Origin of the sequence: Streptomyces cyanogenus (assembly GCF_017526105.1) — a bacterium.
GTDB classification, from domain to species: Bacteria; Actinomycetota; Actinomycetes; order Streptomycetales; family Streptomycetaceae; genus Streptomyces; species Streptomyces cyanogenus.
The window spans coordinates 1,594,616-1,652,286 of the sequence record NZ_CP071839.1 but is presented as its reverse complement, the minus strand read 5'-3'; the positions used below and the strand labels follow the sequence as shown (position 1 = coordinate 1,652,286).

Genomic DNA, 57,671 nt, shown 5'->3' with positions numbered 1-57,671 from the left:
CCCTTGGCGCCGTAGAGCGTCCAGGAGACGAAGTTGCCCTTGGAGTTCTTGAAGGCGAACGTGACGGCCTTGCCGTCGGTGTCGCACTTGTTCTTCTTCGGCACGCCGACGACGTACGACGTCGCGACGCTGCCCTTGACGCCCGACGCCGTCGTGAAGGGCCTGGCCTTGCCGATCCGCAGGTACTTCCTGGCTGCCTTGGACTGGTCGGTGTACCCGCCGAACGCGAAGGCGGCCGAGTCGCCGCGGGCGGTGCTCGCGGTGTCCTTGGCCCCGTTCTCGCCCTTCGTGCCGCTGCCCGCGAGCGCGTGCGACTCCTTGTAGCCGCTCTTGTCGGAGGTGCAGTACTCCGGCTTCAGGAACGCGGGGCCGGAGAAGCCGATGTACGCCGAGCCGTCGCCCTTCACCTCGTCCTCGAAGAAGGAGAAGACGCCGGGCTTCTCCACCTCCCAGTCGGCGGGTACGTCGAAGGCCGTGCCGTGCTTGGGGTTCACCACGACCTTCCAGCCGGGGACCGTCGGCTTCTCCGACTCGCCGGAACGCGGGTTGTCGGTCGTGGTCGAGGTGGGCGAGGCGGGCGAGGAGCCGGTCGGCGACGGACTCGTGCTCTGTCCGCCCTTGCCGTTGTCCGCCTCGTCGTCCTTCGTTCCGCCCAGCACCAGATAGCCGGTCACGGCGGCGGTGACCACGACGGCCGTGGCCGCGATGATCGCGATCAGCTTGGTACGGCCGCCGCCGCCCTGCGGGGGCTCGGGCACCGGCACTGTCGGGGGCTGCCCCCACTGCTGCTGTCCGTAAGGGCCGGCCTGCGCCTGCTGTCCGTACGAGCCGGCCTGCGGGTACTGCTGGTATCCGGGCTGCTGGTACGGGTTCGGCTGCTGATAGCCCGGCTGCTGGTACGGGTTCTGCTGGTCGTGCTGCGGGTTCTGCGCGCCCCCTGGCGGCTGCTGATCTGGCCACATGGCCCGTAACCCTAGTGTGCTTCTCTGGCCAGGCCTCGCTACTCGTGAGTAACATGGCGGCCATGAGCGCAGACCAGATGTCGATCGGCGAGATGCTCGCCGCCACCGTGCCCATGGCCCGGACGCTGAACCTCCAGTTCCTGGAGACCACGCCCGACAAGGCCGTGGTGTCCCTGCCGGACCAGGGCGCGTACCACAACCACGTGGGCGGCCCGCACGCCGGTGCGATGTTCACCCTCGGGGAGTCGGCCAGCGGCGCCATCGTGCTGGCCGCCTTCGGGGACCAGCTCTCGCGTGCCGTACCGCTCGCGGTGCGGGCCGAGATCGCCTACAGGAAGCTGGCGATGGGGGCCGTCACCGCGACCGCCACGCTGGGCCGCCCGGCCGCCGAGGTCGTCGCCGAACTGGACGCGGGACAGCGGCCCGAGTTCCCCGTGTCCATCGAGATCCGGCGTGCGGACGGCGCCGTCACCGGCGAGATGAGCGTCCTGTGGACGCTCCGGCCGACCGACCAGGGGAAGTGACCCGCCGGACCACGGTCACCGTCCCGGCCGGAGCAGCCCGATGCGGCGGGCTGCTCCGGCCGACACGTCTCGGCGCCACGACCGTCGGCTCGGCGCGGACCGGTCTGAGCCTGCCGGTTCCGGTCAGGGGCGCGACCGGAAACACCTGAGCGAGAAGCGCAACGAGACGAGGGGCTTGCGCGGCGTCCCAGTGCCGTCTGCCTGGCGGCCGCGCTGCCCACCGTGGTGGTCCGGGTGTCCCATGCCGGTCGCCGGCCGGCGTGAGCCATCCGGCTTTTGCGGTACGGAAGTTGAGCACTGTTCCGCTCAACCCGGAGGGATACCGCCGGTAACCATTGGGTAATTCACCGACTTTGCCACTGGGGGCATTCCCGCTCCTTGTTTCCTGTCAGCCGCGTGTGCAAAGGTGAGCCTCCCCGCGGGAGGGCGAAGGCAGACGCCGACGTCGAGGCCGGCCCTTGTATGCACCTATCAGGCACTGCTTTCCGACAGGACCGCTTTGCGCATGCGGCCCTGCGGCTGGAAAGGAAACGGTTCCGTGCAGTCCCCCCACCCCCCACACCCGCCCCTGCCCGCCCCGGCCGGGGAGCCCGACCGCGTTCTCGTCGCCCGGCTGACCGGCCCGGAGGAGGGCCGCCACCACGCGGTCGCGCTGCTGCTCGCCCGGCACTGGCGGGCCACCCGCGACTACGCCGTGGTCTGCCTGGCCGCCGCCGGGCCGACCGCCCAGCTGGTGGCCACCGCGGCCTTCCAGCACGTGCTGGGCCGCATGCCGAGCGCCGTGACCGGCGGCGCCCTGCGCCCCCATCTGCTCGTCGCCGTCCGGGAGGTCGTCCGCGCCTGGGCCACGGACGACGTCGCCTGCATCGCTCTGACGGAATTGCGCAAAACCACCGGCGGTCGCGGACTGCGCGCCGCAAAGCCCGGCCCGCCGGAAAGCAGGCAACTCGCAGCCCGCGCATTCCAGGCCCTTCCCGGCGCCGCGCAATGCCTTCTCTGGCACACCGAGGTCGAAGCCGAACCCATAAACATACCCGCCGGTCTGCTGGGTATGGACCCGGCCGACGCCACGACCGCCCTGGAGCGGGCGCGCGAACAATTCCGCGCCGGTTGCGTCCGCGCCCACCGCGAACTCGCACCCACCCGGGAATGCCGCTTCTACAACCGGCTCCTGGACGTTCCCATCCGCCGCGGCGGCACCCTGCTGCCAGAGGTGCGCCGGCATCTGACGGTCTGCCGCCACTGCCGGTACGCCGCCGAACAGCTCGGCCACTTCGACGGCGCCCTGTCGCTCCTGCTCGCCGAGACCGTGCTCGGCTGGGGCGCCCGCCGCTACCTCGACTCCCGGCCCGGCCGCGGCGCCGCCGGGGAATGGCCGCCCCCGCCCCCGCACGCGCCGCCGGACACGGCGCCGACGTCCGGCGGCCGGCACCGCACCGGAGGGGAGTACCGCCACCGCAAGGCCGTCGCCATCGGCGTCGGACTCACCTGCGTCGCCCTGCTCGCCACCGTCCTCGCGGTCCACGGCCGGTCCGATGACAACGGTGTCCCCGGCCCCGGCGTCACCTGGGGCGCCCCCGCCGCCGGCACCCCGCGGCCGAGCGGCGCGGGTGCCCGCCCCGCCCCCTCGCCCGCCACCGCCTCCTTCGGCGAATCCACCGACCTGGCCCACGGCACCCTGCGCGGCCTGTCCTCCGGGCGCTGCCTGGAGGTGCGCGGCGACCGGGTCGAGGCGGGCGCCGGTGTCCGCCTCGCCTCGTGCACGGCGGCCCCTTCGCAGCAGTGGTCGTACCAGGACGACGGCCTGCTGCGCAGCGCCGCCGACCCCAGCCTGTGCCTGGCCGCCGACCCCGGCACGAGGAGGGTCGCGCTGGCCGGCTGCCTCGTACCCGCCGGGGAGGTGTCGTACGACGTCACGGTGCGCGGCGAGATCCTGCTGCGCTGGCACCACGGCCTGGCCCTCGCGGCCGCGTCAGGCCGTTCCGCCACCCGGGTCGGCGTGGCGGACCGCGACGGGTCGGCCCGGCAGCGGTGGGTGCTGGAGCCGGCGGCGGCCGGCCGACGGCCGCGTTCCGACGCGGTGCCGGACGCGCGCGTCGGACAGGGCCGGTCCGGTTCCGGGCGGCCGGGGACGTCGAGGGGCGGGGCCGGGCGGTCTCCCGGGCACGAGCGGAAGGACGGCGGCACCACGCGCGGGAAACCGGGGGCCGACAGGGAGCGTGGGGCACCGCGGATCGCCGGGCAGCGGGACGCGCCGAGGGTCGCCCGGATCCGCGCCGCCGGGGCGGAGCGACCGGCCGCCGGGGCCCGGGCCGTACAGAAGGCGGAGGAGCTCGTGGTTCCGGTCGTCGGCACGCTGACCGAGCCGGTCGCCCACGGCGGCGGTGCCGCGGCGGGTGTCGTGCGGACGGGGCTCGGCTGACCTGCGCGGGAGGGGGGTGCTCGGCACGGGCCGCCCCCGCTCCTGTGGCACCCCCGTGCCCGCTGTCCGTTTCGCGTCGGCCCGGTTCGAGCCACCGGGCCGGCCTCTTCCGGAATTCGCAGAAGGCGGCCGGACGTACGGTCGCGTGGCGCGGCACGGGCGCGCCGTGACGCAGGCGAACGGTTTGCCGGGCTTGTGCCGGTGTCGCCTGGCCGACCGGACGGGCCCGCGCCCGCGCCCGTGAAAAGGAATCGCGGAATTTACTGCTGCTTGCGGGGAATTCGGCGCGCTGGCCGAATCGGCGCCCCCGTACACGGAAAGGCTGCGCCGTTATTGACCCGCGAGTAGGGCCTCGCTAGTTTCCGTTGCCCCCGCACCAGAGTGTCTCGCCGCGCATACCCCCCACCGTGCTGTCCCCGCCGATCGTGCCGGAGCATCATGACCTCCCCTGTGCGTGCCCACGACCTGATCCTGTGCCTCACCCCTTTCGGAGAACCCGACGCCGCTCTCGCCACTGCCGCCACCGCGGCCGGTGCGCTCGGCGTCCTGGACCTGGCCGCCGGCGACCGAAGGTCCCGCGAGCAGCTGTCCCGGCTGAGACGGGCCGCGCCGGGCCCCTTCGGCATACGGGTGACCGGGCGCTGCGCCCTCACCCCCGCCGACCTCGGCGAACCGGTCGACACGGTGGTCCTCACCGCGGACGCACCCTGGACGGCAGCTGAACTGCCCGGTGAGACCCGCGTGTTGGCGGAGGTCACCGGTCTCGGACAGGCCCGTGCGGCCGCCCGCGCGGGCGCCCGGGGACTGATCGCCCGGGGCTGCGAGAGCGGCGGCCGGGTCGGCGAGCTGAGCACCTTCGTCCTGCTGCAACAGCTGCTGGCGGACGAGGAGTCGACCGGCCTGCCCGTCTGGGCCTGTGGAGGCGTCGGCCCCCGCACGGCCGCGGCCGCCGTGGCCGGCGGCGCGGCCGGTGTCGTCCTGGACAGCCAACTGGCCCTGCTCCCCGAATCGGGACTGCCCGAGGCGGTCCGGGCGGTGCTGCGCTCCCTGGACGGCTCGGAGACCGTGCTGCTCGGCGGACACCGGGTACTGCGGCGCCGCGGCCCCGACGCGCCACAGCCGCCCGCCGGCGATCCCGAAGCGGTCGCCTCCCTGCTGGGCGCCCGCGAGTTGCGCGGCCGGCTGCTCCCGGTGGGCCAGGACGGCTTCCTCGCCGCCCGGTTCGCCGAAAGGTGGCGCGACGTGCGCGCGGTCGTGCGCGGACTGTCCGCGGCGATGCACGAGGTCATCGGTGCCGGGGCGGCACCGGCAGGTACGGCCCTGCGGCCGGGGTCGGCCATGAGCCGAGCGCTGGGCACCCGGCTGCCGGTCGCGCAGGGGCCCATGACACGGGTCAGCGACCAGGCCGGATTCGCCGCCGCCGTGGCCGAGGGAGGGGCGCTGCCCTTCCTCGCCCTCGCCCTGGCCGACGGCGCCCGGACCCGGGACCTGCTCACCGAGGCACGGGCCGTGCTCGACGGCCGGCCCTGGGGCGTCGGCGTGCTCGGCTTCGCACCCGAGGACATCCGCACCGCCCAGCTGGACGCCGTACGGGAGCTGCGGCCCACGCACGCGATCATCGCGGGCGGCCGGCCCGCCCAGGCCGAGGCGCTGGAACGGGCCGGGATCCGCACCTTCCTGCACGTGCCTTCGCCGGGATTGCTGCGCCAGTTCCTCGACGCGGGCGCCCGCAGGTTCGTGTTCGAGGGCTCCGAGTGCGGCGGGCACGTCGGACCCCGGGCCTCCTTCCCGCTCTGGGAGGCCCAGCTCGCCGTCCTGGAGGACTTCGTGGCGCAGTCCGGGGAGGAGGCGGCGCGGCGGCTGGAGCTGTTCTTCGCGGGCGGTGTCCACGACGCGCGGTCCGCGGCCATGGTCGCCGCGCTGGCCGCCCCGCTCACCGCCCGGGGCGCCGCCGTCGGCGTCCTCATGGGCACCGCCTACCTGTTCACCGCGGAGGCCGTCACCCACGGCGCCGTCCGGCCGCTCTTCCAGCGCCAGGTCCTCGCCGCCACCGGGACCGCTCTGCTGGAGACGGCGCCCGGGCACGCCACCCGTTGCGTGCCCAGCCCGTTCACCCGTGACTACCGCGACCGGGAGGCCGCGTTACGGGCACAGGGCCTGCCCGACCGCGAGGTGTGGGAACGGCTGGAGCGGCTGAACGTCGGCCGGCTGCGCCTCGCCAGCAAGGGCCTGACCCGCGCCGACGACGGCGCGTTGCAGGACGTCGACGACGAACGGCAGCTGAACGAGGGGCTGTTCATGGCGGGCCAGGTCGCCGTCCTGCGCTCGGCGCCCACCACCGTGGCGGCCCTCCACCACGCGGTGACCGACGGCGCGGCCGAGTTCCTCGCCGCACGGGCGGCCCAGGACACCGACGACACCCGGGTCACCAGGGTCACCCATGACGCCCAAGTCACCCATGACGTCCCCGCCGCGCAGGCCCGAGCCGCGCACCCCGGCCCCCGCGCCACCCCTGAACCCCCGCCGCCCCCACCGCTCGACATCGCGATCGTCGGCATGGCGTGCATGTTCCCGCAGGCCCCCGACCTCGCCACCTTCTGGGCGAACATCGTCACCGGACGCGACGCCGTCACCGAGGTCCCCCCCGACCGCTGGGACCCCGCCGTGCACCGCACCGCCGGCCACACGGCATCCACATGGGGCGGCTTCCTGCCACCCGTCCCCTTCGACCCGCTGCGCTACGGCATCCCGCCCGCCTCCCTCGGCAGCATCGAACCCGTGCAGCTGCTGTCCCTGGAGGCGGCCCGCAGGGCACTGGACGACGCCGGATACGGCGACGACGGACGGGACTTCGACCGTTCCCGCACCTCCGTCGTCTTCGGCGCCGAGGCCGGCAGCGACCTGTCCAACGCCGTCACCCTGCGCGCCGTCCTCCCGTCCTACTACGGCAAGGTCCCCGACGGACTCGACGAACAGCTGCCCCGCCTCACCGAGGACTCCTTCCCCGGCATGCTCGCCAACGTCATCTCCGGTCGGATCGCCAACCGCCTCGACCTCGGCGGCGCCAACTACACCGTCGACGCCGCCTGCGCCTCCTCCCTCGCCGCGCTGGACGTCGCCTGCAAGGAACTCGTCTGCGGCACCAGCGGCCTCGTCCTGTGCGGCGGGGCCGACCTGCACAACGGCATCAACGACTACGTCCTGTTCTCCTCCGTCCACGCACTCTCCCCGGCCGGCCGCTCGCGCGCCTTCGACGCCTCCGCAGACGGCATCGCCCTCGGCGAGGGCGTGGCCTGCGTGGTCCTCAAGCGGCTCGCCGACGCCGAACGCGACGGCGACCGTATCTACGGCGTCGTCAAGGGCCTCGGCTCCGCCAGCGACGGCCGCTCCCTCGGCCTGACCGCACCCCGCCCCGAAGGCCAGCGGGCCGCGCTGCAGCGGGCGTATCGCAACGCCGGTGTCCCGCCCGCCGCGGTCGGTCTGGTGGAGGCGCACGGCACCGGGACCGTCGTCGGTGACCGCACCGAACTCACCGTGCTCGGCGAGGTGTTCGCCGAGGCCGGTGCCGCGACCGGCGGCTGCGCGCTCGGCTCGGTCAAGTCGCAGATCGGGCACACCAAGTGCGCCGCCGGACTCGCCGGACTGATCAAGGCCACCCTGGCGCTGTACACCGGCGTCAAGCCGCCCACCCTGCACCTGGAGCGGCCCAACCCGGCCTGGGACGAGGCCGGCAGCCCGTTCGTCTTCCACGCCCGCGCCCGGCCCTGGGCGGCACCGCCCGCCGAACGCCTCGCCGGGGTCAGCGCGTTCGGCTTCGGCGGCACCAACTTCCACGCCGTAGTGGCGGCGTACGCGGACGCACCGCCGCCCCGGCAGGCCCTGGACGCCTGGCCCGCCGAACTGTTCCTCCTCCGCGGCCGGGACCCGGCGGCGGTCCGCCGGGACGCCGAGGAGCTCCTCCGGGCCGCCGAGGCCGACGGCAGCCCCTGGCGGCTGCGCGACCTGGCCCTCGCCGCGGCCCACCGCGCCGACACCTCCCACGAACCCGTCCAGGCGGCGTTCGTGGCCCGCGACACCGGGGAACTGGTCGCCCACCTGCGGCGCGTGCTGTCCGGGGAGCCGCACCCGGGCGCGGGGACACACCTCGCGGATCCGGCCGCCGGCCAGGTGGCCTTCCTCTTCCCCGGCCAGGGCAGCCAGCGCACCGGCATGCTCGCCGAACTGCTGATCGCCCTGCCCGAACTGCGGCACTACCTGCACCTCGGCCGCGCCCACGCCGACCGGATCTTCCCGCCGGCCGCCTTCGACGACACCGCCCGTGACCGGCAGCGGGCCGCGCTCACCGACACCCGGACGGCACAGCCCGCCCTCGGCATCACCGGCCTCGCCGCCCACGCCTTCCTCACCTCGGCCGGCGTCCACCCCGACCTCGCCGCCGGGCACAGCTACGGCGAACTGGCCGCCCTCGCCGCGGCCGGCGCCCTCGACCCGGAGACCCTGCTGGAGCTGAGCGCCGAGCGGGCCGGGGCGATCCTGGCGGCGGCCGGCGACGAGCCCGGCACCATGGCCGCCGTCGGCGCCCCCGCCGACACCGTCGTGCGCGTCCTGCGCACGGCCGGGGCACCCGAGTCGGTCGTCGTCGCCAACCTCAACTCGCCCGAGCAGACGGTGATCTCCGGACCGACACCGGATGTCGACACCGCCGTACAGGCGCTGCGTGCCGGCGGGCTCGGCGCCCGCCGCATCCCGGTGGCCTGCGCCTTCCACAGCCCGCTGGTGGCCGCCGCGGGGGAGAGGTTCGCCAAGGTCCTCGCGGACAAGCCGGTCCGCGCCCCCGAGTTCCCCGTCTGGGCCAACCGCACCGCCACCCCGTACCCGCCGGACCCCGACGCCGTGCGCGCCGGACTCGCCGCACAGATCGGCGCCCCGGTGGCCTTCGCCGCGCAGATCGAGGCGATGTACGAGGCAGGCGCGCGGATCTTCGTCGAAGCGGGCCCGGGCACGGTCCTCACCCGGCTCGTCGGCCAGATCCTCGGCGACCGCCCGCACCGCACGGTCGCCTGCGAGCCCCGGCCCGACAGCGGCCTGGCCGGCTGGCTCGACGCCCTCGCCCGGCTCGCCGTCGCCGGCCGGCCGGTACGCGCCGCCTGGCTCCTCCGGGGCCGTGACGCCGTCGACGCGCTGCGCACCCCGGCGCCGAAGCGGCCCGGCTGGACGGTCGACGGACACCTCGTGCGTACGGCCGACGGAGCCCTCCTGCCCGGTGCCCTCGCGCCGGCCCGACGCGTCCTGGAGACGACCGTGACGACCGACCAGCCGAACGGCGCCCCCGTCGACCGGGACGCCCTGATCTCCGAATTCCTGCGCACCAGCCGGGAGATGATCGCCGCCCAGCGGGACGTGCTGCTCACCTACTTCGGCGCCACGGCACCGGCGCCCGTCGTGCCGGTGGCGCCCGCGCCGGCCCCGGGGCCGGTGGAGACCGTGCGGCAGCCGCCCGTCCCTGCGCAGCCGGCCGATGACCGCGAGCCCGGTCCGCCGGACGACGTCGAACGGGTCGTCCGGGAGATCATCAGCGAACGCACCGGCTACCCCGTCGACATGATCGAACCCGATCTGGACCTGGAAGCCGACCTCAGCATCGACTCCATCAAGCGCGCCGAGATCGCGGGCGAACTCGCCCGGCGCCTGGGCATCGCGGGCGGCGCGGAACTCCTCGACGACACCGAACTGGAGGAACTGGCCAAGGCGCGCACAGCGGCGGCCGTGACGGCGTGGCTGACCGCACGGACGGGCGCGGCCACCGGGGGCGGCCAGGAGCCGGACGCCGCGACGGAGCCGGACACGGCCGTCGGTGTCGCCCCCCGGCGCTACGAGCTGCGGCCGGTCCCGCTGCCCGGCCCGGACCCCGCCGCCGACCTGTCCGGCAGGCGGTTCGTCCTCCTCGGCGGTGCCGAAGCCACGGCGGCCGAGGTCGCCGCGCGGCTCGCCGAGTCCGGCGCCGACACCGTGCTCCGCGAGCGCGACCACCTCCTCGGCGCCGCCGACGGCCCGGTCCACGGCGTCCTGTACCTGGGCGCGCTGCCCGGCCCGGACCACCCGGTGCTGCCGGACGCCTTCCCGGTACTCCGGGCGGCGCTGGCGTGCGCGCCCCGCGTGCTGCTGGCGGTACGCGCCGCCGACGGCGCCGGTGCGCTGCGGTCGGCGGGACTGGACGGCCTCGTCCGCAGCGTCGGCCGCGAGTATCCGGACCTGCTGGCACGGGTATGCGCGGTGGGCGACACCGGCCCGGCGGCCGTGGCCGACGCGGTGCTCGCCGAGCTGCGCGCCCCCGACCCGGCGCCCGTCGTACTGCGCACGGCCCCCGGACACCGCCGGGGGCTGGACCTGGTGCCCGCACCGCTCGGACCGCTCGGCAGCACCGGCGCCGGACCCGCCGGGGACGGCGCCGCCGAGGCCGCCGCGCTCGGGCTCGACCGGGACTCCGTGGTCCTGCTGGCCGGCGGGGCCCGGGGCATCACGGCGAGGTTCGCGGCCACCCTGGCCGCCGCCTGCCGGTGCCGGATCGAGCTGCTCGGCCGCACGCCCGCGCCGACCGCACCCGAGGCCCCGCACACCGCCGGGGCCCGCACCACCGTCGAGCTGCGGGCGGCGCTCGCCGCGGGCCCCGGCGCCCCGAGGCCCGACGAGATCAACCGGGCCGCCGAACTGATCCTCGCCCAGCGGGAGATCAGCAGCACACTCGCCGAACTCACCGCCCTCGGCAGCCCGGCCCGCTACCGTTCGGTGGACTTCCGCGAACGGGACGCCGTCCTGCAGGCCGTCAAGGAGATCCACGCCGAACACGGCCGGCTCGACGGTGCCGTCTTCGCCGCCGGCGTGATCGAGGACCGGCTGATCGCGGAGAAGACCCCCGAGTCCTTCCAGCGGGTCTACGGCACGAAGACGGCCGGGGCCGGCGCGCTGTTCGCCGCGCTGGACGAACTGCCCGCCGCACCGGCGTTCACCGTGCTGTTCGGCAGCATCGCCGCCGTCCTCGGCAACCGGGGGCAGGCCGACTACGCGGCCGCGAACGACGCCCTGGAGACGCTCGGCGCCGACTGGGCCGCCCGTACCGGCCGACGGGTCCTGACCGTCCACTGGGGACCCTGGGCGCCGGCCGCCGGCCACCCCGGCATGGTCGGCGCGGAACTCGGCCGCGCCTATGCCCGGCGCGGGGTCGCGCTGATCGACCCGGACGAGGGCACCGCGGCCCTGCTCCGCGAACTCGCCTGGGGCGACCCGGCGGCCCGCGCCGTCGTCTACACCGCGTCGGGCTGGTGACATGACGCCACCCCAGACACCCGTCGCCGTCGTCGGGATGGCGGTGCTGCTGCCCGGCGCCCGCGACCTGGACGCCTACTGGCGCAACCTGCGGGACGGCACCGACGCCATCACCGGCGTCCCCGCCGACCGCTGGGACGCCGACTACTACCATCCCGGCTCGGCCGCCGGACCCGCCGTCGCGGGCCGGGTGTACTGCCGGCGCGGCGGATTCGTGGCCGGCCCGCCCGAGGTCGAGGTCACCCGCTACGGCATCATGCCCGCCTCGGTCGCCGGCACCGAACCCGACCAGCTGATCGCCCTCGACGTGGCCGCCGCCGCGCTCGCCGACGCCGGCGGCACCGAACGGCTGCCCGACCGGCACCGGATCGGGGTCGTCCTGGGCCGTGGCGGCTATCTCACCCCCGGCCTCGCCCGGCTCGACCAGCGGGTGCGCACCGCCCACCAACTCACGCGTACGCTCGGTGAGTTGCTGCCCGACCTGGCACCCGGCCAACTCGACCGGATCCGGGACGCGTTCACCGAACGGCTCGGCCCCGACAGCCCCGACGCCGCGATCGGGCTGGTGCCCAACCTCGCCGCCTCGCGCATCGCCAACCGCCTCGACCTGCGCGGCCCCGCCTACACCGTCGACGCGGCCTGCGCCTCCTCCCTGGTCGCCGTCGACCAGGCGGTCACCGCGCTCAGCAGCGGCCGCTGCGACCTGATGCTGGCCGGGGGAGTGCACCACTGCCACGACATCACCCTGTGGAGCGTCTTCTCCCAGCTGCGGGCCCTGTCCCCGACGGAACGCATCCGTCCCTTCCACCGCGATGCCGACGGCATCCTCATCGGCGAGGGCACCGGTGTCGTCGTACTGAAACGGCTCGTCGACGCCGAACGCGACGGCGACCGGGTGTACGCCGTGATCCGGGGTACGGGCGTGGCCGGCGACGGCCGTACGGCGGGGCTCGTCACCCCCGACCCGGGCGGGCAGACCCGCGCCGTGCGCGAGGCCTGGCGGGCCGCCGGACTCGACCCCGCCGCACCGGACTCGATCGGCCTGCTGGAGGCGCACGGCACCGCCACGCCGGCCGGGGACACCGCCGAACTCACCACCCTCGCCGAGGTGTTCGGGCCGGGCACGAGCGGAGCCGGGGACGGGGGCCGGCCGGTGCTCGGCTCGGTGAAGTCGATGATCGGCCACACCATGCCCGCGGCGGGAGTGGCCGGCCTGGTCAAGGCCGCGCTCGCCCTCCACCACCGCACCCTCCTGCCCACCCTCCACTGCGACGACCCCCACCCCGCCCTCGCCACCACCCGCTTCCACACCCTGGAGCGGGCCCGGCCCTGGGAGACCGGCGCCTCCCAGCGGGTCCGCCGGGCCGCGGTGAACGCGTTCGGCTTCGGGGGGATCAACGCGCATGTCGTGCTGGAGGAGGCGACGGGCGGCCGCCACGGGCCCGTGCCGGGCGGGAGCGGCGGCCGGTTGCGGAGGAACGCGGCCCGCGCGGCCGGTGGCGGCGCGGGGCCTGCGGCCGGGGGTGGTGTGAGACCTGCGGCCGGGGGTGGTGTGAGACCTGCGGCCGGGCTTGGTGCAGGGCCGGTGGCCGGGGGCGGCGCGGGGCCGGTGGCCGGGGAGGGTGCGCAGACCGTTGCCGGAGGCGGTGCAAGGCTGTCGGCGGGGGCCGGTGAATCGCCTGCGCTCGAGGCCGGTGCAGCGCCCGTCACCGCGATCGGCGCGACACCACCCACGCCCTGGGCCGACCCGGCTCCTCTCACCCCGGCCCGGCGGCAGCCGGCCCGTGTCGGCGAGCCCGAGCGTGTTCTCCTGCTCTCCGCCGCTGACCTCGACGCTCTCGCCGCGCTGCTCGGTGCCGAAGACGCGGCCGTGCTCGACGCCGGGCTCGATCCCGCACGGACGCACGGCGACGCCGGTCCGGTCCGGCTCGGCGTCGTGGACCCGACCGCCAAACGGCTCGCCCTGGCACGGCGCGCGGTCGCCAAGGGCCGCGCCTGGCACGGCCGCGGCGACGTGTGGTTCCGGCCGGGACCGCTGCTCGGCCGTGCCGGCGGCAAGGTCGTGTTCGTCTTCCCGGGCCTGGAGGCCGACTTCACGCCCCGCACCGACGACATCGCCGCCCACTTCGGTCTCCCCCCGGTCGCCGGCGCGGGCCCGGACGTCCGGGTCGGCGACATCGGCCGGCACGGCTTCGGTGTCGTGGGCGTGGGCCGCCTGCTGGACCAGGCCCTGCGCCGCATGGGCGTCGTACCGGACGCGGTCGCCGGGCACAGCGTCGGCGAGTGGACGGCCATGGCAGCGGCCGGGATCTACTCGGCGGCTCAAGTGGACCAGTTCATGGCCGGGTTCGACCCCGACGCGGTCACCGTCCCCGGCCTCGCCTTCGCCGCCGTCGGCACCTCCGCGGACCACGTCCGCGCCGCGCTCGCAGGCACCTGGGCGGACTCCGGGATCGTGCTCTCCCACGACAACGCGCCCCGCCAGTCCATGGTCTGCGGCCCCGGCCAGGCGGTAGCGGACCTCGCGCGGGCGCTGCGCGCCGAGGGCGTGCTCTGCCAGGTGCTGCCGTTCCGGTCCGGCTTCCACACGCCGATGCTCGAACCGTACCTCGCGCCCATCAAGGAGGCCGCCGACCGCTTCCGGCTCCACCCGCCGACCGTGCCGGTGTGGTCGGGGACGACCGCGGCACCCTTCCCCCGGGACGAGCCGGCGGTCCGCGAACTGTTCGTACGGCACCTGCTGGAACCCGTCCGCTTCCGCGAGCTGACCGAGGCCCTGTACGCCGCCGGCCACCGCGTCTTCGTGCAGACCGGCCCCGGCCGGCTGCCCTCCCTGATCGGCGACACCCTCGGCGACCGCGATCACCTGGCCGTCGCCGCCAACTCGCCCCACCACAGCGGTCTGGCCCAACTCCGGTGCGTGGCCACCGCGTTGTGGACGGCCGGGGCGTCCGTGGCGCCGTACGCACCGCCCCGGACCCCGGCGGCCGGGCCGGCCGTCACCCGCCCGCCCGTCCGCCTCGACCTAGGCAGCGCCCTGGTCTCCCTGGACGGACCGACCCGCGAGGCCCTGCGCGCCCAGCTGCGCCCGACGCCGCGAACGGACGAGTCCGCGCGCCCCGCCCCCTCCGGCACGCCCGCCCTCGACGCCCTCGCCGTCCACCACCCGGCCGCCGCGGAACTCACCGCCCTCCTGCGCGACACCGCCACGACCGCGGCGGAACTGATCACCGCGAGCCACCGACCCGCGAGCCGCCCACCCACACCCGCCGGGCCCCGGGCTGCGACCAGCGCGCCCGTGCCCACCGGAGCCCCGGCGGCGACGAGCGCCTCTGTGCCCGCGGGAACCCGGGCTGCGACGAGCGCCTCCGCGCCCGCCGGAACCAGGGTGGCGACCAGCGCGCCCGTGCCCGCCGTAACCCGGGTGGCGACCAGCGCGCCCGTGCCCGCCGGAACCCGGGCTGCGACGAGCGCCTCCGCACCCGCCGGAGGCCCGGCCGGCGCCCCCACAGCCACCAAGCCCTCGACGACCACCACCGCCCCCACGGCCACCACGCCCCCGGCAACCCCCGGCACGCTCGCCCCCGCAACCCCGGCCCCCACCAGCGCCCCCACATCCCCCGCCACCACCACATCCCTCCACATCTCCCCGCACTCCATGCCCCACCTCCTCGACCACTGTTTCTTCCGGCAGCGCCCCGGCTGGCCGGACCTGGAGGACCGGTGGCCGGTCGTTCCGGCGACCACGATCGTGCGGCACATGATGGAGGCGGCGGAGGCGGCGGCTCCCGGCCTGCGCGCCGTCGCCGTGCACGGTGCCCGGTTCGACCGCTGGCTCACCGCCGTACCCCCCGTCGACGTCCCGGTCACCGTCGCACCGGACCCCGACCGCCCGGACGACCGGGTCACCGTCACCCTCGGCCCCACCGCCCGCGCCGTGGTCGAACTCGCCCCGCAGCACCCGGCACCGCCCCCGCCCGGCGCCCTCCCGGCCGGTCCCGAGCGCGTCCCCGACCACACCGCCGCCCAGCTCTACCGCGACCGCTGGATGTTCCACGGACCGCGGTTCCAGGGCCTGACCGAGCTGACCGCGCTCGGCGAGCGGCACATCCGCGGAGTGATCACCACGCCCGCGGCCCCCGGCGCCCTGCTCGACAACGTGGGCCAGCTGCTCGGCTACTGGATCATGGCGACCCGCACCGAGCGGACCGTCGTCTTCCCGGTGCAGCTGGGCCGGGCACGGTTCCACGGACCGCACCCGGAACCCGGCACCGAGGTGCACTGCCTGCTGCGGATCACCTCCCTCACGGACACCGTGCTGGAGGCGGACGCGGAGCTGACCGTCGGCGGCCGGGTCTGGGCCCGGCTGACCGGCTGGCAGGACCGCCGCTTCGACAACGACCCCACGACCCGGCCCGTCGAACGCTTCCCCGAGCGCCACACCCTCTCCACGGCCATGCCCGGCGGCTGGGCGCTGGTGCACGAGCGGTGGCCGGACCTCGCCTCCCGCGAGCTGATCATGCGGAACTCGCTGGGCGGCGCGGAGCGTGCCGAGTACGCCGAGCGCCCACCGCGCGGGCGCCGGCAGTGGCTGCTCGGCCGCATCGCGGTCAAGGACGCCGTACGGCACCTGCTGTGGCAGCAGGGCGAGGGGCCGGTCTTCCCGGCGGAGCTGCGGGTCGGCAACGACGAACTCGGCCGCCCGTACGTGACCGGCGTGCACGGCCGCGAGCTGCCCCCGCTGGACGTCTCGCTCGCCCACCGGGCCGAGGCCGCCGTGGCGATCGTACGGCCGTACCGCCCGCAGCCCGGCCCCGGTATCGACATCGAGGAGGTCGCCGACCGCGACCCGGCGACCCTCACCACCGCGCTCGGCCCGGCCGAACTGCGGCTCCTGCGCGCCCGGTGCGCGGACGGCGGTGACGCGCAGGCCGTGTGGTTCACCCGGTTCTGGGCCGCCAAGGAGGCGGTCGCCAAGGCCGAGGGCGTCGGATTCGGCGGCCGCCCCCGGGACTTCGCCGTGCTGGAGACCGCCCCGGACGGCAGTCGGCTCCTCGTCTCCGGCCGCCTGGAACGCGCCTACACCGTGCACTGCGCCCCGGCGGCCAACCCGCCGGCCCTGCCCCGGCGCACCTACGTGGTGGCCTGGACGGCCGGACCCGGAGCCGACGACGGCCCACCCGGCCGGCCGGACGCCGGACCCCCCGACGCACAAGCGGACGCACAAGCCGACGCACCCGCCGCCCCAGCAGCCGAGGAGTACCCCCGATGAACCCCACCCAGCCGGCCCCGGCGCAGCCCACCGCCGACACCGTGCTCGCCGACGTCACCGGCATGCTCCGTACGGTCCTGGCGGAGTACGGCGACGACGACGTGGCGATCGGCATGTCCACCACCTTCAACCGCGACCTGGAACTGGAGAGCATCGACCTCGTCACCCTGGCCGGCCTGCTGGAGGAGCGGTACGGGCAGCGGGTCAACCTCGCCGAGTTCCTGGCCGGCATGGAGTTCGACGAGATCATCGAGCTGAGCGTCGGCCGGCTCGTGGAGTACGTGGTGGGGAGCCTGAACGCCACCCGGGCGGGCTGAGCCGTGGCGATGGTCGACGCCGGCGGCATCCGGCTGCACGTCCAGCGGACCGGTCCCACGGACGGCCGCACCCCGCACCCCACCGTCGTCCTGCTGCACGGACTGCTCACCGACAGCCTGGCCAGCTACTACTTCACCGTGGCACCCGCGTTCGCGGCGGCCGGACTGGACGTCGTCATGTACGACCTGCGCGGGCACGGCCGCAGCGAGCGGCCTCCGCACGGCTACACCCTCGACCACAACATCGACGACCTGGAGGCGCTCCTCGGCCGGCTGGCCGTCACCGGGCCCGTGCACCTCGTCGGCAACTCCTACGGCGGCACCATCGCCTTCGGGTACGCGGCCCGCCACCCCGGCCGCGTGGCCAGTCTGACCCTGATCGAGTCCGAGCCGGCGACGGCCGCCTGGGCCGCGAAACTCGGCGGCATCCTGCACCGGGTGGTGACCGAACTCGCGCACAACGAGCCCGACGCGATCGCCTGGATCACCGCCCACCGCGGCCACAACACCGCCCGCCTCGCCAAGGGCGCGGCCCGGCTCGCCCGCGAGACCACCCTCGGCCGGGACATCCCCGCCAGCCGGGTGCTCACCGAGACCGAGATCAGGGCCGTACGCTGCCCGGTCCTCGGGGTGTACGGCGGCGCCTCGGACCTGGCGGAGCTGGTGCCGGTGCAGCGGCGGCTGCTGACGGACTTCCGGGCGGTCGTGCTGCCCGGGCACGAGCACTCGGTCCTGGTCGAGGCGCCCGGCACCGTCGGCGCGCACATCCTCGACCTGGTCTCGGCGGGGGCGGGCGTCCGGTGAGCGGGTTCCTCTTCGTCGTACCGCCGCTGACCGGGCACATCAACCCCGCCGTCGGTGTCGCCGCCCGGCTCGGCGCGCACGGCCACCGGGTGGCCTGGGCGTGTGCCGACCCGGCGCTGGTGCGGCGGCTCGCGGGTGCGGACGCCGTGGTGTTCGGGTGCGCGGGACCGGTGCCGGGCGAGGCGGGCGCCGCACGGCCGCCGGACCTGCGGGGCGCGGAGGCGCTGCGGTTCCTGTGGGAGTGGTACCTGCTGCCGCTCGCCGACGCGATGGCACCGGGGGTCCGCGCGGCCGCCGCCGGGTTCCGTCCCGACGTGGTCGTCGCCGACCAGCAGGCCTTCGCCGGCGCCCTGGTGGCCGAGCGGCTCGGACTGCCCTGGGCCACCTCGGCGACGACGTCCGCGGAGTTCAGCGGTGCCTACGACGGCCTGCCCAAGGTCGCCGACTGGCTCCGCCGGCGCCTGGCCGAGCTGCGCGCCCGCATCGGGGACCCCGCCGGCACCGCCGACCCGCGCTCCTCGCCCCACCTGCTGCTGGTGTTCAGCACCCCCGAACTCATCGGTCCGCAGGCGCCGTCGGCCCCGCACATCCACTACGTCGGCCCCTCGCTCGCCGGCCGCCCGACCGGACCGGACTTCCCCTGGGAGCGGCTGGACCACGGCCGGGCCAAGGTCCTGGTGAGCCTCGGCACGGCCAACGCCGACGCCGGCGGCCGCTTCCTCGCCGCGTGCGTGGACGCGCTGCGGGACCGCGCCGACCGGATCCAGGCGGTGGTCGCCGACCCGGGCGGCGTGCTGCCCGTCGCGCCGGACGACAAGGACGTCCTGACCCTGCCGTCCGTGCCCCAGCTGCCGTTGCTGGAACGGATGGACGCCGTCGTCTGTCACGCGGGCCACAACACCGTCTGTGAGGCCCTGTGGCACGGGGTCCCGCTGGTCGTCGCGCCCATCCGGGACGACCAGCCGGTGGTGGCGGGGCAGGTCGTGGACTCCGGCGCGGGCGTCCGAGTCCGGTTCGGCCGGGTCACCGCGGTCCGGCTGGGCGAGGCCCTCGACACCGTCCTGCACACCCCCGCCCACCGGGCCGCCGCCGCCCGGATCAGCGCCGCGTTCCGCGCGGCCGGCGGCGCACCGACCGCGGTGGCCCACCTCGAACGACTGGCAGCGGAGAGCCGATGACCGACCCCCGAGACACCGACGACCGACAGCCCGCCGCCGGGGACACCGACGACCGACAGCCCGCCGCCGGGGACTTCGGCGGCCGGGAGACGGGTGCCGGGGACTTCGGCGGCCGGGAGACGGGTGCCGGAGACGTCGGCGGCCGGGAGACGGGTGCCGGAGACGTCGGCGGCCGGGAGACCGGTGCCGGGGACTTCGGCGACCGACAGCCCGCCGCCGGAGACTTAGGCGGCCGGGAGACCGACGCCGTAAACGCCGACTTCCGTGACATCGATGCCGGAAGGGCTCGCGTCCGGCACGTGGGCGGTCGAGAGACGGGCGCCCGGCACGTCGGCGCCTGGGAGACCGGCGCCGAAGACGCCGGCGGCCGAGAGACCGGCGGCCGAGAGACCGGCGGCCGGGACAGTGATGCCCGGGAGGCCGGCGCCGGCCGGCAGCGGTCCGGTGACAGGACAGCGCGTATCGCCGCGCTGCGGCCCGCCTACCTGGCCGACCTCGACGCCGGCACCGACCGCTTCCTCGGTCCCCGGCGCACCACCTGCCCCTGGTGCGCCTCGGGCCGGCTCACGCCCCGCCTGCGCACCACCGACCTGCTCCAGCACAAACCCGGCCGGTTCGCCCTGGACCGCTGCGCCGACTGCGGCCACGTCTTCCAGAACCCCCCGCTGACCGCGGAAGGCCTGGAGTTCTACTACCGCGACTTCTACGACGGCCTCGGCGAGCAGCGGATGAACGGCACCTTCGGCGGGCGTACGGCGATGTACCGGGGCCGCGCCGAGGCGATGCTGCCGCACGATCCCGCGCCGAAGACCTGGCTGGACGTCGGCACCGGCCACGGCCACTTCTGCGCGACCGCCCGCACCGTCCTGCCCGGCACGGTCTTCGACGGCCTCGACTTCACCGACGGCGTCGAACTGGCCGCCCGCGAGGGCCGGGTGGACCACGCCTACCGCGGTGCCTTCCCCGACCTGGCCCCCGACCTCGCCGCCCGCTACGACGTGGTGAGCATGTTCCACTACCTGGAGCACAGCACCGACCCCGACCGCGAACTACGCGCCGCCCACGTGGCCGTACGCCCCGGCGGTCACCTCCTGATCGAGGTACCGGATCCGGAGAGCCGCTACGCCCGGCTCCTCGGCCGCTGGTGGCTGCCCTGGCTCCAGCCGCAGCACCTGCACCTCATGCCGGTCGCCAACCTGCGCCGCCGGCTCGCCGGCCTCGGGTTCACGGTGGTGGCGGAACAGCACGCGGAGGCGCACGACCCGGTCGACCTGCTCGCCGCCGTCTGGCTCGCGCTCGACCACACCGCTCCGCGCGAGGACGCGCCCTGGCTTCCGGCACGCCCCGGCCTCCTTCGCCGGGCCGCACGCACCGCCCTCCTCCTGGCAGGCGTCCCGGCGCTGCTCACCGCCACCCTCGTCGACCGATTCGCGGTACGACCGCTGTCCCACCGCCTCGGCCTGTCCAACGCGTACCGCTTGGTCGCACGCAAGGAGTGATACCTCCGCCACGGCTGGTGAGGCGATGGCCGCAGGCGTGCGCGGCGGGTGTTCGGCGCCGACCAGGTAGCCTTTCTTGGGGCGCGCTTTACACGCGGCGGCCCGGCAGGCCGCAGGGCACGACAGCGACAGGGGAGGAACCGGCGGTGCACGTCCAGGAATGGCTCGACTCGGTACCGGCGGCTTCCGTCTACGCCGTGGTGGCCCTGGTGATCGGTCTGGAGAGCCTGGGCATCCCGCTGCCGGGCGAGATCGTCCTGGTCTCCGCGGCGCTGATGTCCTCCCAGCACACGGGTGTCAACCCGGTCGTCCTCGGCCTCTGCGCGACCGCCGGTGCGGTGATCGGCGACTCCATCGGCTACGCCATCGGCCGCAAGGGCGGACGCCCGCTGCTGGCCTGGCTCGGCGGAAAGTTCCCGCGCCACTTCAGCGAGGGCCATGTGGCCACCGCCGAGCGCTCCTTCGAGAAGTGGGGCATGTGGGCGGTCTTCTTCGGCCGCTTCGTCGCCCTCCTGCGCATCTTCGCCGGGCCCCTGGCGGGCGTCCTGCACATGCCGTACTGGAAGTTCCTGATCGCCAACGTCCTCGGCGGCATCTGCTGGGCCGGCGGCACCACGGCCGTCATCTACTACGTCGGCGTCGTCGCCGAGGACTGGCTGAAGCGCTTCTCGTACGTGGGCCTGGCGGTCGCGGTCCTGATCGGCGTGGCCTCGATGCTGATCCTCAAGCGCAAGGCGAAGAAGGCCCAGCCGGACCAGCGGGAAGCGGAACCGGTGAACGCCGGGGAGTGACGGCGCCCCACCAGCGGCGCCGTACCGGCAGCCGACTCCGCCGGGTGGCCCCGACGAGCGCGCACCCGCCGGTGAGCCCTACTCGTGCACCCCGCGATGTGCCTTCGCCAGCTCGGCGTACAGCGTGCCGTTGAGGGTCACCCCTTCCCGCTCCTCCTCGGACAGGGGCCTCTTCACCTTCGCCGGCACCCCCGCCACCAACGACCCCGGCGGTACGACCATCCCCTGCGGCACCAGCGCCTGGGCCGCGACCAGCGACCCGGCGCCGATCACCGCCCCGTTCAGCACGGTCGCCCCCATCCCGATGAGGCAGTCGTCCTCGACGGTCGCCCCGTGCACCACCGCGTTGTGCCCGACGGACACCCGCTCCCCGACGGTGACCGGAAACCCGGGGTCGGCGTGCAGGGTGACGTTGTCCTGCAGATTGGCCTGTGCGCCCACGGTGATCCTCTCGACGTCCCCGCGCACGACCGCCCCGTACCAGACACTGGCCCCCGCGTGCAGCGTGACGTCCCCGATCACGGACGCCGTAGGCGCCACGAACGCCTCCGGGTCGAGCCGCGGCTCCTTGCCCCCGATACCCACGATCAGCGCCTTCTGCGTCATCACCGTCTCCTCGTGTCGGCCGTACCCGGCACGGTACGACACCGGGTGGGGCAAAGATCACAGCAGCCCGCCCTCTGCGCCGGAGGCGACCGGTGAGTAACGTGAGCCCGTGCCGAAGCGCAAGAACACGTTCTCATCGTGGCGACAGGGCCTGGCCCAACGAGCCGTACACGCTGCCTGGTCCTGGGTCCAGCGCAACGGGTCCGTCACGGCCGAGCACCCGGCGGGCCTCCGTTTCGGCGCGATCGGCGCGGCCACCCGGCTGGCCTTCCCGCTCGGCACCGTCTTCGGCGAACCCTGGATCCGGCTCGGCTCCCACTGCATCATCGCCGAGCAGGTCACCCTCACCGCCGGCCTGATGCCCGGCCTGGACCTCGGTCCGGACCCGATCCTGCGCATCGGCGACGGCGTGGTTCTCGGCCGCGGCAGCCACGTCATCGCGGACACGACGGTCACCATCGGCAGAGACTGCTACTTCGGCCCGTACGTCTACGTCACCTCCACCAACCACTCCTACGACGACCCGCACGAGCCCATCGGCAGGCAGTGGCCGCGGATGGAGCCGGTCGAGATCGGCCCGGGCTGCTGGATCGGCACCGGCGCGGTGATCCTGCCGGGCGCGCGGATCGGCCGGAACGTGGTCGTGGCGGCCGGCGCGGTGGTCCGGGGCACCGTGCCCGACCACGCGGTGGTGGCGGGCGCGCCCGCACGGGTCGTACGGCGCTGGACCACCGAGGACGGCTGGCAGCCGCCGCTGCGCACGCCCGCCCCGGTGCCGATCCCGGACGGTACGACACCCGAGCAGCTGCGGGCGCTGGCCGACCTGGACGAGGCGGCGGTGGCGCGGCTGGCCGCGCTGGAGCCCGAGGGCTGACGCGGGCCGCTCAGCCGGTGGCCAGCAGCAGTGTGCCCAGCAGGGCCAGCCCGGCCCCCGCTGCCTGGACGGCGCGCAGCCGCTCGCTCAGTACGCCGCGCGCGGCCAGTGCGGTCACCACCGGATACAGCGAGGCGAGCACGGCCGCGACGGTGACCGGGCCGCTGCGGGCGGCGATCGCGTAGGTGCCGTTGGCCGCCACGTCGGCCAGTCCGACGAAGGCCAGCGCGGGCAGCGAGGCCCACGGGAAGCCGCCTTCGGGCAGGGCGGCACCGCCACGCCGCACGGAGACGGCGAGCGCGGCCCCGCCCAAGACCGAGGGCTGACGCGGGCCGCTCAGCCGGTGGCCAGCAGCAGTGTGCCCAGCAGGGCCAGCCCGGCCCCCGCTGCCTGGACGGCGCGCAGCCGCTCGCTCAGTACGCCGCGCGCGGCCAGCGCGGTCACCACCGGATACAGCGAGGCGAGCACGGCCGCGACGGTGACCGGGCCGCTGCGGGCGGCGATCGCGTAGGTGCCGTTGGCCGCCACGTCGGCCAGTCCGACGAAGGCCAGCGCGGGCAGCGAGGCCCACGGGAAGCCGCCTTCGGGCAGGGCGGCACCGCCACGCCGCACGGAGACGGCGAGCGCGGCCCCGCCCACCGCGATGTTCGTCAGCCGCTGCACGAACAGCGCGAGGAACAGGCCGGTCAGATCGGTCGAGGCCTCCGTGATCAGTGCGAACACCGTGCCGAAGCCGAGCGCCGCGACCAGCGTGAGCAGCACCGCGCGCCGCTGCACGGCCGCGCCCCGCAGCTGCGGGCCGCCGGCGAGGACGACCCCGGTGACGGCGACCACGATGCCCGCGGCCTGGAGCAGCCCCGGCCGCTCGCCGAGGACGAGACCGACGCCGACGGGCACGGCGACGCTCAGGGTGGCGAGCGGCGAGACCACGCCCATGGGGCCGAGCGCGAGCGCCTTGTAGAAGGAGAGCAGGGCCACCGGCCCGACCAGACCCGCGGCGAACGCGAACCACAGCCGGGGCCCGGCCTCGCTCCAGCCGCCGGTGGCGAGCACGATCGCGCCCAGGACGGCCGCCGCGACGGCCTGCGAGACGACCACGACCGTCAGCGCCGGGGTCCGTCGTGTCAGCAGCCCGCCGCCGAAGTCGGCCAGCCCCCACAGCAGACTGGTGGTCAGGGCGAAGAATGCTGTCACGGCCGGCCTCGCAGTACAGTTCGGTGAACGCTCAGGTGCACCTCACCGTAGTTCAGCTCGCTGAACTGTGCCATCCAGAATATTGAACTTCCCGGATATTGGACGCAACGTGTCGGACCTCGAACTCCTGACCCAGTCCCTGGCGCGCAACGTCAGGCACTGGCGCTCGGTGCGCGGCTTCACGCTGGACGTGCTCGCCGCCCGGGCCGGTGTCAGCCGCGGCATGCTCATCCAGATCGAGCAGGCCCGCACCAACCCCAGCCTCGGCACGGTCGTCAAGATCGGCGACGCCCTCGGGGTCAGCGTCACCACGCTCCTCGACTACGAGCAGGGCCCCAGGGTCCGCGTGGTCCCCGCCGAACGCGCCGTACGGCTCTGGCACACCGAGGCCGGCAGCTACAACCGGCTGCTCGCCGGCACGGAGGCGCCCGGACCGCTGGAGATGTGGGACTGGCGGCTGATGCCGGGGGAGAGCAGCCCCTCCGAGCCGCACCCCGGCGGCACCGTCGAACTGGTCCACGTCACCGCGGGCGAGCTGACGCTCACCGTGGACGGCGAGGAGTACCGCGTCCCGGCCGGTGCGAGCGTCTCCTTCGAGGCCGGCGTCCCGCACCGGTACGGCAATCGGGGCGAGGAGCCGATGGAGATGGTGATGGCCGTGTCCGTGCCGCCCGTGCCCTGAGACACCGGTACGGCGGGGCGGCGGCCCTTGTTAGCGTGCGGCCATGCGCGCACCCATCGGAGACTTCGACGCCGCCACCCCCGCCCCGGACTGCCTGGACGAGCTGACCGCCCCGGTCGCCGACGCCGTACGCCACTGGCAGGGCGCGGTCCCGGCCGACCGGATCCTGTACGTCGACACCGAGCCGCAGTGGGCCGACACGGCCGTCTTCGTGGAGCACTACGGCCGGGACCTGCTGGAGCAGTCGGCGAACTGCGTGGTGGTCGCGGGCAAGCGGGCCGGCGGGACCACACTGGCCGGCTGCGTGGTGCCGTCCACCGCCCGGGTCGACGTCAACGGGGCCGTACGCCGCAGGCTGGGCGCCCGCAAGGCCTCCTTCGCCTCGATGGAGACGGCGACCGGCGAGACCGGCATGGAGTACGGCGGCATCACCCCGCTCGGACTGCCCACCGGCTGGCCGGTCCTGGTGGACTCCGCCGTCGTCGACCTGCCCTACGTCCTGATCGGCAGCGGACGCCGGCGCGGCAAACTCCTGGTGCCCGGCAAGGCCCTCGCCGAACTGCCCGGCGCGGTCGTCCTGGAGGGGCTGGGCGTCACCGCCTGAGCCAGGGGCTTCCGTTCGGATCGGGGCGGATCGGGCCGGCTCAGAGGGCGGGTCCGGTGCCGTGCGCCGCGAGGCGCTGCAGGGCGCCGGGGCGGAACCATGGCAGCCGGCGACAACGCGGCGAGGCGTGGCACCAGGGCCCGCGAGCCCGGCATGATCCGGGCGGACGACCCCGGCTAGGCCGCCGTGTGGTGGGCGAGCGCACGATGCGGGTCCGCCTCTCCCGGCACGGGTGCAGGATCGGCGTGCACCAGGGCGGCCGTCAGCCGCGGTACGGCGTGCAGCAGGGCATGCTCGGCAGCGACGGCGATCGCGTGCGCCTGCCGGAGCGTCGCCTCGCCGTCCACCACCACCGCGAGTTCGGCCCGCAGCCGGTGCCCGATCCAGCGCAGCCGCAGCTCGCCCACCCCGCGCACGCCCGGCACCGCGCGCACCGCCCGCTCGGCCCGGTCCACCAGCGCCGGGTCGACGGCGTCCAGCACCCGCCGGAACACCTCCCGCGCCGCGTCCCGCAGCACCAGCACGATGGCGGCCGTGATCGCCAGCCCCACGACCGGGTCGGCCAGGTGCCACCCCAGCGCCGACCCGCCGGCGCCCAGCAGCACCGCCAGCGAGGTGAAGCCGTCGGTGCGGGCGTGCAGCCCGTCGGCGACGAGCGCGGCCGAACCGATCTCCCGGCCCACCCGGATCCGGTACCGGGCCACCCACTCGTTGCCGGCGAAGCCGAGCACCGCCGCCAGCGCGACCGCCGGCACGTGCGTGACCGGACGCGGCTCGACCAGCCGCCCGAACGCCGCCCACGCCGCGAAGGCGGCCGACGCGGCGACGGTCAGTACGATCACCAGGCCCGCGAGATCCTCGGCGCGGCCGTACCCGTAGGTGAACCGGCGGGTCGCCGCCCGCCGGCCCAGCACGAAGGCGATGCCGAGGGGGACGGCGGTCAGCGCGTCGGCCGCGTTGTGCACCGAGTCGCCGAGCAGCGCCACGGAGCCGGAGACGGCCACGACGAGCGCCTGCGCCAGCGCGGTGGCCCCCAGCACGGCCAGCGACACCCACAGCGCCCGCATGCCCCGCGCCGAGGACTCCAGCGCCGGGTCCAGCTTCTCGGCGGTCTCGTGGGAGTGGGGGGTGAGGAGGTGGGCGAGGCGGTGGGTGAGGCGGTGGCGCACGCCCGCGTGGTGGTGATGAGGATGCCGGTCGCTCACGTCGATCCCCTTCCGGTACGGAGTGGACGCACCGCGCCCACCGGACCATTATGTGCGTATGAGCGCACGCATGCACCTGTCACCTGCGCACCGTGCGCACGAGCGCAGCCCGGGCGAGGAGCAGTTCGCGCTCGCCGCCGAGCTGCTCGCCCTGCTGGGCGACCGCACCCGGCTGGCGCTGCTGCACACCCTGGCCGGCGGCGAGGCCGACGTCGGCACGCTCACCGAGGCGTGCGGCGCCGCCCGCCCGGCCGTCAGCCAGCACCTGGCCAGGCTGCGGCTGGCCGGACTGGTGGACACCCGCAAGGAGGGCCGCCGGGTGGTCTACTCGCTCCGCTCCGGGCATGTGCGGCGGCTGGTCGAGGAGGCCCTGAGGACGGCCGACCACCGCCTCGCCGAACGGGGCGGCCCGGCGGCGGGCTGACCGGTTCGGGACGGGTTCAGAACGCCTCGGCCGTCCCGAGGTACTGCTCGGCGAAGGCGGCAGCCGCCGCGGGCGAGGTGAACAGCCGGCGCAGACGGGCCAGCGTGGTGCCCGCACGGTAGGGGTCTCCGTGGGAGGTGCCGTGGTAGATCTCGGAGAGCCACTCCGAGAACTCCTGGTAGTCCCACACCCGGCGCAGACAGGCGTCCGAGTAGCCGTCCAGGCCCGCCGGGTCGTCCTTGGTCAGATACGCGGCCAGGGCGTCGCCGAGCAGGAACGCGTCGTTCAGCGCCAGGTTCATGCCCTTCGCGGCGATCGGCGCGACGAGGTGCGCGGCGTCGCCGGCCAGGAAGAGCCGGCCGAACACCATGGGCTCGACGACGTAGTTGTGCATGTCCAGTACCCGCTTCTCCAGCAGCCGCCCCTCCGTCAGCGGCGGCCGGCCCGCCGCCCCCAGGCGCCGTTGGAGCTGGTCCCAGACGCGCTCGTGCGACCAGGCGTCCGGGTCGTCGCCGGGCGGGCACTGCAGGTAGTAGCGGGTCATCTCGGCACTGCGGGGCATGTGCCCGGCGAACCCGTCGGCGTGCATGCCGAACAGCACGTGGCCGGAGGACGGCGGTGCCTCGGCCAGCAGGGCCAGCCAGCCGATGCCGTAGTCGTGCCGGGAGATCCGCGCCCGCGGCGGCAGCGCGGCCCGGCCGGCCCCCCGCGCCCCGTCGCAGCCGGCGACGAAGTCGCAGTGCACCAGCACCCGTTCACCGCTGTCCGGGTCGGTGTAGGAGACGGCGGGCCGGTCCGAGTCCAGGTCGTGCAGGCGTACGTCGCGCACCCCGAAGCGGATCTCGCCACCGCGCACGTCGGCGTACTCGCGCACCAGGTCGGTCACCAGCAGCGGCTGCGGGTAGACCCAGTGGTGACGCCCCGTCAGTTCCGTGTAGGCGAAGCGGTAGCCGTCCCCGCCGAAGCGGAACTCGCAGGCGGAGTGCCGCTCGGCGCGCTCCAACAGGCTGCCGGCCAGACCGCGTCGTTCCAGACCGCGTACGGCCCACTCCTCGATGACGCCGGCGCGGGGCCGCTGCTCGATGAACGCCCTGCTCTCGGTCTCCAGGACCAGGCAGTCGACACCGGCCGCCCGCAGGATGTTCCCGACGGTCAGGCCGGCCGGTCCGGCGCCCACGACGACGACCGGACAGCGGGCGGCGGCGGGGGAGTCGAGGTGGGGGGAGGGAGACGTCACGCGAGCATTATGACGGTGTCCCGTCAGCCAGGCCGACGGGACACCGGGTGAGGCGGGGACGGGTCAGTGCGCGGGCGCCTCCGTCACCACGACCTCGTCGATGCTGCGCTCGATCGCCTCGGGCTTCGAGGCGACGGCCCGGGCCCAGTAGTAGATGCCGACCGAGAAGGCCGCCACGACCAGGATGTCCCACCACAGCGGGATGGTGCCCCGGCCGCCGAAGGTGCCCAGCCAGGAGATCAGGCCCAGGCCCAGCAGGTAACCGGGCAGCCACTGCGCGGCCTTGAAGTCCATGCGGGGCGCGTCCGGCTTCCCCGTGGCCGTGGCGTACCAGGCGTAGGAGCCCAGCAGCAGGTAGCCGAGCAGGATCGCGAAGCCCAGCCGCCACAGGGTGTCCCAGCCGGCCCAGTAGATGATCAGGTTGGCCACCACGAAGGACAGCGGCGAGATGACCTTGCCGCCGGGCAGCCGGTAGGGGCGCTCGTGGTGCGGCAGGCGGTCGGCGAAGACGCCGTAGGCCAGCGGGGCGCCCGCGTACATCAGCACGCTCGCCGAGGTGATGAAGCCGACCAGCTCCTGCCAGCTCGGGAAGGGCAGGAAGCAGATCACGCCGGTGACGAACGCCATGATGAGGCCGAACCACGGCACACCGCGCTTGTCGGTCTTGGCGAAGGCCTTCGGCGCGTAGCCGTTCTTGGCCAGGCCGAAGGAGACGCGCGAGGTGGCGGTGGTGTAGATCAGGCCGGTGCCGCCGGGCGAGATGATCGCGTCGACGTAGAGCACCCAGCCCAGCCAGCCCAGGCCCACCAGGGTCGCCAGGCCCGCCCACGGACCGCTGATGCCGGGGAAGTCCAGCTTGGCCCAGCCGTGCGCGAAGGAGGTGTGCGGCAGCGCGGCGATGAACACGACCTGGAGCAGGATGTAGATCGCGGCGCCGATCGCGACCGAGCCGAGGGTCGCCCGCGGCAGGTCACGCTTCGGGTTCCGGCTCTCGCCCGCCAGCTGGATCGCCTGCTCGAAGCCGAGCAGCGCGAAGATGATGCCGCTGGAGCTGATGGCGCCGAGGATGCCCTGGGCGCCGAAGGGGGCGAAGCCCTCCGAGGTGAAGTTGCTCGCGTGGAAGTTGGTCGCGGCGATGATGAAGATCGCTCCGAGCGGGACGGCGATCTTCCACCAGGTGGCGGCGCTGTTGGTGTGGGCCAGAGCGCGGACGCCGAAGAAGTTGACGCCGACGAAGACCGCCATCAGGGCGACGGCCGTGATGAAACCGCTGGTCGTCAGCGTTCCGTCGGCGTGCTGAAGGCCCTGGGCCCACTTCCAGTGACCGGCGTAGCCGATCATGGCCTCGACCTCGATCGGGGCCACGGTGGCCGCCTGGAGCCAGGCGAACCAGCCGAAGGACATGCCGGCCAGGCCGCCGAACGCGTAGTGCGGGTAGCGGGCGGTGCCGCCCGCCACCGGGAACATGCCGCCGAGCTCGGCGTGGACGAGCGCCAGCAGCACGATCGCCACCGTGCCGATCACCCACGAGATGATCGCCGCGGGGCCGGCCACGACGACGGCCTTCTCGGCGCCGTACAGCCAGCCGGAGCCGATGATGGAGCCGACGGAGGCCCACATCAGACCTATCAGTCCGACATCTCGGCGCAGACCGCCGGACTCCAGCTTGGCCTGTGGCAGGGCGTCGACTTTCGCCATGTCAAGTGGCCTCTCAGTTCATGAACGCAGGATTAACGAGCAATGAGGCCACAGGCTAGGAAGTCGGTGCGCGCCGAAGAAAGACTGTTTCCCAAAACTTGACCCAGGATCTTGTCCGTCTTGGTCACAGTCTTTGTACAGCTCAGACCGGCCCCAGGAATGTCAATATTCAGCGGAGAATTGTGATGAAGGAGAGTAGTCACGCGGTCAGGCGGGGAATTTCGATCGCCGGGCACCGGTCCATGACCATGTGCAGGCCCGCCGCACGGGTGCGTTCGTAGGCCGCCACGTCGACGACCCCGAGCTGGAACCACACCGCCTGCGCGCCCCGGGCCGCGGCCTCGTCGGCCACCGCACCGGCCAGCGCGCTGTTGACGAAGACGTCCACCACGTCCACGTCGAAGGGGATGTCCGCGAGGGAGGCGTAGCCCCGCTCCCCGTGCACGGTCTCGGCCTTCGGGTGCACCGGCACGATCCGCTTGCCGAACCGCTGGAGCACCTGGGCCACCCCGTAGGCGGCCCGGCTCCGGTTCGAGGACAGGCCGACCACCGCCCAGGTGTCGCCCAGCTCGGTCAGGATCCTGCGGATGGTCGCCTCGTCGCCGTACATCGGCCGCCTCCTCGGGCTGCGGGGAACTGTGTGTCCGGGCAACAGCGTCCCGGCGGGTGCGGATTCCCGCCGTACCCCGGCACGCTGTCCGGAATCGGTGCAAGCCGCTGCATACGGCCGCTCGTCCGCCTACGCTCAGCCCGTGTTGCGCATCATCGACGCCCGAACCGGTGAGCCCGTCGCCGCCGCGCCCGCCCGCCGCGGCCTGACCCGCATCGAGGCCCATGCCCGGCGTCTCGACCCGACGGCCCTGCGGGTGCTGCTCACCGCCGACCTGCTCGTCCGCGCCCTGGAACTGGCCGGCACCCCCGTCTGGACGATCCTCACGTCCCCCCGCGAGCACCCCGAACTCCGTACCGCCGCCACCCGCCTGGCCATCCGCCCCTTCGAGGACGCCCACGACCTCGCCTCGGGCCTGGGCGAGTCCCAGGCCATCCATGTGGCGCAACGGGGCACCGAGAACGCGATGGGGGAGGGGCCGGTGGTCTCCGTGGAGGCGGTGGAGTGGGTCGGGACGGGCCAGCCGGCGGCGATGCCGGGGGAGGGAGCGGCGGGGCCGGGTGCACCGGGGGAGGGTGGCGGCGGGGAGGCCGGGCGCGCGGGTGGCGCGGCCGAGGCGGGGTGGCCTGGTGCCGGTGCCGGTGCCGGTGCCGGTGATGGTGCCGGTGATGGTGCTGGTGTCGGCGTCGGTGGGCGGTTCCCCTTCGATGGGGTGGCGGACGTGGCGGCGGATCCCGCTCGCCGTTTCCCGCTCGCGCCGCTGCTCTCCGATCCCTCCGCCCTCAGGCTCGCCCTGCTCTCCGTCCCGCGGAGCGAACCCCTGCGGCTGGACCCGGCCGGGCTGGAGGACGCCGCCCGGCGTCTGGCCCGATGGCGGCGGGCCGTCGCCGGCTGGGCGCGGAGGCCCTCGCGGCCGGTCCCCGGCGAGGTACGGGAACGGTTGCGCGCCGCCTGGGAGGACGACCTGGACCTGCCCGCGGTGCTCGGCGTCCTGCGTGACGTGGAGAACACGCCCGGTGTCGCGGACGGCGCCCGCTTCGAGACGTTCGCGTACGCCGACCGGTTGCTCGCCCTCGATCTCGCACGTGACCTCGGGAGCCCGGCGTGAGCGGGCCGGCCGGGCACGCGCGGCGGCTGGTGGTGTTGCGGCACGCCAAGTCCGCGTGGCCCGAGGGCGTCGGCGATCACCGCAGGCCGCTCGCGCCGCGCGGCCTGCGGGACGCGCCCGCCGCCGGTCGTGCCCTCGCCGCCGCTTCGCTGCCCGACGTCGCCCTGTGCTCCACCGCCGTACGCGCCCGCCGTACCTGGGAGCTGGCCTCCGCCGAGTGGGCCACCCCGCCGCCGGTGCGCTACGACCCGCGACTGTACGGGGCCGGCGTGCCGGAGCTGCTGGAGGTGGTGCACGAGGTACCGGCGCAGGTGCGGACGCTCCTGTTGATCGGGCACAACCCCGGTCTGGAGGACCTGGTGCTGACGCTGGCCGAGGACGGCCTCGACGACACCCTGGAGCGGGTCCGCACGAAGTTCCCGACCTCCGCGTTCGCCGTGCTCACCTGGCACGGCACCGGCTGGCCGGACCTCGGCCCCGGCGGCGCCCTGCTCACCTCGTTCACGGTCCCGCGCGGCAAGAAGCGGAGCTAGCCGGGGGGTGGGTCCGTGCGCTCGCATAGGCTGGCGGGATGCAGGACGAGTACCGCACAGTCGCCCGCGCGGGCGTGCACGAGACCGAGATCAACCGCTCCCGCTTCCTGTGCGCCCTCGCCCCGGCCTCCACCGAGCAGGAGGCCCAGGACTTCATCGCCGCCGTGCGCAAGGAGCACGCCGACGCCACCCACAACTGCTGGGCCTACGTCATCGGCGCCGACGCCTCCGTACAGAAGGCCAGCGACGACGGCGAACCGGGCGGCACCGCCGGCGTGCCCATGCTGCAGATGCTGCTGCGCCGCGACATGCGGTACGTCGTGGCCGTCGTCACCCGCTACTACGGCGGCGTCAAGCTCGGCGCCGGTGGACTGATCCGCGCCTACGGCGGCTCGGTCGGCGAGGCCCTGGACGCGCTCGGCACCCTCACCCGGCGCCGCTTCCGGCTGGCCACGGTGACCGTCGACCACCAGCGCGCGGGCAAGGTCCAGAACGACCTGCGCGCCACCGGCCGCGAGGTGCGCGACGTCCGCTACGGTGAGGCCGTCACCCTGGAGATCGGCCTGCCGGACGCCGACGTGGACGCGTTCCGCGGCTGGCTCGCCGATGTGACGGCGGGCACGGCACGCTTCGAACTCGGCGGCGAAGCCTACGGAGACGCCTGACGATTGCCGTGAATCGGGCATAACGCGCCTATGGTGAGCGGGTCGTGACGGCGATACGGGAGCAACCGCCCGTGATGTCAGACCCGGCCGTTAGTCTCGGGGCTCATGAGACTGCTGCACACGTCCGACTGGCACCTCGGCCGGGCCTTCCACCGGGTGAACCTGCTCGGGGCCCAGGCCGAGTTCATCGGTCACCTCGTCTCCACCGTGCGTGAGCGCGAGGTCGACGCGGTGGTCGTGTCGGGCGACGTGTACGACCGCGCGGTGCCGCCGCTCGCCGCGGTCGAGCTGTTCGACGACGCCCTGCACCGTCTCGCGGACCTCGGCGTGCCCACCGTGATGATCTCCGGCAACCACGACTCGGCCCGCCGCCTCGGCGTCGGCGCCGGACTCATCGGCCGCGCCGGCATCCACCTGCGCACCGAACCGGCCGCCGCCGGTACCCCGGTCGTACTCCGGGACGCCCACGGGGACGTCGCCTTCTACGGCCTGCCGTACCTCGAACCGGCCCTGGTGAAGGACGAGTTCGGCGTCGACAGGGCCGGCCACGAGGCCGTGCTCGGCGCCGCCATGGACCGCGTCCGCGCGGACCTCGCCACGCGCGCGCGGGGCACGCGTTCCGTCGTCCTCGCCCACGCCTTCGTCACCGGCGGCCAGGCCAGCGACAGCGAGCGGGACATCACCGTCGGCGGAGTGGCCGCCGTACCGGCCGGAGTCTTCGACGGCGTCGACTATGTCGCGCTGGGGCATCTGCACGGCTGCCAGACCATCACCGAGCGCGTGCGCTACTCCGGCTCGCCGCTCGCCTACTCCTTCTCCGAGGCCGGCCACCGCAAGAGCATGTGGCTGATCGACCTGGGCGCGGACGGCACGGTCACCGCCGAACGCGTCGACTGCCCGGTGCCCCGCCCGCTCGCCCGCCTCCGCGGCACCCTGGACGACCTCCTCGCCGACCCGGCGCTGACCCGCCACGAGGACGCCTGGGTCGAGGCCACCCTCACCGACCCGGTCCGCCCGGCCGACCCCATGGCCAGGCTCACCGAGCGTTTCCCGCACACCCTCAGCCTGGTCTTCGCCCCCGAACGGGCCGAGGACGACCCCCGGCTGTCGTACGCCCGGCGCCTCGCGGGCCGCAGCGACCAGCAGATCGCCCAGGACTTCGTCGCCCATGTCCGCGGCACCGGGCCCGACGAGCACGAGGCGGCCGTCCTGCGCGAGGCGTTCGACGCCGTACGCGCCGACCACGCCGTGCGGGAGGTGGCCCGGTGAGGCTGCACCGGCTCGACATCACCGCCTTCGGGCCCTTCGGCGGCGCCCAGAGCGTCGACTTCGACGCGCTGTCCACCGCCGGGCTGTTCCTGCTGCACGGCCCCACCGGCGCCGGCAAGACCTCCGTCCTGGACGCCGTCTGCTACGCCCTCTACGGCTCCGTCCCCGGCGCCCGGCAGAGCAGCCAGGGCATGCACCTGCGCAGCGACCACGCCCAGCCGGGCACCCGCACCGAGGTCCGCCTCGAACTCACCGTCGCCGGACGCCGGCTGGAGATCACCCGCCGGCCCCCGTGGGAGCGGCCCAAGCTGCGCGGCAAGGGCATGACGGTCGACAAGGCCCAGACCTGGCTGCGCGAGTACGACGCCCGGGCCGGCGCCTGGAAGGACCTCAGCCGCTCCCACCAGGAGACCGGCACCGAGATGGAGCAGCTGCTCGGCATGAGCCGCGAGCAGTTCTGCCAGGTCGTCCTGCTGCCCCAGGGCGACTTCGCCCGCTTCCTGCGCGCCGACGCCGAGGCCCGCGGCAGGCTCCTCGGCCGCCTCTTCGACACCCAGCGCTTCACCGACGTCGAGAAACGCCTCGCCGAACGCCGGCGCGCCACCGAGGCACGCGTGCGTGAGGGCGACACGGCGCTGCTCGCCGACGCCCACCGCATGCAGCAGGAGGCCGGCGACGCCATGGAGCTGCCCGAGCTGGCCCCCGGCGACCCGGGCCTGGCCGAGGCCGTCCTCGGCGCCGCCGCCGTCGCCCGCAGCACCGCCCGGGAACGCCTCACCGTCGCCCGCTGCCGGCTCTCCGCCGCCGAAGCCGCCCACGACACGGCCCGGCACGCCCTGGAGGAGGCACGCGAACTCGCCCGGCTCCAGGGCAGGTTCACCGAGGCCCGGCAGCGCGCCGAGCGCCTCAGGGAACGGGCCGGCGCCCACCGCGAGGCACAGCAGCGCATGGAGCGGGCCCGCAAGGCGGAGGCCGTCGCCCCCGCGCTGGAGCTGCGGGAGGCCGCCGAGACGGAACACCGCCGGGCCGCCGCGGCCGAGGCACGGGCGCGCGCCCTGCTCCCCGACTCCCACGCCGGCGCCGGCGCGAGCGGACTCGCCGCCGCCGCCCGCCGGGCCGCCGAGGAACTGGGCGGCCTGGACGCGGCCCGGCGCGCCGAACGGCGACTCGCCGAACTCGCCGAGGAGCGCGCCGGACTCGACCGGCAGGAACGCGCCGACGACGACGTCCTGCGCGAGGCCGACGCCTGGCTCGCCGACTGGGACACCACCCGCGCCGCCCTCCAGACCCGCGTCGACTCCGCCCGGGAGGCCGCCACCCGCGCCGAACAGCTCGCCGTCCAGCGCGCCCCCATGCAGCGGCGGCTCGACGCGGCCCGCACGCGGGACCGGCTCGCCGCCGACCTGGAACAGGCCCGGCAGCGCGCGCGTGACTCCGAGCAGCGCGCCCTCGACGCCCGCACCCACTGGCTGGACCGCAAGGAACAGCGCCTGAACGGCATCGCCGCCGAACTGGCCGCCCACCTCGCCGACGGCCGGCCCTGCGCGGTGTGCGGAGCCACCGAACACCCCGCCCCGGCCCGCAAGGTCGCCGGACACGTCGACCGTGAGACCGAGGACCGCGCCCTCGCCGCGTACCAGCGGGCCGAGGACGCGCACACCGAGGACGAACGGCGCCTCGGCGAGGTCCGCGAGGCCCTGGCCGCGGCCACCGCCGAGGCCGGCGACACGCCCACCGACCGGCTCGCCGCCGAGGCCGGTGAACTGGAGCAGGAGTACGCCCGCGCCCGCCGCGAGGCCTCCGCCCTGCACGCCGCCCAGGAGGAGCTGCGGCGCGCCGAGCAGGAACGCGAGCAGCGGCTCGCCGACCGCCAGCAGGCCGCCGTACGAGCCGCCTCCCGGCTCACCCGGCGGGACACCCTGGAGCGCGAACAGGCCGTGCTGGAGGCCGAGTTGGCGCAGGCGCGAGGGGCGGCCGGCAGCGTGGCCGCGCGTGCCGCGCAGCTGGAGCGGCAGGCGGCACGGTTCACCGACGCCGCCGACGCCGTACGCGCCGCCGAGGACGCCGCCCAGCGGCTGAAGGACGCCGACGCCCGGCTCGCCGACGCCGCCTACCGGGCCGGCTTCGACACCCCGCAGGCCGCGGCCGAAGCCCTGCTGGACCCAGCCGCCCACCGCGAACTCCAGCACCGCCTGGACGCCTGGCAGCAGGAGGAGTCCGCGGTCCGCGCGGTCCTTGCCGAGCCCGGCACCGCGGCCGCCGCCCAGCAGCCGCCCGCCGAGCCGGCCGCGGCCGAGCGCGCGGCGGCCGGCGCGGAACGGCGGCTGCGCGAGGCCGCCTCCGCGCGTGACGCCGCCGCCCGCTGCTGCACCGAGCTGGACCGCCTCTCCGCCCGCGCCGCCGAGGCCGTACGCCGACTGGGCCCGCTGCGCGAGGAGCACGACCGGGTGGCCCGGCTCGCCGCCCTCACCGCGGGCACCTCCGCCGACAACGAGCGCCGGATGCGCCTGGAGTCGTACGTCCTGGCGGCCCGGCTGGAACAGGTCGCCGCCGCCGCGACCGTGCGCCTCCAGCGCATGTCGTCCGGCCGCTACACCCTCGTCCACTCCGACGACCGCACCGGGCGCGGCAGGAGCGGGCTCGGCCTGCACGTGGTCGACGCCTGGACCGGACGGGAACGGGACACCGCCACCCTGTCCGGCGGCGAGACCTTCTTCGCCTCCCTCGCGCTCGCCCTCGGCCTCGCCGACGTCGTCACCGACGAGGCGGGCGGCGTCCGCCTGGACACCCTCTTCATCGACGAGGGCTTCGGCAGTCTCGACGACCAGACCCTGGACGAGGTCCTCGACGTCCTCGACTCCCTCCGCGAACGCGACCGCAGCGTCGGCATCGTCAGCCACGTCCCCGACCTGCGCCGCCGGATCCACGCCCAACTGGAGGTCGTCAAAGGCAGATCGGGGTCGGTGCTGCGGCAGCGGGGTGCCTGACCGATACCGGTACCGGCGAGGGCGTGACCGTGGCCGGTGAGCCGCCGGTTGTCATCAAGCACGAGTGGACGGGGCTGCCACGGCGCTTCCCCGTTCTCGTCGGGCAATCCCATACGGAACCCCTCATTCCCGCTTCACGCCGGCTGCTGCCGATCGCCGAAGTCCGGGAGGCCGTACGACGCACGCTCATGACCCGTCGTCGGGCGGCAGGCTGGGCACGTCGGCCCGGAAGAGGCTGACCAGCAACCCGTACGGCTCGCCCCGCCCGGGAGTGGTCGGGTGCGGCTCCTCGGCCATCGCGTGCAACCGGGCCTCGAGCGCGTGCGCCTCGGAGTCGGTGAGCCAGAGGTGGCGCAGCGTGGTGTGCGAGGGCTGGTCGGGCCGGCTGGGCAGCATCTCGCCCAGCGCGGCGTTGATCAGGAACTCCGGCCCGACCGCGGCGTCCTGGTCCAGCCGGAAGCCCCGGCTGACCAGCGCGAAGTACTGCTCGGTGCCGCCGCGCACCTGGCGGGTCTCGGCCAGTCGGACCAGTCCGGCCTCGCGCAGCACGCGCACGTGGTAGCCGACGGTGCCCTTGCTCATCTCCAGCACCTCGGCGAGCTGGCGCAGCGTCGCGGCGCGCTGGCGCAACACGTTGACCATCCGGTGGCGCACCGGGTGCCCGAGGGCCTTGAACTGCTCCGCCGAGCGGAGCACGAGGTGGTCCGTCTCGTCACGGAGCCCCTCGTCCTGGCCGGCCTGACCCGCCTGCACCGGAACCTGCTCTTCCGCCATGGCGAAAGTGTCCACGATTCCAAACGCTTTGACAACCGCGTCGGGTCGGCCGCAGAATCTCCACCGGAAAGCGACGAGAAATCTCGTCGCTTAATTCTGGGATCACCCAAGGAGCCCGATGCCCCTCGCCACGGCACGTGTCACAACCGACCGCCCCGCCCGCTACGTCAAGCAGCTCGTCTCGCACATGGGCCACAAGGTCACCGCCACCCTCGCCTCCGACGGCCGCGGCACGATCACGGTCGCCGCCGGGAGCTGCACCCTCACGCCCACGCCGGACCGGCTGGAGCTGACCGCCACCGCGGTCGACGCCGAGTCGCTGACCCGGGTCCAGGACGTCATCACCCGTCATCTGGTGCGCTTCGCCACCCGGGAAGAGCTCTCCGTCGAGTGGTCCACCCCCATCGACGGCGGCGACCTGGAGCCCACCGCTCCCGTCGTCGAGGACTACCTGCTCAGCCACCACACGCCGACCGACCCTGTCCTCGGCGAGCTGGCCGTCGCCACCCGTGAGGCCGCCGCCGACGCCGCGCACATGCAGATCTCCTCCGACGAGGGCGCCCTGCTCACGATGCTGACCCGGTTGACAGGCGCCGGCTTCGCGGTTGAGGTCGGCGTCTTCACCGGCTACTCGACCCTCTGCATCGCCCGCGGCCTGACCGACGGCGGGCGTCTGCTCGCCTGCGACGTCAGCGAGGAATGGACCGCGATCGGCCGACCGTACTGGGAGCGCGCGGGCGTCGCCGACCGGATCGACCTGCGCATCGCCCCCGCGCTGGAGACACTGCGCGCACTCGGTCCCGAGCCGGTCATCGACATCGCGTTCATCGACGCCGACAAGGACAACTACCCGGCGTACTACGAGGAGATCGTGACCCGGCTGCGCCCCGGCGGACTGGTGGTGCTGGACAACGTCTTCCTCGGCGGGCGCGTCCTCGACCCCGCATACCAGGAGGACCGCTACCTGGCGATGCGGCACCTGAACGACCTGATCGCGGCCGACGAGCGAGTGGACGCGGTGATGCTGCCGGTGCGCGACGGGCTGACGATCGCGCGCCGCCGCTGACGCACACGGTGCGGGGAGATGCCGGAAGCCCTGTGTAACCGTCGCTGCGAGCGCCGACGGGGAAGACCGCAAGGAACGGGGACCGGCTGCAGAAGAACCGCATGCGGTGACAGCGCGCCGTCTGCCTGACGCACCGGGCGAGCCGCATGTGAGGTGGCGCTTCGCCAGGTCGGTCGGATCCGGCCGGCGGCCTAGCGGCCCAGCGGGCGGCGGGACAGTGGGGAGGAGTACACCACGCTGGTCGTCACCGAACCGAGCGCGCCGATCTTCCCGGAGACCTCCTCCAGGTGGGACATGGACCGCGCGGTGACCTTGATGACGAAGCAGTCGTCGCCGGTGACGTGGTGCGCCTCCAGGATCTCGGGCGTCGCCGCGACCAGGTCGTGGAAGGGCTTGTAGTTGCCGTTGGGGTAGCGCAGCCGTACGAACGCCAGGATCGGCAGGCCCAGCCGCTCGGGGTCGACCACCGCCGCGTATCCCTGGATCACGCCCGCCTCCTCCAGTCGCCGGACCCGCTCGGTGACGGCGCTCGGCGACATCGACACGGCGCGCGCCAGCTCGGCGTAACTGGCCCGTCCGTCGCGCTGGAGGACCTCGAGGATGCGCCAGTCGGTGGCGTCCGGGGAATACACGGTCATCCCGGATGGATAGCAGGGGAATCCCCGGCCGGGCAAGGGAAAGCCCGGGGATCGTCTCTTCAGGGGCGGGCCCACGAATCGTAGATTTCCCGTCATGATCGACACGACTTCAGCGAACCCCGTCCTGCGCGTCGCCCCCGCCGCTCCCGCCGACGCCGCCGCCTACTTCCGCGCGAGCCTCGCCTTCCACGCCGACGTCTCCGATGTCGCCGCCGCGCTCGCGGCCGGCGGCGACCCCGGATTCGTCGTCGTGGACTCCCGCTCCACCGAGTCCTGGGACCAGGGCCACCTTCCCGGCGCGATCCACCTGCCGACCGCGCTCATCCCCGAGCAGGCCGAACAGCTCCTCGACAAGGACGTGCCGGTGGTGACGTACTGCTGGGGCCCCGGCTGCAACGGCGCCACCCGCGCCGCGCTCGCCCTCACCACACTCGGCTACCGGGTCAAGGAGATGCTCGGCGGCTTCGAGTACTGGGCACGGGAGGGCTTCGCCTACGAGACCTGGCAGGGCCCGGCGCGCCGGGACGCCGATCCGCTGACGGCGCCCGTCGACGGCGACTGCGGCTGCTGAGGCGACGCCCCGGGCGGCGCGGCACCCGGTCGCAGGAACGCACGTGGTATCGGCACCCCGTCCGGGTAGAGTCGGGCAGTGCCCGAGCTGAAGCGGCTGCACGCCAGCCACGCCCCCGCGGTCCTGGCCTTCGAGCTGGCGAACCGCGCGTACTTCGCCGCCTCGGTCCCCGACCGCGGCGACGAGTACTTCGACCGGTTCACCGACCGGTACAACGCCCTGCTGGCCGAGCAGGAGGCCGGTACCTGCGCCTTCTACGTCCTCGTCGGCGAGGACGGCGCGGTACTCGGCCGGTTCAACCTGCTCAACATCGGCAACCGCACCGCGGAACTCGGCTACCGGGTCGCCGAGCACGTCGCCGGCCGCGGCGTGGCCACCGAGACGGTCCGGGAGCTGTGCCGGCTGGCGGCGCAGCGGTACGGACTGCGCACCCTGCGGGCGGCCACCACCCACCGGAACGCCGCGTCCCACAGGGTGCTGACCAAGTCGGGTTTCATCCCGATCGGCCCGGCCGACCCGGCCGACCTCGGCGGCCAGCCGGGCACCTGGTACCAGTGCGACCTGGTGCTCCTGTCGTAACGCGCCGCGACCCGTCCCGCACGACGCAAGTCCCGCCGACCGGCGGGGGTGGTCCGGCCACCTGCTGGAGGTAGAAGGGGCGGCTTTCCTGGAATGTGGTGTCCGAGGGGAAACCTCTCCGCCCGGCGGAGCGGCGTCCCCGATCGGAGAAGGAGGTCGGACGGTGACGGTGCGACTGACGATGCTCTGCGCAACCGCCGCGGACGGCGGCCACGACCGGGTCTTCGGGGACGGCGCCCCCGGCCCGAGTGTGACAGCGGCCCTCGCGCCGTACGCCCTGGCCCTCCGGGGCCCCTCCGCCCGCTGCGCGCGGACCGCCGAGGCCCTCGGGATCGACGCCACGCCCGAGCCCGCCCTGCGCGACCTGGACCACGGTGCCTGGGAAGGCCGCTCACGCGCCGGCATCGCGGCCGAGGACCCGCACGGCCTCTCCGTCTGGCTGACGGATCCCGACGCCGCACCGCACGGGGGCGAGTCGGTCCGCCGGCTGTGCCGGCGGACAGCCGACTGGCTGAGCGCCCTGCCCGCCGGCACGGGGCCCTTGCTCGTGATCGCCGACGAGTCCGTGGTCAGGGCCGCCCTGGTCCACGCCCTGTCCCTGCCCGCCCGCTCGTTCCGGCACCTTGAGGTGCCGTCCGCGGTCACGCTGACGCTGCGCGACGGCCGGTGGAACGTCCGGCTCGGCGCGCCGACGATCCCCCGGCGCGGGCAGCCGGCCGACGGCTCCGGGACCGTCGCGGTGCTGACCATGCCGGCCATCCGCCGGCACCTGTGCCTCTCGGGACGGCCATGACGGGACCGGGCCGGCTCGCGAGCGCGTGACCACGGCGCCCGGCGGCGAAGCGGCCCCGGGCGTGGTACGAATCGGACAGTGGTTCCGTCGAGGCTGGAGCGCACGTGATCCGGGTACTGGTGGTCGACGACGAAGCCCTGATCCGCATGGGTTTCCAGCGCATCCTCGCCGCCGCCGACGGCATCGAGGTGGTCGGGGCGGTGTCCGGCGCCCAGGCCCTGCGGACGGTGCGCGAGCAGCGCCCCGACGTGGTGCTGCTGGACATCCGCATGCCGGACGTGGACGGGCTCACCGTGCTGGGCGACATCCGCCGGCTGCCGGATCCGCCGGTGGTGGCCATGCTGACCACGTTCGACATGGACGAGTACGTGGAGACGGCACTGCGCTCGGGCGCCGCCGGCTTCCTCCTCAAGGACACCGACCCCGAGGCGCTGCCGCTGGCGGTGCAGAGCCTGGCCCGCGGCGGCACCGTGCTCTCGCCCAAGGTCACCCGAACGGTGGTGGACGGCTATCTGAGCGCCGGGCCGCAGGAGCGCCCGCCCAAGGCGCTCGAACGGCTGACCGGCCGGGAGCGCGAGGTCCTCGTCCTCATCGCCGAGGGCCTGTCGAACGCCGACATCGCGACCCGGATGCACCTGAGCACCGGCACGGTCAAGGACCACGTGAGTGCGATCCTCACCAAGCTGGAGGTCAGCGGCAGGGTCCAGGCCGCCCTCTTCGCCCAGCGGGCCGGACTGCTCACGGAGGAGACCGGATGACCCGCCGCCCGCCCCCGCTGCTGACGGACGGCGCGGTCGTGGCCATGGCCCTCCTCGACGTATGGGCCCACTGGGACATCGACGAACCGTTGCGGATGGCCTGCGGCCTGGGCGCCGCCGTCGTGCTGCTGCTGCGCCGGCGGCAGCCGGTGCTCACCTACCTCCTCACCCTCCCGGCCGTCCTGCTGTCCGACGCCGTCGTCGCCTGCCTGGCCGCGCTGTACACGCTCGCCTCGCTCAGCCGCCCCCGGGCGCTGCTGCTCCTGTACGTCCTCGCCTTCGCGGTCAGCGACACGATGTCCCTGCCGGCACCGGAACTCGACACGACCGACACCCGGAAGCTGATCGCCTTCGGCTACAGCGCCGCCACCGCGGCCGCCGCCGTCTTCCTCGGCCAGCTCGTGCGGACCCGGCGCGACCTGTCGCTGAAACTGACCGAGATCTCGGAGGCGCGGGACCACCAGCAGCTGCTCACCGCCCAGGCCGTCCTGGCCAAGGAGCGCGCACAGCTGGCGCGGGAGATGCACGACGTCGTCTCCCACCAGGTCAGCCTGATCGCCGTGCGGGCCGGAGCGCTCCAGGTCGGCGCGCGTGACGCCGACACCAAGGACGCAGCGGCGACGATCCGGCGGCTGAGCGTGCAGACGCTGGACGAGCTGCGGCACATGGTCGGCGTGCTGCGTGCCTCGGGCGGCCATCCGACGGAGCTGACCCCGCAGCCGGCGCTCGCCGACATCCGGCGGCTGGCCGACAACTGCGGCATCGAGACCCGGCTGCGGATGGAGCTGCCCGAGGGGCTTCCGGCGACCGTCCAGCGCGCGATCTACCGCACCGTCCAGGAGGCGCTGACCAACACCCGCAAACACGCCCCCGGCGCCACCGCGAACATCGACCTGCTGCACGCCAACGGTTCGGTCCGCGTCAGGATCACCAACACCGCACCGACCCAGCCGCCCCTCCCGCTGCCCGGTGCGCACCACGGCTTGATCGGTCTGCGCCAGCGCGCCGAACTCCTCGGCGGCACCATGACCTCGGGCCCGACGGAGGACGGCGGCTACGAGGTCTGCGTGGTACTGCCGGCGAACCTCACGGGGTGAGCGGCCCGCGGCCCACGGCCACTGGCCGGCCCGGGGCACCGGCCGACCGCCGCCACCGCCCGACCGTGCGCCACTGCCGGCTGGCCGCGCGCCAGCAGCCGGCCCTTGCCCCGGCCGGCCGGGACCTCGGCCGACCGCGTGCCACCCCGGCCCCCATGCCCCACGTGCTCAGCGCAGCCCGTCGAAGGCGACCTCCAGATGCCGGGGACCGCGCAGCACGGCGTTCTGCCGGTACGGCGGCGGGTCCTCGACCAGGCGCGGATTCTCCAGCCGCCGGGCCAGCTCCGACAGGGCAAGCTGGGTCTCCAGCCGGGCCAGCGGCGCCCCGAAGCAGCTGTGGATGCCGCTGCCGAACCCCAGGTGCTGGATGTCTTCGCGGTCCGGGTCGAACCGCTCGGGGTCCTTGAACCGCTCCGGGTCCCGGTTGCCCGCGGCGAGCACCAGCCAGATCCGCGAGCCCTTGGGGATCGTGACCCCGCGCACCTCGATGTCGGCGATGCACGTGCGCTGCGGCACCAGCTGCACCGGCGGTTCGTACCGCAGCAGCTCCTCCACGATGTTGACCGACAGGGCCGGGTCCGCCCGCAGCCGCTGGAGGACGTCCGGGTGGCGCAGCAGCGTGAGCATGCCGTTGGTGATCAGGTTGACCGTCGTCTCGTGCCCGGCGATCAGCAGCAGCACCGCGGTGCTGAGCACCTCCATCATGGTCATGGAGCCGGCCGGGCCCCGGCTGTCGACCAGGTCGGACAACAGGTCGTCCTGCGGTTCCTTGGCACGCTGCTCGGCCAGTCCGGCCAGGTACATGCCGAGCTGCATCCGGGCTTCCTGCGCTTTCTTCCGGAAGCCGTCGTCCGCGTTCTCCCGCACCTCCGGGTCCAGGCTCGCGACCAGCGGATCGACCCAGGCCCGGAACCGCGGCTCGTCCTCCCGGGGCACCCCGAGCAGCCGGCAGATCACCGTGACCGGGAACGGGTAGGCGAACTGGTCGACCAGGTCGATCCGCTGCGCGTCCCCGAAGCCGTCGATCAGCTGGGTGACGATCTCCCGCATCTCACCCCGCAGGCCGTCGATCCGCCGCGGCCGGTGCGGCGGCCCGAACGCGCTGTTCGCGATGCGCCGCAGCCGGTCGTGCTCGGGCGGGTCGAGGCGCAGGAACGACGGCGGCAGCCCTCCCGTCTCCTCCGCCTGGCCCAGCTCGTCCGCCCCGGCGGCGGTCAGGTTGGCGGCGTCGGAGCTGATCCGCGGATCGTGGAGGAGCGCCTTGATGTCGTAGTAGGAACTGACGAGGAACGGGCCGCCCTCCTCCTCGTGGAGCACCGGTGTCCGGCGGAGTTCCGCGTACAGCGGATAGGGGTTGGCGCGGTTGGCGAAGTCGGTGATCTGGCGCAACATCGAGGCGTGCGGCATGGCGGGTCCTTGGAGCGTGCGGGCCGTGGGCGGCGGTCAGTGGCGGGCGGGGTGGAAGACCAGCTGCTGGTCGGCCGGTGAGTAACCGCTGAGGGTCACCGTGGGGCCGTGGGTCGGCAGGGAGGGGTCCGGGAAGCCGGCCGGGAGCGGCTGCCGGTTCTCGGGACGCCGGTCCATCGTCGTGAACTCCACCGGGAACGGCGCGCCCCGCTCGATCTGCGCCTGGTAGAACTCCAGCCACCGGGTGTTGTCGAAGGACACGGCGGCCACGATCCGGCCCTGGTACCCGTAGACGCCGACGAACCGGCGCTCGGCCAGCGAACCCTGCGTGATCATGATCTCCTCGCCCATGGGCGGCACCCCGACCGACTTGATGTTCACACCGAACATCGAGGACCAGAAGGCGGGCATCCACAGGTGCGGGCGCCGGTCGACGCCGTGGCAGATCATGTTGTGCGCGGCCGTCTCCGCCTGGGCGACGGCGTTGCCCCAGTGCTCCAGCGAGAGGAACTGGTAGCCGAAGAGCGCGTGCGGGGAGCGCGCCACATCGCCGGCCACGAAGACGTCGTCCGTGACGATGCCCCGGAAGTCGAAGGCCCGGCAGCCCGCGTCACACGCGATGCCCCGCGGCCCGGCGCCCAGCCCCGACCCGTCCAGCCACTCGGTGTTCCGCAGCGACCCGAGCGAGACCACGACCACGTCCGCCTCGACGACGCTCTCGTCCGACAGGTGGACGGCCCGCACCCGGCCGGCCGGGTCGCCCTCCAGCGCGGTCACCGTCACATGGGTGCGCAGGTCCACGCCGTTCTCGGTCTGCAGGTCGGCCGCGACCGCGCCGACGACCCCGCCGAGCGCCCCCACCAGCGGCGCCCCCGCCCGTTCCGCCACGGTGACCGGCAGGCCCATCTCCCGGCACGCCGAGGCCACCTCCGAACCGGCGAACCCGGCGCCGATGACGAACACCCGGCGCGGCCCCGCCTTCAGCCGCCGGTACAGGTCGGCCGCGTCGTCCCGCGTGCGCAGCAGGCAGACGCCGTCGAGCCGGGCCTCCTCCTCCTTCGGCCACGGCCGGGCGCGCACACCGGTGGCGATGAGCAGCCGGTCGTACTCCACCTCGTCCCCGTCGGCCAGCCGGACCCGTTTGGCCGTCAGGTCCAGGCCGGTGGCGGCGACGCCGAGGCGCCACTTGGCGTCGATCTCCCGGCGGTGGGGCAGCTCGGTGTGGTGCGGGGAGGCCATGCCCAGCAGCACGGACTTGGACAGCGGCGGCCGGTCGTACGGTTCGTACGGCTCGTCCCCGATCAGGGTCAGCTCACCGGCGAAGCCCTCGGCACGCAGCGTCTCGGCGGCCCGCCGGCCGGCCAGTGAGGCGCCTACGATCACGATCCGGCCCTCGCGCCTGAGCCACTCCACGTAGTCAGCGGTCATCGGACGCCTCCCGGACCCCGGCCGCGCGGTCCACGGCGTCGGCGGTGATCGCCTGCACCGGGCAGGCGGCCACGGCCCGCGCCACCCGCTCGCGCTGGTCGTCGTCCGCGCGCGGGTTGTAGATCAGCGACTCATCGCCGTGCAGGGCGAAGACGTCCGGCGCGAGGAACGCGCACTGCGCGTACCCCTGACACTTGTTGAGATCGACGACGAGCCTCATCGACGCTCCGCCCTTTCCGCTGGCAGGTCCGGTCGCCGCACGCGGTGTGCGCGGACGGTCCCGGTCATCGGTCGTCCCCCCGCCCGCCAGCATGCGAGCCGGGGCGGGGTGCCCGCGCGCCGGGCACGCCGATCGAGTGAGGGGCCGGCGGCCTACGCCTCGTCCGGCCGGGGCCGGGGACGCCGGCTCGCCACGAGGATGTGCACGCTCAGCAGCAGCGACCAGGCGGGGAAGGCCAGCTCGACCCAGGGCACGTTCGACGAGAAGAGCAGCAGTGCCAGGGCGACGAGGAAGCCCAGTGCCGTGAGCCAGCGCGGCAGGACCCCGAGGCGGTGGCCGATGACCGACATGGACGACACGAAGACGGCCGCCATCCGCATGGCGTACCCCGTCATCAGCGTGTACGCGAAGTGGCGGCCGAAGTCCCAGGCGGCCGGCAGCGGCGGCAGGCCGGCCGGGTGGGCCACCACGAGCACGGCGTCCGCAGCCGCGGCGGCGGCCAGCATCGTCGCGGTGAAGACCAGCCCGCTGCCGAGGAGGACGGTGGCGACGAACTTGTCCTCGACCGCGCCGACGTGCGTGCGGACCGCGCCGATGAACCACAGGAAGAAGATCCCGGCGAACGGCACCAGCGCGAGGGCGGCGCGCAGCGCGCCGCGCCGCCCGGCGTCCGTGAACGCCGGCGCGGTGCCCGTGCCGGCCCCTTCCGGGAGCCCCAGCCTGACCAGCACCATCGCCGCCGCCAGGAGCAGCGCGAAGACCACCCCGGCCAGCCCGGCGGCGCGTGGTGTCCGAAGTGCCTGCCGACTCGGCCTCTGCTCCTGCATGCCCGGCCCGCCTTCCGCATCGGTCCCCGGCACCAGCTAGCCGCCCGAGCCCCGTCCGCGCCACCGGGTGTCGGCCGTACGGCCGAGGGGCCCGGGGCCGTACGGCCGAGGGCGCCCGCCCGCGCTCTTCGCGCCGCCCTCCGCAAGGGCGCCCTCGCTTCCGTCACCCGGGCGGGGCGCCGTGGCGTCCCCGGCGCCGGGCCGTCAGAGCCGGGCCAGCTCGTCCACCAGGTCGTCCAGGCCCAGGGAGCCCTGCGACAGCGCCGCCATGTGCCAGGCCTTCAGGTCGAACGCGTCGCCGTGCCGCTCGCGCGCCTTCTCACGGCCGAGCAGCCACGCCCGCTCGCCGAGCTTGTAGCCGATCGCCTGGCCCGGGATCGTCAGGTACCGGGTCAGCTCGCTCTCCACGTAGTCCGCCGGCCGGCTGCTGTGCGCGCCGAAGAACTCCTCGGCCAGCTCCGGCGTCCACCGCTCACCGGGGTGGAACGGCGCATCCGCCGGGATCTCCAGCTCCAGGTGCATGCCGATGTCCACGATCACCCGGGCCGCCCGCATCATCTGCGCGTCCAGGTAGCCGAGCCGCTCCTCGGGATCCGTGAGGTAGCCCAGCTCGTCCATCAGCCGTTCCGCGTACAGCGCCCAGCCCTCCGCGTTGGCGCTGACCCCGCCGATCGTCGCCTGGTAGCGGGAGAGGTTCTCCGCCACGTGCGCCCACTGCGCGAGCTGGAGGTGATGCCCGGGCACGCCCTCGTGGTACCAGGTCGAGACGAGGTCGTAGACCGGGAACCGGGTCAGGCCCATGGTCGGCAGCCAGGTGCGGCCGGGCCGGGAGAAGTCCTCCGACGGCGGCGTGTAGTAGGGCGCCGCCGCGCCGCCGGGCGGGGCGATGCAGGACTCCACCCTGCGAACCCGCTCGGCGAGTTCGAAGTGCGTGCCGTCCAGCTCCTCGATCGCCTTGTCCATCAGGCCCTGGAGCCACTCCCGGACCTCGTCCACGCCCTCGATGTGCCGGCCGTGCTCGTCCAGGTGCGCGAGCGCCACCCACGGCGTCTCCGCGCCGGGCAGGATCTTCTCCGCCTCCTTGCGCATCTCGCCGAGTATGCGGTGGAACTCCGCCCAACCGTACGCGTACGCCTCGTCCAGGTCCAGGTCCGTGCCGTTGAAGTAGCGGGCCCAGCGCGCGTACCGGTCCCGGCCGACCACGTTCGGGGCGCCCTCGGTCGCCGGCGCGTACACGTCCCGCAGCCAGTCCCGCAGCTCCACCAGGGCGCCGGTCGCCGCACGCGCCGCCTCGTCCAGCTCCGCGCGCAGCGCCTCGGGGCCCGCGGCGGCGAAGTCCTCGTACCAGCCGCGGCCCTTGCCGTCCGTGTCCGTCCACTCGGTGAGCTGGTCGATGTGGGTCGCGGTAGGCCGGGGCGCCGCGAACAGCTTGCGTTCCAGGCCGAGTTCGAGGGAAGCCCGGTAGCCGGCGAGGGCGGCGGGCACCGCGCGCAGCCGCTGCGCGATCGCCGCCCAGTCCTCCTCGGTGTCGGCCGGGGTGACCGTGAAGATCTCCCGGACCGCGTGGGCGGGCGTGTCCAGGTTGCCGATCCGGCGCAGATGCTCCTCGGCGTCGTGAACGGCGAGTTCGGCGGTCAGCCGCTCCCGCAGCAGCCGGGCGCAGCGCCGCTCCACGTCACTGTCCGCACCGGGCCGCCGCTCGGCCTCGTCCAGCTTCGCGAGCGTGGTCCGCGCCAGCTCCGCCAGGGCCTCCTGACCGGCCGGCGAGTAGTCGGGCAGCCTGCTCGAACTCTCCTTCACACCGAGGTACGTACCGGTGACCGGGTCGAGGGCGATGAGGTCGTCGACGTAGGCGTCGGCGACCTGACGGGGAAGCGGGCTCTGGGTCTCAGACATGCGGCCCATCCTCGTACGACGACGATCTCCGCGTCACCCGGGAATGCGGGGATTCAGCTCTGGGCGTGGCCGGGCGGCAGCAGCGGTCCGCACTCCCACTGCTGGAAGATCAGCCGGGTCTCCACCCGGGCCACCTCGCGCCGCGCCGTGAACTCGTCCAGCACCAGCCGCTGGAGATCGGCCATGTCCGCGACCGCCACATGCACGAGGTAGTCGTCCGGCCCGGTCAGATGGAACACCGACCGCGCCTCCGGCAGCGCCCGGATCCGTTCGACGAACGGTCCCACCAGCTCCCGCCGGTGCGGCCGTACCTGCACCGACAGCAGCGCCTGGAGCCCGCGCCCGAGCTTGGCCGGATCGAGCCGCAGCCGGTGGCCGAGGATCACGCCCGAGCGGCGCAGCCGGGTCACCCGGTCCAGACAGGTCGACGGCGCCACGCCCACCTGCGCGGCGAGGTCGCGGTAGGTGGTCCGGGCGTCGTTCTGCAACAGCCGCAGCAGGTGCAGATCGACCGGATCCAGTACGACGGATTCGGCCATGGGCCGAACGTAGCACGGTGTTCCGCTCCGGTGAACCGTTCGATGTTCACCCTTCCGCCCATGGACACAGCGAGCACCGGTGCCTACGACGACGTACGCACCGCAACGAGAGCCCTGGCCACCGAGGCCGTGCACGCCGGCCGCGACGACCTCGCCCGCCAGGGCCTGCACGCCCCCCCGATCGACCTGTCCACCACCTACCCCTCCTACGACAGCCGCGCCGAGGCCGCCCGCATCGACGCCTTCGCCACCGACGGCGCCGACCCGGTCGGGCCGCCCGTCTACGGCCGCCTCGGCAACCCGACCGTCGCCCGCTTCGAGACCGCCCTCGCCCGCCTGGAGGGCACCGAGTCCGCGGTCGCCTTCGCCAGCGGCATGGCGGCTCTCAGCGCGGTCCTCCTCGCCCGGTCCGCCATGGGCCTGCGCCATGTCGTCGCGGTACGGCCCCTGTACGGATGCAGTGACCATCTGTTGACCGCCGGACTGCTGGGCACGGAGGTCACCTGGACCGACCCGGCCGGCATCGCGGAAGCGCTGCGCCCGGACACCGGCCTGGTGATGGTCGAGTCCCCGGCCAACCCGACCCTCGCCGAGCTGGACCTGCGGGCCCTCGCGCACGCCTGCGGCTCCGTGCCGCTGCTCGCCGACAACACCTTCGCCACGCCCGTGCTCCAGCGCCCGGCCGAGCAGGGCGCCCGGCTGGTGCTGCACAGCGCCACCAAGTACCTCGGCGGGCACGGCGATGTGCTGGCCGGTGTGGTCGCCTGCGACGAGGAGTTCGCGGGCCGGCTGCGGCAGATACGTTTCGCCACCGGGGGAGTCCTCCATCCGCTCGCCGGCTACCTGCTGCTGCGGGGGCTGTCCACGCTTCCCGTGCGGGTGCGGGCCGCGTCCGCGAACGCCGCCGAGCTGGTCCGCCGGCTCGCCGCCGACCCGCGCGTGGCCCGGGTCCGCTATCCGCGGCTCGGCGGCGCGATGATCGCCTTCGAGGTGCACGGCGATCCGCACGAGGTGATCTCCCGGGTCCGGCTCGTCACCCCCGCGGTGAGCCTGGGCAGCGTCGACACGCTCATCCAGCACCCCGCGTCCATCAGCCACCGCATCGTGGACGCCGACGACCGGCGCGGGGCCGGGGTGAGCGACCGGCTGCTGCGGCTGTCCGTCGGCCTGGAGGACGTCGACGACCTCTGGGCCGACCTCGACCAGGCACTGGGCGCTCCGCGTGAACGGCGGGTCACGGCACTGCAGGAGGCGGTGCGCTGAGACGGACGGTCCGGGCCTGCGGGGCGGTGCCGCTGTGCGTGGGCGGTGCCGCTCTGTGGGAACGGGGGTTAGGGCCTGCGGGAGGCGGTGTGCTGACGCGGACGGTTCGGGCCTGCGGGGCGGTGTCGCTGTGCGTGGGCGGTGCCGCTCTGTGGGAACGGCGCTCCGGGAGGCGGTGTGCTGAGGCGGGCGGTCAGGCTCTGCCAGCGGTGCCGCTCTGCGGGAGCGGCGGGTTAGGGCCTGCGGGAGGCGGTGTGCTGACGCGGGCGGTCCGGGCCTGCGGGGCGGTGCCGCTGTGCATGGGCGGTGCCGCTCTACGGGAGCGGCGCTCCGGGAGGCGGTGTGCTGAGGCGGGCGGTCCGGGCCTGCGGGGTGGTCAGGCTCTGTGAGCGGTGCCGGTCTGCGCGGAGGTCCTGCTCGGCGGGGCGGTCCAGCTCTGCCGGGCGGTGCCGCTCGGTGGGGGTAGGGATTCGGCACCGCCGGCCCCAGTCGTTGCGGCTGGGCGGCGGTGCCGTGCGGCTCAGCCGAGCCGGGGCGGCTGGGGGCCGGGCGCGGTGGCGACCGGTGTGGGGTCCAGCCGGGCCGTGATCACCAGCGTGCCCTCCTCGACCTGGTAGTCCAGCGGCAGCCCGAGTCCGCGCATCGCGGCCACCATGCCGGTGTTGGACGCCTTGGTCACCGCGTACACGCTCGCGCAGCCGGCCTCCGCCGCCATCGCCACCAGCCGGCCGAGCAGCTCGCCGCCGACGCCGCGCTGCTGCCACTCGTCCTCGACCAGCAGCGCCACCTCGGTCTCGTCGCCGTCCCACAGCAGATGCCCGAGGCCGACGATGTGCCCGGAGGTGGTCTGGGCGGCCAGGGTGCGGCCGAAGCGGGGGCTGAGCAGGTGGTTCAGATAGCGGTCGGTGTCGCCGACCGGGCCGTGGTAGCGCTGGGCGAGGGTGTGCGGTGAGCACCGGTCGTGCATCGCCCGGGCCGCGGCCAGGTCCCCGGTGTCGACCCGGCGCACGGTGATGTCGTTGCCCTCGGGGAGGGTCAGCACGTCCTCACCGTCGGGGATGCGCGGTCCGAGCCGGCCGTCCAGCTCCACCAGCGCCCGCGCGCGGGCGAACTCGGTGGGGGTGAACGGCAGGTACGGCCGCTCCACGGTGAGCACACCGCCCTCGGGTGCCGGCAGCCGCATCACGGTGTCCTCCAGGACCCCCTCGACCGGCACCGGCTGCGGTCCGCGGCCGCCGCCGGCCGGCCTGCCGGGCAGCGACCGGATCGTGCAGCGGCCCAGCAGCTGGCGCAGCGCCAGCGGTAGTTCGGCGGCGTCCAGGGCGGTGCGGGCGGCCAGGCCGAGCACCCGGGTGGGCACGTCGACCAGGTCGTGGGCGTCGGCCCGCTCGATCCAGGTGGCCGTACCCCCGGCCAGCGCGACGGCCCGGGTGATCTCGGCCGCCGCGAGCGCGCCCGGCGCCCGCAACAGGAAGTCGTCCACCGTGCCGTCGGCCAGCGGGTGCGTCTGCAGGCTCAGGATGTCCACCCGGTGCTCGGCGAGCGCCGTGCACAGGGCGGCCAGCGAGCCCGGCTCGTCCTTCACCGTCGTCCGCATCCGCCACAGCGTGCCGCCGATGTCGTAGGCGGCGGGCTGTGCGGAGGGCCCGGCAGGCCGCGTCCCGGCGGCCGGCCGGGCACCGGTATCGCTGGCCGGCGGCGCGTGTCCGTGGCGGCGTGACCACCACACGTGGAACACCGCCGTCGCGGCCAGCACGATCGCCGAGATCACCAGCAGGGCCGGGCCGTCGGGCCCGTGTCCGATCAGGTTCGCCACCGCGTCCGCGACGGCCACGGCCGTGAAGAGCGCGGCGAGTTCGACGACGTCGCGCCGCCAGTGGTGCACGGGCCGCCCGTGCTTGGCCCGGGTCACGTCAGGCATGTCTGGAGTCATGCAGCCACTGTGGACGAAGGGTGTTGCGTGATCACGAACTGATTGTGACCGATGGGTAAAGCATGCTCCGTCCCTTTTTTTGCATTTTCTACGACCGCCTGCCCGACCGCTTCCCGGCGATGCCCTTACTGGCCGACCCGGCCCGGCTGGAGCGCCTGGGTGAACAGCACGGTGCCGTCCTGCTCCCGCAGCCGTACCGTCAGCTCGCCGCTGTCCCCGTCGATGTCGACCTCGCCGAAGAACTGGTAGCCGCCCGCGGGTGAGACGTTCGACGCGGTCGGCGCCTTCACGAACACCCGCTCCGGTCCGAAGGTGCCGTCCAGCGCGCCGGCCGGGAAGGCGCCGGCGTTCAGCGGCCCGGAGACGAACTCCCAGAACGGCTCGAAGTCGGTGAACGCGGCCCGGGAGGGGTGGTAGTGCTGCGCGGAGGTGTGGTGCACGTCCGCCGTCAGCCACAGCGTGCCGGTGATCCGCCGGTGCTTCACGAACCGCAGCAGCTCGGCGAGCTGCAGCTCACGGCCGAGCGGGGCACCCGGGTCGCCCTGGGCCACCGCCTCGAAGTTCGGCCGGTTCTCCGTCGCATCGGGCACGACGAGACCGAGCGGCATGTCGGCGGCGATCACCTTCCACACCGCACGCGACCGGGCCAGCTCCCGCTTGAGCCACTCCAGCTGCTCCCGGCCGAGGATGCCCTGCGGGTCGACCGTCTGGTCGTCCGGCGAGTTGGCGTTGCGGTACGTACGCATGTCCAGCACGAACACGTCCAGCAGCGGGCCCTGGTGCAGCACCCGGTAGACGCGGCCCTCCTGCGCTCCTGGGCGCAGCGTGGAGACGGGGAAGTACTCGCCGAACGCCCGCCGGGCGCGCGCGGCGAGCACGTCGATGCTCTTCTCGGTGTACCGGGTGTCGGTGGAGGCGATCACCTCGCCCGGGTACCAGTTGTTGCGCACCTCGTGGTCGTCCCACTGGACGACCGAGGGCACGCGGGCGTTGAACCGCCTGAGGTTCTCGTCGAGCAGGTTGTACCGGAAGTTGCCCCGGTACTCGGCGAGGGTCTCGGCGACCTTCGCCTTCTCCTCGGTGGTGACGTTCCGCCAGGTGCCGCCGCCGGGCAGCGCCTGGGTGGCCGAAATGGGGCCGTCGGCGTAGACGTTGTCGCCGCTGCACAGGAAGAAGTCCGGGTCCAGCTTCGCCATCGCGTCGTAGATCCGGTAGCCGCCGAGGTCGGGGTTGATGCCCCAGCCCTGGCCGGCCAGATCGCCCGACCACAGGAACCGCACGCCGTCCCGGCGCCGCCGGGACACGGTGCGGAAGGTGCCGGTCACGGGCTCGCCGGTGCGGCGCGGGTCGTCCGGGTCGGCGAGCAGCACCCGGTAGTGGATCTGCTCGCCGGGGGGCAGGCCGTGCAGCCGGGTGGTGCCGGTGAAGTCCGTGCCGGGGCCCAGCAGCGGTCCGTGCCACCGGCGCGGGTTGCGGAAGGCCTCGGTGGCCGAGGTCTCCACGATCATCCGGGCCGGCCGGTCCGCGCGCACCCAGACCAGTCCGGAGTCGGCGGTCACGTCACCGGTCTGCACGCCCCAGTGCGCCCCGGGGCGTCCGGAGCGGGCGAACGCCGGGGCCGCGCCGAGGCCCACGGGCAGGGTCAGGGCCGCCGACGCGGCGAGGGAGCCGCGCAGAACGCTGCGGCGGCCCGGGAACGGACGGTGGGACATGGCTGCGCCTCCAGGGACGTGATCCGGCCAGTGTGCACAGCCACACCTACGGGGCCCCCGCGGCGCGCACGCGAACCGGAGGTGAACTCGGGCCGGACGGGAGGCGGTCGGTGGCGCTCAGCGGCTGCCGTCCAGGATGACCCGCGCGACCAGAGCCGGGTCGTCGTTCATCGGGCAGTGACCGCAGCCGGGCAGCCGCACCAGCCGGGCGTGCGGGATGAGCCGCTTGGCGCGGACGCCCTGGCGGCGCACGAGGATCCGGTCCCGGCTGCCCCAGGCCACCGTGACCGGCAGGCCCGACAGCTCGTCGGTGAACCGTACGGCGGAGCCTGCCCGCAGGGTCGCCTCGAAACCGGTGGCCCCGACGAGCGCGAGCGTCTCGGCGACCACCGCCTCCGGCGAACGGCGCCCGGGGCGGGCGTAGATGGTGCTGGTCAGCGCGGTTCGGCCGGCCGCCGTACGGGCCAGCCGCTCCACCAGCGGCAGGGGCAGCCGCCGGGCGATGCCGCGCATCGCGAGCAGCACCGTGAACGCGTACCGCCGCTCGGCCTCGGTCCAGAAACCCGCGGGGGAGAGGGCGGTGACGGACCGTACGAGCTTCTCTCGGCCCAGCTCCAGCGCGAGCAGACCGCCCAGCGAGTTGCCGGCGACGTGCGGGCGGTCCAGCTCCAGCGCCTCGAACAGGGCGCCCAGCACGGAGTTCGTCGTCGGCAGGTCGTACGCCAGGCCCGCCGGCAGCCCCGGGGACGCGCCGAACCCGGGCAGGTCGACGGCGATCACCTCGCGCTCGGTGGCCAGGATGTCCACGACCGGGTCCCAGGCCTGCCGGTGATGGCCGATGCCGTGCAGCAGGACCAGCGGTTCACCGCGGCCCACGCGCGCGTAGGACACGGTCACCTCGCCCGGGCCGTGCGGTGCGGGGACCTTGAAGGAGACGGTGGCGGACATGGGGGTGCTCCTCGTCTGGGCTGCTGACGGACGCCGTAGACAGCTTGTCAGCAATTGCTACCGGCCGGTAGCCCCCGGATGCCGCACACCGCGTACGTCCCTCAACGCGCCCGGCGCACCTCGATGTTGAAGTCGGCGTGCCCGAAACCGCGGAACAGGGTCAGCCACAGCGGCAGATACATCTCCACCGCGCGTGCCGACCGGATGCCGCCCAGGTCCAGCACCCGCCCGGCCGGCCAGCCGAACTCCGCGAGCAGACCCGTCACCCGCTCCTTGGCCCGGGCGTCCGCCCCGCACACGAACACATGGTGCTCGCCCGGCACCCGCCCCGGGTCCACCATCACCTGGCAGTTGACGGTGTTCAGCGTCTTCACCACGCGCGTGTGCGGGAACGCCCGCTGGATCCGCTCGGCCACGCTGTCCGACTCCACCGGGTCCAGCCGCGGCTGCCCGTCGTCGAACGCCAGCGGATTGGAGACGTCCACCAGCACCTTGCCGTCCAGATGCTCCGCACCCGCCGCCCGCAGCGCGTCCAGCGCCACCCGGCCGCCCACCGCGTTGACGACCACCTCGCCCGCCGCCGCCGCGTCCGCGAACGTCCCCGCGTGGGCCCGGCCGGCCGCGGCCGTCGCCCACTCCACCGCCACCGGGTTGTCCCGGGTGCGGGAACCGAGGGTCACCTCGTGCCCCAGCTCCAGCAGCCGGCCGGCCAGGGTACGGCCCACCTCGCCCGTGCCCAGCACCGCGTACCGCATGGCCCACCTCACGGTCACCGGCCGCCGCCCGCCGGCGGTCCGCCGTCATTGTGATCCGGACCGCTCCCGGAGCCGGGTATTCCGGGTGGACAGCGGCAGGCGTGTCGGCTGGGATGGACCCGTGACCGCCGACCTCGCCACCGACGTCTTCGAAGAGCACCGGCCCCTGCTCATGGGAGTCGCCTACCGCATGCTCGGCCGGGTCGCCGACGCCGAGGACGTGGTCCAGGAAGCCTGGCTGCGCTGGTACCAGGCCGACCGCACGGAGGTCCGCGAACCGCGCGCCTACCTCGTGCGCATCACCACCCGGCTGGCCATCGACCGGCTGCGCCAGGTGCAGTCGCGCGGCGAGGCGTACGTCGGGCCGTGGCTGCCGGAGCCGTATCTCACCGAGTTCGCCGACACCGCCCCGGACTCCGCGGACCACGCCGTACTCGCCGACACGGTCTCGCTGGCCGTCCTGGTCGTCCTGGAGTCGCTCTCCCCCCTGGAGCGCGCCGTGTTCGTGCTCCGCGAGGCGTTCGGCTACCCCTTCGCCGAGATCGCCACGCTGCTCGACCGGGCCGAGCCGGCGGTACGGCAGCTCGCCGGCCGGGCCCGCCGGCACGTGGCCGAACGGCGCCCCCGGTACGAGGTCGACCCCAGCCGGCGCCGGGATCTGACCGAGCGTTTCCTCGCCGCCGCGGCCGGGGGCGACCTGGAGGGCCTGCTGTCCCTGCTCGCTCCGGACGTCCGGCTGGTCGGCGACAGCGGCGGCAAGGCCAAGGCGCCGCTGCGGGTCCTGCACACCGCCGACAAGGTCGGCCGCTTCCTCGTCGCCGTCGCCCGCTCCGGCCCGGCGGACCTGTCCTTCCGCCCCGTGGAGGTCAACGGCGGCCCCGCGCTGCTGATCCTGTCCGGCGACAAGCCCGACAGCCTGTTCCAGGTCGACATCGCCGACGGCCGGATCACCGCCGTCTACATCGTCCGCAACCCCGACAAGCTCCGGCACCTCGACGGCCGCTGAACCCACCGTCCCGCCCGCAGAGCCCCCGTCGTACGACGGGGGCTTTGCCGCGATGTCACACGGCGTGCCGCGTACGAACGCCTCATGAACGCTCCGCGGCAGCCCGTCCGCGCGTTCCGTGTCGCACCGAGGATTGGTCTTGACCAAGGGTGACGGTCGCCCTATCGTCGCAGAGAAGTGCAACAACCTTTAATAAACAAGGGCGCCAAAAACCGCCGGACCACGGCTCATGCGGAGGACAGGGTGGGGACCACGCAGCTGGAATCGGTACCGGAACCGAAGTACTGGCATCTCAAGACCGTGCTCACCGAGGCACTCGACTCCGAGTTCTCGGTCGGCGAGATCCTGCCGAACGAACGTGACCTCGCCGCCCGCTTCGGCGTGGCCCGGGCCACGCTCCGCCAGGCCCTCGAACAGCTGGAGCTGGAAGGCCGCCTGCAGCGCCGCCGCGGCGTCGGCACCACCGTCGCGCCGCCGCGCGTGGGCGTGGCCGTCGGCACCGAACAGCACGCCTGGCCCGGCGCCGCCGGAGACGCCTGGCAGCCCGTCGACAGCGACCTGGCGACGCCGCCCGCCGCCGTCGCCGCCGCACTGGAGACCGGCACGGACGAGCCCGTCCACACCGTCCGCCGCACCCGCATGTCCCACGGTCAGCAGGTCGCCACCGAGCTGC

The 57,671-nt window shown here is 74.5% G+C and carries 46 protein-coding genes and 1 pseudogene (2 of these 47 running past the window's edge); 27 read left to right on the top strand and 20 right to left on the bottom strand.

Features of this window, described 5'->3' with window-relative positions; genetic code table 11:
• Positions 1 to 962 carry the 5' portion of a DUF8017 domain-containing protein gene (locus S1361_RS07295; RefSeq protein ID WP_208031025.1) on the bottom strand. It extends 82 nt beyond the left edge of the window, so the window shows 962 of its 1,044 coding nt (coding positions 1-962); the start codon lies at positions 960 to 962; its stop codon lies beyond the left edge, outside the window.
• Positions 963 to 1,015: 53 nt separating this feature from the next.
• Between S1361_RS07295 and S1361_RS07290 the strand changes: the two genes are divergently transcribed.
• The 9 genes from S1361_RS07290 (at position 1,016) to S1361_RS07250 (ending at position 21,092) form a co-directional block, all read left to right on the top strand.
• Positions 1,016 to 1,486 (top strand): DUF4442 domain-containing protein, encoded by a 471-nt coding sequence (locus S1361_RS07290; protein ID WP_243769113.1) that lies wholly within the window; start codon positions 1,016 to 1,018, stop codon positions 1,484 to 1,486.
• 538 nt (positions 1,487 to 2,024) lie between these two features.
• On the top strand, positions 2,025 to 3,908 hold the full coding sequence (locus S1361_RS07285) for an RICIN domain-containing protein (protein ID WP_243769112.1): 1,884 nt from the start codon (positions 2,025 to 2,027) through the stop codon (positions 3,906 to 3,908).
• 438 nt (positions 3,909 to 4,346) lie between these two features.
• Positions 4,347 to 11,231, top strand: a complete 6,885-nt coding sequence (locus tag S1361_RS07280) for a type I polyketide synthase (RefSeq protein ID WP_208031023.1) — start codon at positions 4,347 to 4,349, stop codon at positions 11,229 to 11,231.
• 1 nt (position 11,232) lies between these two features.
• A complete protein-coding gene (locus S1361_RS07275; RefSeq protein ID WP_208031022.1) occupies positions 11,233 to 16,503 on the top strand; it encodes a type I polyketide synthase in 5,271 nt (1,756 codons plus the stop codon).
• Positions 16,500 to 16,820, top strand: coding sequence for an acyl carrier protein (locus tag S1361_RS07270; protein WP_208031021.1), 321 nt, complete (start codon positions 16,500 to 16,502; stop codon positions 16,818 to 16,820). The genes S1361_RS07275 and S1361_RS07270 overlap by 4 nt, the downstream gene beginning before the upstream one ends.
• Positions 16,821 to 16,829: 9 nt before the next feature.
• Positions 16,830 to 17,624, top strand: a complete 795-nt coding sequence (locus tag S1361_RS07265) for an alpha/beta fold hydrolase (protein ID WP_425087985.1) — start codon at positions 16,830 to 16,832, stop codon at positions 17,622 to 17,624.
• Positions 17,621 to 18,802 (top strand): glycosyltransferase, encoded by a 1,182-nt coding sequence (locus tag S1361_RS07260; protein WP_208031019.1) that lies wholly within the window; start codon positions 17,621 to 17,623, stop codon positions 18,800 to 18,802. The genes S1361_RS07265 and S1361_RS07260 overlap by 4 nt, the downstream gene beginning before the upstream one ends.
• A 461-nt stretch (positions 18,803 to 19,263) precedes the next feature.
• Complete coding sequence (locus tag S1361_RS07255; RefSeq protein ID WP_208036509.1) at positions 19,264 to 20,301, top strand: class I SAM-dependent methyltransferase; 1,038 nt, start codon at positions 19,264 to 19,266, stop codon at positions 20,299 to 20,301.
• Between the two features lie 146 nt (positions 20,302 to 20,447).
• Entirely contained in the window at positions 20,448 to 21,092 is a 645-nt protein-coding gene (locus S1361_RS07250) for a DedA family protein (RefSeq protein WP_208031018.1), read from the top strand.
• Between the two features lie 78 nt (positions 21,093 to 21,170).
• Here S1361_RS07250 and S1361_RS07245 read toward each other — a convergent pair whose 3' ends face one another.
• Positions 21,171 to 21,698, bottom strand: coding sequence for a gamma carbonic anhydrase family protein (locus tag S1361_RS07245; RefSeq protein WP_208031017.1), 528 nt, complete (start codon positions 21,696 to 21,698; stop codon positions 21,171 to 21,173).
• A gap of 109 nt (positions 21,699 to 21,807) precedes the next feature.
• Between S1361_RS07245 and S1361_RS07240 the strand changes: the two genes are divergently transcribed.
• The gene (locus S1361_RS07240) at positions 21,808 to 22,572 is read left to right on the top strand and encodes an acyltransferase (protein ID WP_208031016.1); all 765 of its coding nucleotides are present in this window, start codon (positions 21,808 to 21,810) and stop codon (positions 22,570 to 22,572) included.
• 10 nt (positions 22,573 to 22,582) lie between these two features.
• Here S1361_RS07240 and S1361_RS07235 read toward each other — a convergent pair.
• Together S1361_RS07235 and S1361_RS07230 are read right to left on the bottom strand one after the other, a co-directional pair.
• Positions 22,583 to 22,885 (bottom strand): annotated as a pseudogene (locus S1361_RS07235) (EamA family transporter); the annotation flags it as partial.
• A gap of 23 nt (positions 22,886 to 22,908) precedes the next feature.
• Positions 22,909 to 23,766, bottom strand: a complete 858-nt coding sequence (locus S1361_RS07230; protein ID WP_208031015.1) for an EamA family transporter — start codon at positions 23,764 to 23,766, stop codon at positions 22,909 to 22,911.
• Between the two features lie 109 nt (positions 23,767 to 23,875).
• Here S1361_RS07230 and S1361_RS07225 point away from each other — a divergent pair, with 109 nt between their 5' ends.
• Both S1361_RS07225 and S1361_RS07220 read left to right on the top strand, forming a co-directional pair.
• A complete protein-coding gene (locus S1361_RS07225) occupies positions 23,876 to 24,448 on the top strand; it encodes a helix-turn-helix domain-containing protein (protein ID WP_208031014.1) in 573 nt (190 codons plus the stop codon).
• A gap of 43 nt (positions 24,449 to 24,491) precedes the next feature.
• Positions 24,492 to 25,052 carry a YbaK/EbsC family protein gene (locus S1361_RS07220; RefSeq protein ID WP_208031013.1) on the top strand — a complete coding sequence of 187 codons (561 nt, stop codon included), beginning with the start codon at positions 24,492 to 24,494 and terminating at the stop codon, positions 25,050 to 25,052.
• 176 nt (positions 25,053 to 25,228) lie between these two features.
• Here the strand turns inward: S1361_RS07220 and S1361_RS07215 are convergent, their stop codons facing one another.
• Complete coding sequence (locus S1361_RS07215; protein WP_208031012.1) at positions 25,229 to 26,257, bottom strand: cation diffusion facilitator family transporter; 1,029 nt, start codon at positions 26,255 to 26,257, stop codon at positions 25,229 to 25,231.
• A 58-nt stretch (positions 26,258 to 26,315) separates the two neighbouring features.
• On the opposite strand from S1361_RS07215, the gene S1361_RS07210 reads away from it, so the two are divergent.
• Positions 26,316 to 26,681, top strand: a complete 366-nt coding sequence (locus tag S1361_RS07210) for an ArsR/SmtB family transcription factor (protein ID WP_243769111.1) — start codon at positions 26,316 to 26,318, stop codon at positions 26,679 to 26,681.
• Between the two features lie 16 nt (positions 26,682 to 26,697).
• Here the strand turns inward: S1361_RS07210 and S1361_RS07205 are convergent, their stop codons facing one another.
• From S1361_RS07205 to S1361_RS07195, 3 genes are all read right to left on the bottom strand, one after another.
• Positions 26,698 to 27,918: a 4-hydroxybenzoate 3-monooxygenase gene (locus S1361_RS07205; protein ID WP_208031011.1), complete on the bottom strand. Its 1,221-nt coding sequence runs from the start codon at positions 27,916 to 27,918 to the stop codon at positions 26,698 to 26,700.
• Between the two features lie 63 nt (positions 27,919 to 27,981).
• Entirely contained in the window at positions 27,982 to 29,616 is a 1,635-nt protein-coding gene (locus S1361_RS07200) for an APC family permease (RefSeq protein ID WP_208031010.1), read from the bottom strand.
• 199 nt (positions 29,617 to 29,815) lie between these two features.
• Positions 29,816 to 30,226: a CoA-binding protein gene (locus S1361_RS07195; RefSeq protein WP_208031009.1), complete on the bottom strand. Its 411-nt coding sequence runs from the start codon at positions 30,224 to 30,226 to the stop codon at positions 29,816 to 29,818.
• Between the two features lie 142 nt (positions 30,227 to 30,368).
• Between S1361_RS07195 and S1361_RS39050 the strand changes: the two genes are divergently transcribed.
• The 5 genes from S1361_RS39050 to S1361_RS07165 all read left to right on the top strand — a co-directional run bounded on the left by S1361_RS39050 (position 30,369) and on the right by S1361_RS07165 (position 36,788).
• Positions 30,369 to 31,334: a hypothetical protein gene (locus tag S1361_RS39050; RefSeq protein WP_243769110.1), complete on the top strand. Its 966-nt coding sequence runs from the start codon at positions 30,369 to 30,371 to the stop codon at positions 31,332 to 31,334.
• Entirely contained in the window at positions 31,331 to 31,867 is a 537-nt protein-coding gene (locus S1361_RS07180; RefSeq protein ID WP_208031008.1) for a SixA phosphatase family protein, read from the top strand. Before S1361_RS39050 ends, S1361_RS07180 begins: the two co-directional genes overlap by 4 nt.
• 38 nt (positions 31,868 to 31,905) lie before the next feature.
• On the top strand, positions 31,906 to 32,532 hold the full coding sequence (locus S1361_RS07175; RefSeq protein ID WP_208031007.1) for a YigZ family protein: 627 nt from the start codon (positions 31,906 to 31,908) through the stop codon (positions 32,530 to 32,532).
• Positions 32,533 to 32,637: 105 nt separating this feature from the next.
• Positions 32,638 to 33,801 (top strand): exonuclease SbcCD subunit D, encoded by a 1,164-nt coding sequence (locus S1361_RS07170; protein WP_208031006.1) that lies wholly within the window; start codon positions 32,638 to 32,640, stop codon positions 33,799 to 33,801.
• On the top strand, positions 33,798 to 36,788 hold the full coding sequence (locus S1361_RS07165) for an AAA family ATPase (RefSeq protein ID WP_208031005.1): 2,991 nt from the start codon (positions 33,798 to 33,800) through the stop codon (positions 36,786 to 36,788). Before S1361_RS07170 ends, S1361_RS07165 begins: the two co-directional genes overlap by 4 nt.
• A gap of 186 nt (positions 36,789 to 36,974) precedes the next feature.
• Here the strand turns inward: S1361_RS07165 and S1361_RS07160 are convergent, their stop codons facing one another.
• A complete protein-coding gene (locus tag S1361_RS07160) occupies positions 36,975 to 37,562 on the bottom strand; it encodes an ArsR/SmtB family transcription factor (protein WP_208031004.1) in 588 nt (195 codons plus the stop codon).
• 118 nt (positions 37,563 to 37,680) lie between these two features.
• Here S1361_RS07160 and S1361_RS07155 point away from each other — a divergent pair, with 118 nt between their 5' ends.
• Positions 37,681 to 38,628: a DUF2218 domain-containing protein gene (locus S1361_RS07155; protein ID WP_208031003.1), complete on the top strand. Its 948-nt coding sequence runs from the start codon at positions 37,681 to 37,683 to the stop codon at positions 38,626 to 38,628.
• 191 nt (positions 38,629 to 38,819) lie between these two features.
• On the opposite strand, the gene S1361_RS07150 is transcribed toward S1361_RS07155, so the two are convergent.
• Positions 38,820 to 39,266 carry an Lrp/AsnC family transcriptional regulator gene (locus S1361_RS07150; protein ID WP_208031002.1) on the bottom strand — a complete coding sequence of 149 codons (447 nt, stop codon included), beginning with the start codon at positions 39,264 to 39,266 and terminating at the stop codon, positions 38,820 to 38,822.
• 94 nt (positions 39,267 to 39,360) lie between these two features.
• Here S1361_RS07150 and S1361_RS07145 point away from each other — a divergent pair, with 94 nt between their 5' ends.
• The 5 genes from S1361_RS07145 (at position 39,361) to S1361_RS07125 (ending at position 43,064) form a co-directional block, all read left to right on the top strand.
• Positions 39,361 to 39,837, top strand: a complete 477-nt coding sequence (locus S1361_RS07145) for a rhodanese-like domain-containing protein (RefSeq protein WP_208031001.1) — start codon at positions 39,361 to 39,363, stop codon at positions 39,835 to 39,837.
• 78 nt (positions 39,838 to 39,915) lie between these two features.
• Entirely contained in the window at positions 39,916 to 40,416 is a 501-nt protein-coding gene (locus S1361_RS07140) for a GNAT family N-acetyltransferase (protein WP_208031000.1), read from the top strand.
• Between the two features lie 163 nt (positions 40,417 to 40,579).
• Positions 40,580 to 41,209, top strand: coding sequence for a histidine phosphatase family protein (locus tag S1361_RS07135; RefSeq protein WP_208030999.1), 630 nt, complete (start codon positions 40,580 to 40,582; stop codon positions 41,207 to 41,209).
• A gap of 104 nt (positions 41,210 to 41,313) precedes the next feature.
• A complete protein-coding gene (locus tag S1361_RS07130) occupies positions 41,314 to 41,967 on the top strand; it encodes a response regulator (protein WP_208030998.1) in 654 nt (217 codons plus the stop codon).
• Positions 41,964 to 43,064, top strand: a complete 1,101-nt coding sequence (locus tag S1361_RS07125) for a sensor histidine kinase (protein ID WP_208030997.1) — start codon at positions 41,964 to 41,966, stop codon at positions 43,062 to 43,064. Before S1361_RS07130 ends, S1361_RS07125 begins: the two co-directional genes overlap by 4 nt.
• A 168-nt stretch (positions 43,065 to 43,232) precedes the next feature.
• Here the strand turns inward: S1361_RS07125 and S1361_RS07120 are convergent, their stop codons facing one another.
• From S1361_RS07120 to S1361_RS07095, 6 genes are all read right to left on the bottom strand, one after another.
• Complete coding sequence (locus tag S1361_RS07120; RefSeq protein WP_208030996.1) at positions 43,233 to 44,471, bottom strand: cytochrome P450; 1,239 nt, start codon at positions 44,469 to 44,471, stop codon at positions 43,233 to 43,235.
• A 36-nt stretch (positions 44,472 to 44,507) separates the two neighbouring features.
• A complete protein-coding gene (locus S1361_RS07115; protein WP_208030995.1) occupies positions 44,508 to 45,899 on the bottom strand; it encodes an NAD(P)/FAD-dependent oxidoreductase in 1,392 nt (463 codons plus the stop codon).
• The gene (locus tag S1361_RS07110) at positions 45,889 to 46,119 is read right to left on the bottom strand and encodes a ferredoxin (protein ID WP_208030994.1); all 231 of its coding nucleotides are present in this window, start codon (positions 46,117 to 46,119) and stop codon (positions 45,889 to 45,891) included. Before S1361_RS07110 ends, S1361_RS07115 begins: the two co-directional genes overlap by 11 nt.
• A gap of 152 nt (positions 46,120 to 46,271) precedes the next feature.
• A complete protein-coding gene (locus tag S1361_RS07105) occupies positions 46,272 to 46,946 on the bottom strand; it encodes a hypothetical protein (RefSeq protein ID WP_208030993.1) in 675 nt (224 codons plus the stop codon).
• A gap of 204 nt (positions 46,947 to 47,150) precedes the next feature.
• Complete coding sequence (locus tag S1361_RS07100) at positions 47,151 to 48,842, bottom strand: DUF885 domain-containing protein (protein WP_208030992.1); 1,692 nt, start codon at positions 48,840 to 48,842, stop codon at positions 47,151 to 47,153.
• 53 nt (positions 48,843 to 48,895) lie between these two features.
• Entirely contained in the window at positions 48,896 to 49,381 is a 486-nt protein-coding gene (locus S1361_RS07095) for an Lrp/AsnC family transcriptional regulator (RefSeq protein ID WP_030339892.1), read from the bottom strand.
• Between the two features lie 60 nt (positions 49,382 to 49,441).
• Here S1361_RS07095 and S1361_RS07090 point away from each other — a divergent pair, with 60 nt between their 5' ends.
• On the top strand, positions 49,442 to 50,644 hold the full coding sequence (locus S1361_RS07090; RefSeq protein WP_208030991.1) for a trans-sulfuration enzyme family protein: 1,203 nt from the start codon (positions 49,442 to 49,444) through the stop codon (positions 50,642 to 50,644).
• Positions 50,645 to 51,164: 520 nt separating this feature from the next.
• Here S1361_RS07090 and S1361_RS07085 read toward each other — a convergent pair.
• The 4 genes from S1361_RS07085 to S1361_RS07070 form a co-directional block, all read right to left on the bottom strand.
• Complete coding sequence (locus tag S1361_RS07085) at positions 51,165 to 52,565, bottom strand: GNAT family N-acetyltransferase (RefSeq protein WP_208030990.1); 1,401 nt, start codon at positions 52,563 to 52,565, stop codon at positions 51,165 to 51,167.
• Between the two features lie 137 nt (positions 52,566 to 52,702).
• Positions 52,703 to 54,289, bottom strand: a complete 1,587-nt coding sequence (locus S1361_RS07080; RefSeq protein ID WP_208030989.1) for an alkaline phosphatase D family protein — start codon at positions 54,287 to 54,289, stop codon at positions 52,703 to 52,705.
• Positions 54,290 to 54,406: 117 nt separating this feature from the next.
• A complete protein-coding gene (locus tag S1361_RS07075) occupies positions 54,407 to 55,237 on the bottom strand; it encodes an alpha/beta fold hydrolase (RefSeq protein WP_208030988.1) in 831 nt (276 codons plus the stop codon).
• Between the two features lie 101 nt (positions 55,238 to 55,338).
• On the bottom strand, positions 55,339 to 55,992 hold the full coding sequence (locus tag S1361_RS07070; RefSeq protein ID WP_208030987.1) for an NADPH-dependent F420 reductase: 654 nt from the start codon (positions 55,990 to 55,992) through the stop codon (positions 55,339 to 55,341).
• Positions 55,993 to 56,113: 121 nt separating this feature from the next.
• On the opposite strand from S1361_RS07070, the gene S1361_RS07065 reads away from it, so the two are divergent.
• Positions 56,114 to 56,998 carry an RNA polymerase sigma-70 factor gene (locus S1361_RS07065; RefSeq protein ID WP_208030986.1) on the top strand — a complete coding sequence of 295 codons (885 nt, stop codon included), beginning with the start codon at positions 56,114 to 56,116 and terminating at the stop codon, positions 56,996 to 56,998.
• 243 nt (positions 56,999 to 57,241) lie between these two features.
• Positions 57,242 to 57,671: the 5' portion of a GntR family transcriptional regulator gene (locus S1361_RS07060; RefSeq protein WP_208030985.1), read on the top strand. The gene runs 332 nt beyond the window's last position; only the first 430 of its 762 coding nucleotides appear in the window; its start codon is at positions 57,242 to 57,244; the stop codon falls past the right edge of the window.

Excerpts from the sequence above, each read along its gene's own strand:
- S1361_RS07290 (WP_243769113.1), top strand. The coding sequence starts at position 1,016 with ATGGCGGCCATGAGCGCAGACCAGATGTCGATCGGCGAGATGCTCGCC.
- S1361_RS07280 (WP_208031023.1), top strand. The coding sequence starts at position 4,347 with ATGACCTCCCCTGTGCGTGCCCACGACCTGATCCTGTGCCTCACCCCT.
- S1361_RS07275 (WP_208031022.1), top strand. The coding sequence starts at position 11,233 with ATGACGCCACCCCAGACACCCGTCGCCGTCGTCGGGATGGCGGTGCTG.
- S1361_RS07270 (WP_208031021.1), top strand. The coding sequence starts at position 16,500 with ATGAACCCCACCCAGCCGGCCCCGGCGCAGCCCACCGCCGACACCGTG.
- S1361_RS07265 (WP_425087985.1), top strand. The coding sequence starts at position 16,830 with ATGGTCGACGCCGGCGGCATCCGGCTGCACGTCCAGCGGACCGGTCCC.
- S1361_RS07245 (WP_208031017.1), bottom strand. The coding sequence starts at position 21,698 with ATGACGCAGAAGGCGCTGATCGTGGGTATCGGGGGCAAGGAGCCGCGG.
- S1361_RS07220 (WP_208031013.1), top strand. The coding sequence starts at position 24,492 with ATGCGCGCACCCATCGGAGACTTCGACGCCGCCACCCCCGCCCCGGAC.
- S1361_RS07210 (WP_243769111.1), top strand. The coding sequence starts at position 26,316 with ATGAGCGCACGCATGCACCTGTCACCTGCGCACCGTGCGCACGAGCGC.
- S1361_RS07200 (WP_208031010.1), bottom strand. The coding sequence starts at position 29,616 with ATGGCGAAAGTCGACGCCCTGCCACAGGCCAAGCTGGAGTCCGGCGGT.
- S1361_RS07195 (WP_208031009.1), bottom strand. The coding sequence starts at position 30,226 with ATGTACGGCGACGAGGCGACCATCCGCAGGATCCTGACCGAGCTGGGC.
- S1361_RS07175 (WP_208031007.1), top strand. The coding sequence starts at position 31,906 with ATGCAGGACGAGTACCGCACAGTCGCCCGCGCGGGCGTGCACGAGACC.
- S1361_RS07170 (WP_208031006.1), top strand. The coding sequence starts at position 32,638 with ATGAGACTGCTGCACACGTCCGACTGGCACCTCGGCCGGGCCTTCCAC.
- S1361_RS07160 (WP_208031004.1), bottom strand. The coding sequence starts at position 37,562 with ATGGCGGAAGAGCAGGTTCCGGTGCAGGCGGGTCAGGCCGGCCAGGAC.
- S1361_RS07155 (WP_208031003.1), top strand. The coding sequence starts at position 37,681 with ATGCCCCTCGCCACGGCACGTGTCACAACCGACCGCCCCGCCCGCTAC.
- S1361_RS07150 (WP_208031002.1), bottom strand. The coding sequence starts at position 39,266 with ATGACCGTGTATTCCCCGGACGCCACCGACTGGCGCATCCTCGAGGTC.
- S1361_RS07145 (WP_208031001.1), top strand. The coding sequence starts at position 39,361 with ATGATCGACACGACTTCAGCGAACCCCGTCCTGCGCGTCGCCCCCGCC.
- S1361_RS07125 (WP_208030997.1), top strand. The coding sequence starts at position 41,964 with ATGACCCGCCGCCCGCCCCCGCTGCTGACGGACGGCGCGGTCGTGGCC.
- S1361_RS07120 (WP_208030996.1), bottom strand. The coding sequence starts at position 44,471 with ATGCCGCACGCCTCGATGTTGCGCCAGATCACCGACTTCGCCAACCGC.
- S1361_RS07115 (WP_208030995.1), bottom strand. The coding sequence starts at position 45,899 with ATGACCGCTGACTACGTGGAGTGGCTCAGGCGCGAGGGCCGGATCGTG.
- S1361_RS07110 (WP_208030994.1), bottom strand. The coding sequence starts at position 46,119 with ATGAGGCTCGTCGTCGATCTCAACAAGTGTCAGGGGTACGCGCAGTGC.
- S1361_RS07105 (WP_208030993.1), bottom strand. The coding sequence starts at position 46,946 with ATGCAGGAGCAGAGGCCGAGTCGGCAGGCACTTCGGACACCACGCGCC.
- S1361_RS07100 (WP_208030992.1), bottom strand. The coding sequence starts at position 48,842 with ATGTCTGAGACCCAGAGCCCGCTTCCCCGTCAGGTCGCCGACGCCTAC.
- S1361_RS07095 (WP_030339892.1), bottom strand. The coding sequence starts at position 49,381 with ATGGCCGAATCCGTCGTACTGGATCCGGTCGATCTGCACCTGCTGCGG.
- S1361_RS07090 (WP_208030991.1), top strand. The coding sequence starts at position 49,442 with ATGGACACAGCGAGCACCGGTGCCTACGACGACGTACGCACCGCAACG.
- S1361_RS07085 (WP_208030990.1), bottom strand. The coding sequence starts at position 52,565 with ATGCCTGACGTGACCCGGGCCAAGCACGGGCGGCCCGTGCACCACTGG.
- S1361_RS07080 (WP_208030989.1), bottom strand. The coding sequence starts at position 54,289 with ATGTCCCACCGTCCGTTCCCGGGCCGCCGCAGCGTTCTGCGCGGCTCC.
- S1361_RS07075 (WP_208030988.1), bottom strand. The coding sequence starts at position 55,237 with ATGTCCGCCACCGTCTCCTTCAAGGTCCCCGCACCGCACGGCCCGGGC.
- S1361_RS07070 (WP_208030987.1), bottom strand. The coding sequence starts at position 55,992 with ATGCGGTACGCGGTGCTGGGCACGGGCGAGGTGGGCCGTACCCTGGCC.